Raw genomic sequence first — 57,418 nt, 5'->3', positions numbered from 1 at the left:
CTGATGCCGTTTCGGCTGACTCGGCCTCAGCCAGCTTGCCTTTCAGGCGCTCCACCGAGGCCTGCAGGGCGCTGACGATCTTGGCGTCCTCGCCAGACGCAAGGCTTTGCGCCAGGCGTTGTTCGGCTTTCGCCAGTTTCTGGCGCAGCGCAGCCTCGGGAGAAACGCTGGCTGCGACGGGTTGGCCGTCTTGCTGTGCGGCCTTCTTGGCCTTGGCGCGCTCGATGGCGGCCTGGATCGGGTCTTCCGCGCCCCCCTGCGCGGCCAGTTCGGCGCGCTTCTCCGCGGCCGCTTTGCGCGCAGCTCGTTTGGCTTCGCGTTCCTCTTCTTCCTGCGCCAGCCTGGCCTGGCGGGCCTCGAAGCGCTGTCGTGCCTGCTCCGATTTGGTGTGCTCGCGGCGCTGTTCCAGAATGTCGGCCTTGGAGGCGCGGTAGTACTGCACCAGTGGGATGTGGCTGGGGCAGACCCAGGAGCACGCCCCGCACTCAATGCAGTCGAACAGATTGTGCTGCTCCAGCTTTTCGAATTCCTTGCCCTGGGCAAACCAGAACAGTTGCTGGGGCAGCAGGCTTGCCGGACAGGCCTCGGCGCAGAGGCCGCAGCGGATGCAGGGCTGCGCGGGCGGTGGTGGCGGCAGCTCGGCGGCGGTGGGTGCCAGAATACAGTTGGTGGTCTTGACGACAGGTGCCTGCGCGGTGGTGACGGTGAAACCCATCATCGGTCCTCCCATCACCAGGCGCTCGCAGCGCTCCGGGTGCAGGCCGGCAAGCTCCAGCAGGTACTGCATGGGCGTGCCCAGCAGCACCTCGAAGTTCTGCGGGGCCTCCACCGCATCGCCGGTCACCGTGGTGATGCGCGAAAGCAACGGTCGTCCATGGCAGATGGCGTCGCGCACGGCCACGGCGGTGCCCACGTTCTGGCAGACAATGCCGATGTCTCCCGGCAAGCCGCCGCTGGGCACCTGCTGCCCGGTGAGAATTTCGATGAGCTGCTTCTCTCCGCCCGACGGGTATTTGGTCGGGAAGGTCACCACCTCAATGGCTCTGCCTGTGGTGGCCGCGCGCAGGGCAGCAATGGCTTCGGGTTTATTGTCTTCCAGCCCCAGCAGGATGTCCTCCGGCTGCAGGATATGCTGCAGAATGGCAATGCCTTCGACGATATCGGTGGCCCGTTCCCGCATGAGGCTGTCGTCGGCCGTGATGTAGGGTTCACATTCCGTGCCGTTGATGATCAGGGTCTTGACGGCGCGCCCGGGCTTGCCGGCGAGCTTCACGGCAGTGGGGAAGCCCGCCCCACCCATGCCCGCGATGCCCGCTGCGCGGATCAGCTCCAGCAGCTCGGTGGCTTCGCAATCGAGGTAGTTGGCCACACCCTGAACCGGCGCCCAGCGGTCTTCCTGATCGCTGTCGATGACGATACAGGGTGCGGGAAAGCCGGAGGGGTGGGGTATGGGCCGGTCTTCAATGGCGCTGACCACGCCTGAAGTCGGCGCGTGTAGTGGCACGCTGACATGCCCACCGGGCTCGGCAATCAACTGCCCTTTGAGTACCCGCTCGCCAACGGCAACCACTGCCCGCGCCGGCGCACCAATATGCTGCGACAGGGGCAGAATCAATTGTGGCGGTATGCCCGCACTGCGAATCGGCTGCTGCAGTGACTGATGCTTGTTCTCGGCGGGGTGAATGCCGCCGTGGAAATCATGCACCCGTCTCATGCGGCACGCTCGGCGGGTGTGGCATCGGTGGCGATAATTTCCAGGTTGCTGCTGCGTTGGGCGGGCATGTGCCAGTGCCAGGTCTGCAGGCTTTCAGGCTGCGGGATCATGTCGATGCAATCCACGGGGCAGGGCTCCACGCAGAGGTCGCAACCTGTGCACTCGCTGGCGATCACGGTGTGCATTTGCTTTGCTGCGCCCAGAATTGCGTCGACGGGGCAGGCCTGGATGCACTTGGTGCAACCAATACACTCGTCCTCTCGGATGTAGGCCACCGCCTTGACCTTTTCTTCGCCATGTTCCTCGTCCAGCGGCGGTGCTTCCACGTCCAGCAGGTCCGCCAGGGCCTGGATGGTCGATTCGCCGCCGGGCGGGCACTTGTTGATGGCTTCGCCGCCGGCAATGGCCTCGGCATAGGGACGGCAGCCGGGAAAGCCGCACTGTCCGCACTGGGTTTGCGGCAGGATGGCGTTGATTTCATCGGCAATCGGGTTGCCTTCGGTACGAAAGCGCACGGCCGCGAAGCCCAGCAGCGCACCGAACGGTGCGCCGAGTCCGACCAGCGCCAACAGCGCCGCAAGCAATGGATAGTCTGCAATCCAGCTCGGCATAACGCTACACCAGCCCCGCGAAGCCCATGAAGGCCAGCGACATCAGACCGGCCGTGACCATGCCGATGGCAGCGCCCTGAAAGGGCTCTGGCACGTCGGCAACGGCCAGGCGCTCGCGCATGGCCGCGAACAGAATCAGCACCAGGGAGAACCCCAGCGCAGCGCCAAAGCCGTAGAACAATGCCTGGAGGAAGCTGTGGTCCTTGTTGATATTGAGCAGGGCGACACCCAGTACGGCACAGTTGGTGGTGATAAGGGGCAGGTAGACACCCAGCACCCGGTGCAGTAGCGGGCTGCTCTTGCGCACCACCATCTCGGTGAATTGCACCACAACCGCGATAACCAGGATAAATGAGATGGTGCGCAGGTATTCGAGCCCCAGCGGCTCCAGCAGCAGGTAGTAGGTCAGGTGGCTGCAGGCCGAGGCGAGCGTGAGTACGAAGGTGGTGGCCATGGACATGCCCATGGCGGTTTCCAGTTTGTTGGACACGCCCATGAATGGGCACAGTCCAAGGAACTGCACGAGCACGAAGTTGTTGACCAGAATGGCTCCGATCAGAAGGATGGAATAGTCGGCTAGCACAATACCGTCATCAAGGGGTTATTAATTCGCCTAATGGTAAGTAGTTATCCCGGTGGAAACAATCGCCACCGGGGTTTAAAACCCGGGTTGGTTCAAGCCTGGCTGGCTTTCGCCTCGTCGGCGCTGGCAGCCAGCATTGCCTCAACCTGAGCCGGATCAACGCGGGTCAGCAGGGGCTCGAACGGTGACAGGCCGTGTTGGAGCAGCGGCCCTCCGGTGAGTGCGGTCCAGTCCAGCGAGCAGTTGAGGAACCGTTCGGATTTCTCTGCCATCGCGGGCAGCACCGGCTTCAGGTAGGTCATGAGTACGCGAAACAGATTGATCCCCATGCTGCACACGGCGTGAACATCCGCCTCGCGGCCCGCCTCCTTGGCCAGTACCCAGGGTTTGCGTTCATCAATGTACTGATTCGCACGGTCCGCCAGGGCAACGATAGCGCGGATGGCTTTGCTGTACTCGCGCTGCTCGTAGGACTCGGCGATGGCTTCCCCTTCATTCAGGAAGGCCTGTAGCAGTTCCGGCTCGGCGCAGTGCGCTGCGGTGGTGTTGTCGAAGCCCTTGCGCAGGAAGCCGGCGCAGCGGCTGGCGATATTGACCACCTTGCCGATGACATCGGCATTCACTCGTTGTACGAAGTCCGTGAGGTTGAGATCGATATCATCCACCGCGGCGCCGAGTTTGGCGGCGAAGTAATAGCGCAGGTATTCCGCGTCCAGGTGCTGCAGGTAGGTGCCGGCATTGATGAACGTGCCCCGGCTTTTGGACATCTTGGTGCCATTGACCGTGAGGAAGCCGTGGGCATAGATGGCCGTAGGCGTGCGCAGGCCCGCCGAGTGCAGCATTGCCGGCCAGAACAGGCCGTGGAAGTTGATGATGTCCTTGCCGATGAAGTGGAACAGTTCGGCATCGGCGTCGGCATGCCAGTAGCGGCCGAAGTCGCAGCCGGTGCGTTCGCAGTAGTTCTGGAAGCTGGCGATATAGCCGATGGGCGCATCCAGCCATACATAAAAGTATTTACCGGGTTCCCCCGGAATTTCAAAGCCGAAATAGGGCGCATCGCGGCTGATGTCCCACTCCTGCAGCCCCGCGGCGGTCCACTCGCGCAGTTTGTTGGCAATTTGTGGCTGCAGCGTGCCGGAGTCTATCCAGTCGCCCAGCATGTCCGCGAGTGCGGGCAGCGCAAAGAAAAAGTGGGTTGATTCCTTGTCGATCGGGCGCGTCCCGGAAATGGCTGACACCGGGTCGATGAGGTCTGCAGGCGTGTACGTGGCGCCGCAGGCTTCGCAGTTGTCACCGTACTGCCCGGGGGTTTTGCAGCGCGGGCAGGTACCCTTGATAAAGCGGTCGGCGAGGAACAGTGCCTTCTCCGGGTCAAATGCCTGTACGATATCGCGGCGCGTGATGTGGCCATTGGCCTTGAGGCGGCCGTAGATCTCCTCGCTCCAGTGGCGGTTCTCCGCCGAGTGGGTGCTGTAGTAGTTGTCGAAATCAATACAGAATCCAGCCGCATCCTGCTCGTGCTCTGCCTTGATACGGGCGATCTGCTCCTCGGGGGTGATGCCCAGTTTTTCTGCAGTGAGCATGATGGCTGTACCGTGTGCATCATCGGCGCACACGTAGAGGCAATCGTGGCCACGCGACTTCTGGAAGCGCACCCAGATATCGGTTTGCACCATTTCCAGCATGTGGCCCAAATGCAGTGGGCCGTTGGCGTAGGGTAGGGCGCTGGTCACCAGGATCTTGCGCGCGTGGCTGTCTGGCATGTGCTTCACTATTCCATGCAGTTCAAAAAACAGGGGGCGTACTATAGCGGGTTTGCCTGCGCCAGTCATTGTCGGGGCCCGCCCAACTCCCTATACTGGCGTCCCTCGCGGGTCGCGCCCAGGCCCTGCACTGGTATTCCACGGATCCGGCAGTCATGAACACAATCAAGCACATTATCGCCGTTGCCTCCGGCAAGGGTGGCGTCGGCAAATCGACCACAGCGGTGAACCTGGCGCTGGCGCTGCGGGCGCTGGGGAGCCGCGTGGGGTTGCTGGATGCCGATATCTACGGACCCAGCCAGCAGCGCATGCTGGGTATTGCCGAGGGTACCAAGCCGGAACAGAAAGATGGCAAATGGCTGCTGCCGGTGATGGCACACGGGCTGAAGACCATGTCCATGGGGTTTCTCGCCAGTGAGCGCACACCCATGGTCTGGCGCGGTCCCATGGCGGGCGGTGCACTGGTACAGATGCTGGAGCAGACCCTCTGGGGCGAGCTGGACTACCTGGTGATCGACATGCCGCCCGGTACCGGTGATATACAGCTTACCCTGTCGCAGAAAGCCACGGTCGCCGGTGCGGTGATCGTCACCACGCCCCAGGATATTGCCCTGCTGGATGCCCGCAAGGGTATCGAGATGTTTCGCAAGGTAGATGTGCCCATTCTCGGTATCCTTGAAAACATGGCTGTGCACGTGTGCAGCCAGTGTGGCCATGCCGAACATATTTTCGGCAGCGACGGTGGTGAGCGGGTGTCGGCGGATTACGGTGTGCCGCTGCTGGCCAGCCTGCCCTTGGCCCTGTCCATCCGCGAGCAGACTGACAGCGGCACCCCGACGGTTGTCGCGGCGCCGGAATCTCCGGAAGCGCAGTTGTATCTAGCAGCTGCCCGGGCCATTGACGCGACCCTGGCGGGCGCCGCCTCGGGCGGCGATGCCGGGGTTCCCACCATACGAATCAGCGACGACTGAACGGAGCGTATTGCAGCGTGAGTATCAAGGCAGATAAATGGATACGCCGTATGGCGGAGCAGCAGGGCATGATCGAGCCCTTTGAGCCGGGTCAGGTGCGCAGCGACGGCGATCGCCGGCTTATTTCCTACGGCACATCGAGCTACGGTTACGATGTGCGCTGCTCGGATCATTTCAAGGTGTTCACCAACATCAATTCCGCGACCGTGGACCCAAAAGCCTTCGATGAAAACAGCTTTGTCGACGTGCGTGGCGATGTGTGCGTGATTCCGCCGAACTCTTTCGCGCTGGCGGTGACGGTGGAGTATTTCCGCATACCGCGCAACGTGCTGACCATCTGCCTGGGCAAGTCGACCTATGCCCGCTGTGGCATCATCGTCAATGTGACGCCTCTGGAGCCGGAGTGGGAGGGGCACGTGACGCTGGAATTCTCCAACACCACTACCCTGCCGGCGAAGATATACGCGAATGAGGGCGTCGCGCAGATGCTGTTTTTCGAGTCGGATGAGGTGTGTGAAACCAGCTACCGCGATCGCGGAGGCAAGTACCAGGGCCAGCGCGGCGTGACGTTACCGCGCGCCTGATACGCGTTTCAGGGGGTGGCCATGGCCTCTAGCGGTGCGCCGCCCATGCTGCCTTCGGCGAGCAACACTTCCACCGGCTTGTCGTCTTCCACGTGGATGGTTTTGACCATTAGATAATCCCACTCCGGGGCCAGCCACATGTCGGACTCGCGGTCCGGTTCTTCATGTAGCCGCTCGAAGTGCAGCGTGTTCACCGGGCCCAGCGGGGTGTCCAGAATTTCCTCGCCCACATACACCAGCTCGTAGTCGCGAATGCGCTTGCCGTCGGCAATGCGGACCTGCAGGTTTTCCTTCGGGTTCTCCTTCGCCATCAACTGCAAGCGCAACTGTTCCTGTTGGCTCATGCGGTCCAGCGTGCCTTCGGTGTAGGGCAATTCGTACCACTCATCTTTGTAGAAGCTGCGCACGGTATCGGCGCCTGGCGTGAAATGCACCTCGCGACGGCGGTTGATCAGGCCTGTGCCCTGGTAAATATAGGATTTAGGGTGAATTTCCGAGCCCTCAACGTTGAACACCGCCACTTCGTGGAAGCCCACGACCAGCAGCGTGCCGCCGTTGGTCAGCGTGTAGCGGCCCTCGCCCTCGGCTTTCAGCTCGCGCTCCAGCGTCACCGTCATGCCCCGCGCCGACGTGGAGTATTTGACCAGGTAGGGCTGCAGCGCAGGTTCTGTGGATGTCCTGGCCTGAGCCGGGCTCGCGCTCAGGGGGGCGCTAAGGGCGGCTCCGAGCAGCAGCGTCATCAGCAGTGACGGGCGGCCGATAGCGAAGCCCATTCGCGGGAATCTTCTGGCCATCGAAATGTGCTCCTTGTTTGTCCAGTGTGAGCCTGCCCTGCAGGAACCAGCGGGCGGCCAACGGGTAAATGGCGTGCTCCATCTCCAGAACGCGCAGCGCGAGGCTGTCCGCGGTGTCATGGGCCTGTATCGGGACGTACGCCTGCAGCACCGGTGGGCCACCGTCCAGCTCAGGGGTGACAAAGTGGACGGTGCTTCCGGCCTCGCTGTCCCCGGCGTCAATGGCCCGCTGGTGCGTGTGCAGCCCCGGGTACTTGGGCAACAATGACGGATGAATGTTCAATAATCTACCGGCAAAAGGTGTGATAAATACCGGCGTCAGAATGCGCATGAACCCCGCGAGGGCCACCAGATCGGGTTCCGCCTGCTGTAGCCGCGCCACCAGTGCGCTATCGAACGCCTCGCGGTCCGGGAAGTCCGCGTGGGCGATGCATGCGGTTTCGATACCGGCCTCCCGCGCGCTGCGCAAGCCCGCTGCATCAGCGCGGTTGCTGATGACCAGACAGACCTCCGCGGGCAGTGCGCCACTGTTGCAGGCGTCAATCAGGGCGTGCATGTTGGAACCGCGACCGGAGATAAGCACCGCAATGCGGCCGGGTGAGCTCCCCGACATCAGGCCAGTTCCACCCCGTGCTCGCCGTGCTCAATCGTGCCCAGCTGCCATGCGGTCAAGCCCTCACGGGCCAGCAGTTCGAGCGTGGTCAGGGTAGCGGACGGTGCGACACACAGCACCATGCCCACGCCGCAATTGAAGGTGCGGTACATCTCGGGCGTGGCGACGTTACCCTGTTCCTGCAGCCACTGGAAAATCGGTGGCCAGGACCAGCTTTTGGTGTCCACCACCGCGCGGCAGTCAGCCGGTAGCACCCGCGGCAGGTTCTCCGGCAGGCCCCCGCCAGTGATATGACTCAGCGCCTTGACCTCGACCTCGCTAAACAGCGCGAGCAATGCCTTGACGTAAATCAGCGTGGGTGTGAGCAGGGTCGCACCCAGGGTGCTGTCGCCGAAGGGCTGTTGCAGGGACGCGCCGCTGACTTCCAGTATCTTGCGGATCAGCGAGTAGCCGTTGGAGTGCGGGCCGCTGCTGGCGATGGCAATCAGCGTGTCGCCGGCCTCGACCTTGCTGCCGTCAATAATGTCGGCCTTTTCCACCACGCCAACGCAGAAGCCCGCCAGGTCGTAGTCCTCGCCCTCGTACATGCCGGGCATTTCGGCGGTTTCGCCCCCCACCAGTGCGCAGCCCGCGAGCTCGCAGCCCTGGCCAATACCGCTGACGACGGCGGCGGCTGTGTCGATATTCAGGGCGCCGGTGGCGTAGTAGTCGAGGAAAAACAGCGGCTCGGCACCCGCCACCACCAGATCGTTGACGCACATCGCGACCAGGTCGATGCCGATACTGTCGTGTATGCCCATCTCCAGCGCCAGGCGCAGCTTGGTGCCGACGCCATCGGTGCCAGAGACCAGAACTGGCTGCCGGTAGCCGGCGGGTATTTCGCAGAGCGCGCCAAAACCACCCAGGCCGCCCAGTACTTCCGGGCGAGCAGTGCGTCGGGAAACGTGTTTGATGCGCTCCACGAGTGCATTGCCGGCGTCGATATTCACGCCGGCATCTTTGTAGCTGAGGGCTTTGCCCTGATTGTCTGTGCTCATGGTGTGCGGGGTCCGAGTCGGTTGCGGGCAGCTGCCGTGGCAGGGGGCGTATTCTAGCCCTAATCGCGGGGCGATTCACGCCTGCGGCAATTTTCACGCCGATGCAGCTCCACTTCCCCCGCTGCTGTTACAATGAGCTTTTACCTGATTCGCCGGAGGCCATTTTGGGTGCGCCCCTCAAGTGGGTAGCAGCAAGTCTGTTACTCGTGGTGTGTTACGCGTTTCCGGCAGAGCTGGTGCGCGATCTGTACGTGGCCGATGTGCCGGTTGCCAATCGCGGTGAGGCGGAGCTGGCGCGCGCCGCCGAGGAAGGTTTGGCGCAGGTGCTGGTCAAGGTGTCCGGGTCTGTGGACGTGCTGGCGCGTCCCGAGGTCGCAGGGGCGCTGCAAGCCGCGCGGGCGCGGGTGCAGCAGTATTCCTACAACCGGGTTGATAGCGGCGACGCGGCACTTTCTGCCCGCGTGGAGTTTGACCCGGCTCAGGTGCGCGATTTGCTGCTGAGTGCGGGAGCCCCCATCTGGACCGCGACCCGCCCTGCTGTTCTCGTCTGGCTGGTGGTGGAAGAAGCCGGTCAACGCAGTTTTGTCAGCCCGGGGGCACATCCGGAACTGGCTGCCGAGCTCACCGAAGGCTTCCGCCGTCGTGGCGTTCCGTTGCGCTTTCCGCTCCTCGATCTCACCGACGCCGCAGCGCTTGACCCCGCCGAAGCCTGGCACCTGCCGTCGCCACTGCTGATCGCCGCCTCTACACGCTATCGCGCCACTGAGGTGCTGGCCGGGCGTGTGGCAAAACTGGCGGCGGGCGACGTGGTCGGTGACTGGGCGTATCTGTCCACTCAGGGGCGGCAGGACCGCAGTGCTACGCGTACAGACGCGAGTCGTTTCTTGCGCGGCGGGGTCGATCTGGTGGTGGAAGATATGGCGGCGCGCTATGCCATCAGCGGCGCCGATGCCGGCGATACCCTGTTGCTGAACGTGACTGGGGTGGCGAGCTACGCCGACTACGCGGCGGTCATGAGCTGGTTGGAGAGCCTGGAGCCTATCCGGCAGGCGCGCGTGACCGCGCTGGACAAAGACAGGCTGACTCTCGCTGTTGTGGCGGCGGCAGACGCCTCCCAGCTGGCTTCGATCATCGAGCTGAACCCCCGTATGCGACCGGCCGCGGCCGGCACCGGAAAAGGACTGAATTACCTGTGGCGCAACTAGAACCCGACAGCCAGCTGCCCGTGCAGCGCTGGCCCTTGGCCCTGGCGCTGCTCGTGGCGCTGTCTTTGGCCTTCTATCTGTTACAGCCCATTTTGCTGCCGTTTGTACTCGGAGCCCTGATAGGCTACCTGGGGGATCCGTTGGTGGATGCGCTGGAGCGCCGCAAGCTCGGGCGTACGGCAGGAGTGCTGGTGGTTTTCGTCCTGTTTTCCGGCCTGATTGTGGTCGGCATGCTCGTTGCCGTACCGTTGGTGCTACAGCAGCTGGATGCCCTGATCCAAAAAATACCTGCTTTATATCAATGGCTTACACAAACGCTCGTGCCCTGGCTGCGCGATCGTTTGAGTGTGCCCGCGGCCCAGTTGCCGCAGATTGACTGGTCCGGGCAGCTTGCCGAGCACTGGCAGTCCCTGGGTAAGGTGACGGCGTCGACCCTGAAAAGCCTGACCGGCTCAGGTGCCGGGTTTCTCGCCGGCTTGTTCAATCTCGCGCTGGTGCCGGTTGTGGCCTTCTACCTCATGCGCGACTGGGACATCCTCATGGAAAAGGCGTTGGGTATCGTGCCTGTCGCCTGGCATAAGAACGCGATTGCCCTGGTGCGGGAAGCCGACGAGGTGCTCAGTGCGTTTCTGCGCGGCCAGTTCCTGGTCATGTGCTCACTGGGGGTGATCTACAGCACCGGCCTGTGGTTGGTCGGGGTGCAGTTCGCGCTGGTGCTCGGCGTTGTTGCGGGGCTTGCCAGCATTGTGCCCTACCTCGGGTTTGTCGTCGGCATTCTGGCGTCCTGTGTGCTCGCGTATGTGCAGTTCCAGGAGTGGACAATCCTGTTCTGGGTCGCGCTGGTGTTCGGCGTGGGCCAGGTGCTGGAAAGCGTGCTGTTGACCCCGGTGCTGGTGGGCGATCGCATTGGCTTGCACCCGGTGGCGGTGATCTTTGCCCTGATGGCCGGTGGACAGATCGCGGGCTTTGTCGGTGTGCTGGTCGCGCTGCCGGTGTCGGCGGTCATTATGGTTTTCGTGCGTCACGCCATGGCCTACTATCGTGCCAGCCAGCTTTACAGCGGGGATTGAGGCGGTGTCTGCTGTGCCCGTCCGTCAGCTGGCCCTGAACGTGCGGCTGCGTGATGACGCGACCTTTGTCAGTTTCCTGGGCGCAGGGGTGCACGAGCCCCTGTTGGCCGCATTGCAGGCCCAGTGTATGGCGGATGGGGAGCCGACCCTGTATGTGTTTGGCCCCGCCGGCAGCGGCAAGTCGCACCTGCTGCAGGCGGCCTGCCATCTGTGCCCGGGGAGTAGCTCCTATTTGCCACTGGCTGATCTGTGCGCCTTGCCGGCCGCAGAGTTGTTCGGTGGGCTCGAAGGCCAGCGTCTGCTGTGCATCGACGATCTTGACCGGGTGGCTGGCCAGCCGGAGTGGGAGGAGGCCTTGTTCCACCTGTTCAATCGCGCCCGCGACAACCGCTGCCGGCTGGTGTTTGCTGCGAATAACAGTCCTCGCCAGTTGCCCGTAGTGCTGGCCGACCTGCGCTCCCGGCTGGGTTGGGGGCCGGTATTTCAGCTGCCGGCACCGGACGATGCCGCCATGCAGGCTATCCTGCAGTTCCGTGCGCGTTGTCGCGGGCTCGATATGCCCGTGGAAGTCAGCCGATTCCTGGTGAGCCGCGCGCCGCGCGACATGGCGTCGCTGATGCTCGTGCTGGAGACGCTGGATACCCGTTCGCTGGCCGACCAGCGCGCACTCACGGTGCCCTTCGTCAAGGGTGTGCTCGGCCTCTAGCGCAGGAAATATTCCCAATCAAGACTGTGAATTATTTAGCCTTGTTGTGGTGGCGAATGAGATACGAGCCTGTATCATTCTGTAATGGCCATTGAAACAAGGGCCGTGTCATGCAACCAGGAGAGAGTGTAATGAAAAAACAATTTTTCGCCGGTGTAGCTGCAATCGCAGCCACTGCATCCATGTCTGTTGCGCCGGTTTCTGCCGAGGTCCCGCTGACAATCAACGCTGGCATCGGTCAGTTCGTGTTCGATGGCGACCGTCGGCTGAAAGATACTGAAACTCCGGTTGTTGGCCTGGAGTGGGCTTTTACCGATAACTGGGCCGCTGAAGTCATGTACGCCGAAGACAGCACGCGTTACAACGACGGTACGGAAACCGACGTCGCTGCGTGGCAGGTGGGCATGATGTATTACACCGGCAGTTACATCGGCGGCGGCAATCGCGTCCGTCCTTACCTGGCTTTCGGCATGGGTGAAATCGATATCGACGCTGACCTGTTCGATACCGTTGAAACCACGGCCAACGCCGGTGGTGGCTTGCGCTGGATGCTGACACCGCGTTTTGGTGCGCGCCTCGACGCGCGCATGCTGCACAGCCTGGACGAGAGCGAAAACGACTTCCTGCTCACCGCTGGCCTGAACTACTACTTCGGTAAAGTAGCGGAAGATCCCGCGCCGGTGGTGGTTGCTGCTGCGCCCGTTGACTCCGATGGCGACGGCGTAAACGACGATCGCGACCAGTGCCCCGGCACAGCCGCTGGCACGCGTGTAGACGCAACGGGCTGCCCGCTGCCGGTAACTCAGGTGGCGTCCATCAAGTTGAAAGTCAACTTCGACTTTGACTCAACCAAGGTCAAGGAGATGTACTTCAATGACATCAGTGAGCTGGCGGCGTTCCTGAAGCGCTTCAACGACCTGCAGGTTGATGTTGAAGGTCACACCGACAGCGTGGGCCCGGAAAACTACAACCAGCAACTGTCACAGCGTCGTGCGCAGGCTGTTGTGGACTTGCTGGTCAATCAACACGGTATCAGCGCTGACCGCTTGGAAGCGGTAGGGTACGGCGAAGCGCGGCCGGTGGGCAGCAACGACACCAGTGAAGGTCGTGCCGCAAACCGCCGTGTAATGGCAACGCTGGAAGTTGAATACAAGAAGTAAGCCGGCGCCCTGAAGCGGGTGGCTGCAGGGCGACTATTCAGCGCAGCTGAAAGTCGTCCGCATCCAGCTGGCAGGGAAAACGCGTACGGTACGCAAGTAGATCGGCACTGTTCAGGGTAATACTGGCAGTGCCGTTTTTGTTTCCAAGATCAGCCAGCATGCTGCCATCGGCGGCGATCGCCAGGCTGTCCCCCGAATACCTGATGCCCTTGGCATCTTGCCCCACACGATTCACACCCACCACACAGGCAGCGTTTTCAATGGCACGTGCTGGCAACAGGGCACGCCAGTGCGTACGCCGCGCAGCGGGCCAGTTGGCGACGTACAGAGCGAGGTCGTAGTCCTCCCGGTTTCTGCTGAACACGGGGAAACGCAGGTCGTAGCACACCTGGAGTAACACTCGCCAGCCACGCCAGGTCACGGTAACGCGCTGCTGGCCAGCGCCGTAACGTTCGTGCTCACCCGCCATGCGAAACAGGTGGCGCTTGTCATAGTGGCTGACGGTGCCATCGGGCGTGATAAACAGCATGCGGTTGTAGACCTGGTCTTCGCAGCGCACTGCGATGCTGCCGGTGAGGGCACAATTGTGCTGTGCTGCCAGCCGCTGCATCCAGCACTCGGTTGCGCCGCCGGGTAATTCGGCATTGGCCAGTGCGTTCATGGAAAAACCGGTGGTGAACATTTCCGGCAGGACGATGAGGTCCGTTCCGCCGGCGCTTTTCTCGAGCAGTGCTTCGAGGTGGTGCCGGTTGTCATCGGGGGCTTCCCAGGCGAGTTCGCACTGCACCAGGGTGACATTCAGATTTTGCATAGTCGCTCCGCGGCCTGCTGCAGCACGGCGTCCTGTTTGGCGAAACAGAAGCGCAAAAGCCGCTGTGCAGGCGGTTGCTGGTAAAACACCGATACGGGTATGGAGGCAACGCCCACCTCCCGTGTCCACGCTTCACAGAGCTGAACATCGGCGCTGTCGCTCAGTGCAGCATAGTCCAGTAGCTGAAAATAGCTGCCGGCACTGGGTGTGAGGCGCAGCGCCGAACCGGCGAGGGCGCGATTGAACAGATCGCGCTTGTGCTGGTAGAGCGTCGCCAGCGTCAACGGGTAATCAGGCTCGGCGCGCATGAAATCGGCGAGCGCCTGCTGCACCGGGGTGACGGCGACAAAGCAGACATACTGGTGAATTTTACGCAGTTCTGCGGTGAGCGCGGGGGGCGCGACGCAGTAGCCGGTTTTCCAGCCGGTGACACCGTAGGTTTTGCCGAAGGAGAAGACGGCAAACGTGGCCGCGCGCAGAGCGTCGAATTGCAGTGCACTGTGGTGCGTGCGGCCATCGTAAATCAGGTATTCATAGACCTCGTCGCTCACCACCAGCAGGCCGTGCCTGGCGACCAGTGTGTTCAGGGTTTCGAGGTCCTCCCGTGCCAGCGCTGCGCCGCTAGGATTGTGAGGCGAGTTGATGACCAGCATGCGCGTGCGCCTGGAAATGGCGGCCTCGATACGGGCCCAGTCGGGCATGAACGTCACGGGATCCAGCGGCACATGTACCGGGACGCCACCGGCCAGCAGCACCGCGGGCCGATAGCTGTCGTAGCAGGGGTCGAGCAGAATCACCTCGTCGCCGGCGGACACGCAGGCGGTGATGGCGCAGTAGATCGCTTCGGTGGCGCCCGGTAGCACCGTGATTTCAGTGTCTGCGTCACACACTACGCCGCGATGATGTGCCAGCTGGACGGCGATCGCCTCGCGCAATGCGGGTAGTCCCGCCATGGGCGCGTACTGGTTGTGTCCTTCCAGCGCCTGCCGGGCCAGCGCCTGGCGCAAGCGCTCGGGTGCAGGGAAATCGGGAAAGCCCTGCGACAGGTTCACCGCGCCACACTCGCTCGCCAGGGCGGACATGCGCGAGAAAATGGTGGTGCCAACCGCCGGGAGTTTGCTCTGTAACATGCGCGTCCTAGAGCTGGGTATCCAGCGGTAATTCGGTGGTGTTCTTGATTTCAGTCACCGCCATGTGGGAGTGCAGCTCTCGAATGCCGGGACTGGTGGTCAGCGTGTTGCGCACGAAGTCTTCGTAGTGGCGAATGTCGCGGGTAACAATCTTCAGCATGTAGTCCCAGATGCCGGTCATGGTATAGCACTCGACCACTTCGGGGTGATCGACGATTTCGGTTTCGAAGCTCACCAGGTTCTGGCGACCGGTGGCGGTCAGGTTGATGGTGGCGAACACCACCACATCCATACCCAGCTGTGCGCGATCCAGCAGGGCGACCCGCCGCCGGATAATACCCTCCTCTTCCAGACGGTTGATGCGCCGCCAGCAGGGTGACTGGGACAGGTTGATCCTGTCGGCGATGCTGGCGGTGCTCGTGGTGGCATCCCGTTGCAGCAGTTTCAGTATCTCAATGTCCTGAGGGGCGAGCATGATGGTTGTTTAACCCTATAATTGCTTAACTGTTGCATAATTTATGCACAATATCGTGTAAAAGGCCACCAAATCAAATAACAAATCCTCTCCGTCTGGCGCAGAATCTCAGGTCCGTGCAGGAGCAGTGATTATGGCAACCGACAACCGCAACGCTCTCAGAAAAGTATCGCTGGACGACAAGTACGCCCTCGACACGGCGCGCGCCTACATGACCGGGATTGAAGCACTGGTCAGGCTGCCCATGTTGCAGCAGCAGCGCGATCGCCGCGCCGGGCTCAATACGGCGGGCTTTATATCCGGCTATCGCGGCTCCCCCGTGGGTGGCGTTGACCAGGCCATGTGGAAAGCCGAACCCTGGCTCAAGCGTCACAATATTCACTTTCAGGCGGGGTTGAACGAAGATCTGGCGGCGACTTCGGTCTGGGGCAGCCAGCAGACCAACCTGTTTGCCGGCGCGCGTTACGATGGCGTGTTCGGCATGTGGTATGGCAAGGGGCCGGGGGTTGATCGCAGCATGGATGTGATCAAGCATGCCAATGCATTTGGCACATCGCGCTACGGCGGTGTGCTGGCGGTGGCAGGGGATGATCATGCCTGCAAGTCCTCGACATTGCCGCACCAGTCGGAGCACATGTTCATCGGTGCCTCGGTGCCCGTGTTGAGCCCGGCCAATGTGCAGGAAGTACTCGACCTGGGCATCTTCGGCTGGGAATTATCGCGCTATAGCGGCTGTTGGGTGGCGTTGAAAGCCATTACCGAAAACATGGATTCCGCCATTTCTGCGGACATCGACCCCGACCGTATCAACATCGTCATGCCCGAAGACTTCCAGATGCCCGCCGATGGCGTGCACGCGCGCTGGCCGGACAAGCCGCTGGAGCAGGAGTTGCGGCTCAACAAGTTCAAGATCTATGCGGCGCGGGAGTTCGCCCGTGTCAACGGCATCAACCGTGTGGTAGTGGATTGCCCTAACCCGCGGCTGGGTATTATCACCTCCGGCAAGGCCTATCTGGACGTCATGCAGGCGCTGGAGGACATGGGTATCGACGATGCGGTGGCCGCCGAAATCGGTCTGCGCGTCTACAAGGTCGGCATGCCCTGGCCCCTCGAGCCGCGCATGACCCATGACTTCGCCGAAGGTTTGGAGGAGATTCTGGTGGTGGAGGAAAAGCGTTCCATCATCGAAGACCAGCTGACCGGCCAGCTGTACAATTATCCGGTGGCGGCGCGCCCCCGCGTGATCGGCGAGTTTGATGAAGCCGGCAGGGACCTCCTGCCCAACCTGGCCGAGTTGACGCCGGCGATGGTGGCGCTGGCGATCGCCAGTCGTATCCGCCGCTTCTATCAGTCGGAAACCATGGATCAGCGTATTCGCTGGATCGAGGACAAGGAGCGCTCACTCGCCCAGCCGCGGGACACCATCGAGCGCGTGCCGCACTTCTGTTCCGGCTGCCCCCACAATACCTCGACCAAAGTGCCTGAAGGCAGCCACGCCTTTGGCGGCATAGGCTGCCATTACATGGCCACCTGGATGCCTGACCGGCAAACCCATACGTTCACGCAGATGGGTGGCGAGGGGGCGACGTGGATTGGCCAGGCGCCGTTCACTGACACCCGGCACGTCTTTCAGAACCTGGGTGATGGCACCTACTTCCACTCGGGCATTCTCGCCATTCGGGCCGCGGTTGCCGCCGGTGTGAACATTACCTATAAGATTCTCTATAACGATGCGGTCGCCATGACGGGTGGCCAGCCCATTGATGGCAGTTTGTCGGTAGGTGACCTGATACGCCAGGTTGCTGCCGAGGGTGTGCAGCGTATCGCCCTGGTCAGTGACCACCCGGAAGCCTGGAGCGGCCAGTTCCACGGTGTCACCAGTTACTTCAGCCTGCATGATCGCCGTGAGATGGATGCCTTGCAGCGCGAGCTGCGGGAGTATAACGGCACATCGGTCATCGTTTACGTACAAACCTGCGCGGCGGAAAAGCGCCGTCGGCGTAAAAAGGGCCAGTTGGAAGACCCGGCCAAGCGCCTGTTTATCAACGATGCGGTGTGCGAGGGCTGCGGGGATTGCAGCATCAAGTCCAACTGCCTGTCGGTGCTGCCGAAGGCCACCGAACTGGGCCGCAAACGCAAGATTGACCAGAGCTCCTGCAACAAAGACTACAGCTGCGCGAATGGTTTCTGCCCGAGTTTCGTTTCGGTCATTGGTGGGTCGTTGCGCAAGCCCGAGGGTGCCGGCGGTGGCGCGGAAGGCCTGTTCGACCCACTTCCCGAGCCGCAGTTACCAGAGCTTGAGCGGCCCTGGAACACGGTGGTGACCGGCGTGGGCGGCACCGGTGTGCTGACCATTACCGCCCTGGTGGCCATGGCGGCACACATTGAAGGCAAGGGTTGTGCGACCATGAACCAGACGGGCCTGGCGCAGAAGTTTGGTGCCGTGGTCAGTCATGTGCGGGTCAGCGCCAATCAGGAAGACATCAAGGCGGTGCGTATTCCCGCCGGAGAGGCCGACTTGCTGCTCGGTTGTGACCTGGTGGTGACTTCCACCTATGAAGCACTGGGCAAGGTGGCGCACGGCCGCACCCACGCCGTGGTCAACGATGCCGAAGTGCCCACCTCAGCCTTTATTCTCGACCCGGATGCGCGCTTCCCCACCAGCGCCATGAAAGCCAAGGTGAGTGACGAGGTCGGCGACTCGGCGGCGTTCTTCATTGATGCAACACGCATCGCCACACAGCTGCTGGGCGACTCCATAGCCGCGAACCTGTTCCTGCTTGGCTACGCCTGGCAGCAGGGTCTGGTGCCGGTTTCCGCCGCCGCGCTGGAGGAGGCCATCGAGTTGAATGCGGTGGCCGTCAATTTCAATAAACAGGCATTCCTGTGGGGACGCCGCTGTGCCGATCAGCCCCAGCGCGTGCTGGCGCTGGTGGATGAGCTGGCCCCGCCCGCGGCATCGCGCCTCGAGTTGGTGGAAGAGATTGTTGTCGACCGCGCAGCGCGTCTTGCGGACTACCAGGATGCGGCCTACGCGGAGCGCTACCGGCAACAGGTGAATCGCGTGCGTGCTGCGGACCCCCGGGCAGAACAGCCGGGTAGCCTCAGCGCCACCGTGGCCCGGGTGCTCCACAAACTGATGGCCTACAAGGACGAGTACGAAGTGGCCAGGTTGTACAGCAACGGCGAGTTCCTGCGCAAGCTCGAGCAGCAGTTTGATGGCGATTTTGAACTGCGTTTCAACCTGGCGCCGCCCTTGTTCAGCAAGCGCGACCCCGCTACCGGCCACCTGATCAAGCAGGAGTTCGGCCCGTGGATGCTGACCGCCTTTGGCTGGCTCGCCCGGCTGCGGAGGCTGCGTGGAACACGCTTTGATATTTTCGGCTATACCGCCGAACGTCGGCAGGAGCGCGCGGACATTGATGACTACCTCACCCTGCTTGACGAGTTGCTCTCCGGTCTGAGTGACGAAAATTACGCGGATGCGGTGGAGCTGGCGTCGCTGCCCGCCCGGCTGCGCGGCTTCGGCCACGTCAAGGACCGCAACCGTGAGCAGCTGGCCGGGCAGCGCACCCAGCTTCTGCGTCGCTTTCGCGGCGAAGCCGTGGCCACGGTCACTATTGTCAATGCTGCCTGACCCAACACAGGCAGCCGGAGAGGAACCATCATGACTGTATTTTCGGCCCCCGCCTGGGATGGCCACGAACTGGTTGTTTTTGGCAGCGATGCTGCCACCGGGCTTCGCGCGATTATTGCCGTACACAATTCCAGCCTCGGGCCGGGTGTCGGTGGCTGTCGCATGTTTCCCTATGCCAATGATGCGGACGCGCTGCACGATGTGCTGCGCCTCTCCCGCGGTATGACCTACAAATCAGCGTTGGCGGGCCTGCCCATGGGCGGCGGGAAGTCGGTCATCATTGGCGACCCGCGGCGCGACAAGACGTCGGCATTGATGCGAGCGATGGGCGACTTCGTGCATGCCCAAGGCGGGCGTTATGTAGCCGCGGAGGATTCAGGTACCGGTGTAGAGGATCTGCGCCGAATGGCCGCACGCACACCTCATGTTAGCGGTATCGACGACAATGAGCACGGTGGCGACCCCTCACCGAGCACAGCCTACGGTGTTTTTCTTGGCATTCGCGCGGCGGCGCAACACCGCCTGGGTGTGGCCAGCACTGCAGACTTGCGCGTCGCGGTACAGGGCCTCGGCCACGTAGGCTATCATCTGGCGCGTCATCTGCGCGAGGACGGGGCCGTAGTGTATGGGGCGGACGTAAACGAGGCGAATCTGGCTCGCGCGGTGGAGGCGCTCGGCGTTCTGCCGGTGGCGCCAGCGGAAATACTCGGCCTGGAAGTGGATGTACTGGCGCCTTGTGCGATGGGCGCCGTGTTGAATGACCGCACCATCGATACTTTGCGCGCAGGTATTGTGGCTGGTGCTGCGAACAATCAGCTGGCGACGGCGGAAGACTGTGCGCGCCTACAGGAGCACGGCATTCTGTATTGTCCGGATTTTCTGATAAACGCCGGAGGCATTATCGACGTGCACTATCAGCGTGCCGGCTTGCCGGCGGCAGCGAAGAGAGCGCATATTGAGCGTATCAGCGTCACGCTCACTGAAGTACTACGCAGGACAGATGGCTCCAGTCAGTCGTCGAACGATGTGGCCGAGGCCTTGGCGGTGGAGTATTTGCGTGACACGGCGCGCGCGAGCCTGCCTGCTAGCCGAGGAGCGCAAACAGCGCATGCAATGAATATAAGCTGACAATGCTGCTGGCCGCTACAAGCAGAAACAGCGGCGCACAGGAAGGTCTGGAATCCCGGCGCCTGTCTGCAATTCCAGTTTCCCCGGGTGTTGCTCTGCCGCGGTCATGCCTTGCGTTTGGGTTGAGTAAGGTAGGTGCGCTAATGCGGGACTCCGATAATCAGAGTCGGGAACAGTAACAAATCTAGACGACTGTCTTTGTAACTTTGGGTATCCCCTCGCCGGGGAGGCGTTGAACGGCGGCCGGCGCGATCCAACGCGCGACAGCAGTTATAAGATCCTGCCGGGAAAATGGCTTGCTCAGCATTGCGTCCATACCAAAGGCCAGGCATTTTTCCCGGTCGCCCTGCACTGAGTTGGCCGTTACAGCCAGGACCGCCGGCTGATGCCTGTTCTGCTGGTGCAAGATCGCGCGGATCCGACGAGTTGCCTCGAAACCGTTCATGATTGGCATCTGGCAATCCATCAAGATGAGGTCGAAGTCGCGCTGTTCCACCATTGCAACGGCTTCTTCGCCGTTTTCAGCAAACTCCAGTTTGCAACTGAACCCTTTTAAATGTGTCTGCACCAACCGCTGATTCATCACGTTGTCTTCCGCGAGGAGAAGGCGCTTGCCGTTGATCGTGTTGGCAAGCTGGTCTGCGTCCGTTTCGGCACAAAGCCCATCGACAGCTTGGCCGGTGCTGTCGGCGCCTTCCGGTACGCCCACTTGCTGCAGTGGCAAGGTTACCTCAAACGTTGAGCCGGAGCCGAGCGTGCTGTCTACTGAAACCGAGCCGCCCATTGCGCTGACCAAATTATAGACAATTGCCAGCCCTAGCCCGGTGCCACTGGCGCGAGCAGGCCCAGCGCCACTGACTTGATAAAAGGGCTCATGAAGGTGCGCAAGCACATTTTCCGGCATGCCTATGCCCGTATCCGCGACGCGGATGCGTAACTGCCAGTCGTCCTTGGCCGTGCTCTTGTAGGGTTGCGTGACGGACAGGTCAACCTCCACTGATCCGGCTTCGGTAAACTTTATGGCGTTAGCCACGAGGTTCTGAATGACTTGGCGGATCTTGATTGCGTCGCTGTAAAAGCGGCAGGTGAGCCCCGTGGTCAATTGGAATTCAAGGCTGATGCGTTTCCGTTCCGCGAGTGGACGCAGTACTCTCTCCACCGGGACACTCAAGTCAGGCAGGGAGAAAGGAACCGGCTCCAGTGCGAGGTTGCCACTTTCGATGCGCGAGACCTCCAGAATATCGCCAATCAACTCCGTGAGGTTGCGCCCGGACGACTCCAGTGCATCCAGAAGCGAGCGCTGGTTCTCGTCCAGCACTGTGCCCTTGAGTAACTCCGTCATGCCGAGAACGACGTGCAGCGGCGTGCGGATTTCATGGCTCATGGTGGCAACGAAGCGTGACTTGGCCTCATTGGCTGAGCTCGCCACAGCGGCCATGGTGAGGGCCGAGTTGCGGGATTCCTTGAGGGATACAAGCGTATCGAGTAGTTCCTGTTCCCGGCGGCGTCGCTGTTCGGTGTGTGTGATCAGGTCGGCCAGCAATTCCAGCAACATGATCTCTACGTCGCTGTAATGGCGGGCACTGTTTACCGAGTCGAAGCCGATAAAGCCCATACAATCATCACCCAGCAGCTCGGGGAAGGTCGCCAGTGACTGTATGCCCTGAGGTTCGAGTATTGCCCGCAGGGCGTCACCCGGCGCGCGGCTGCTCACGGCGGAGACAATGAAAGGCAAGCGGCTCTTGTGATTGCTGGTCCATAAATGCAGGTCCCGGGTAGAAATATCCTGCAGGAGATCGATTTGTGGCTCGATACCCTGGGCGCACCATTCATGGGTATTGCTACAGCTTTCCCGCTCCCAGTAGTAGGTGAACCGGTAGGCTCTATCAGCACCGACATAGCTTGATGTGTCACTCAGCGCCTCGGTGATTGTGGCGTCAATCAGTTCGATCGGGGCTTCAAGCAGTTTGACGGAGATGGAGATAATCAACCTCTCCAGTTCCGATTTCTGCAGTGTTTCCGTGCGTGCTATTTCCGCTTCGGTCATGTCGCGGAGGATGATCATGACATCGTCCTGGTATTCACTTTCATCGGTGACAATACTGAGCACGCATTGGAATTTTCGTATGCCGCCTTGCGTGGTTCGTGCGCGCAGCGGAATCTCGACGGTCTCCTGTAAACCCTGCTCGATGTGATGATTGAAACTGCGGATAACCCGAGCGCGATCCTCCTCATAGAGCATACGTTCGAAATTCGCTGTGGACAGGGCGTTGGTGCCTGCAGGCAATTCCAGTGCGGTACACAGGCCACGGTTGAGCGCAATGGCGCCAACACCGCGGCGCCAGCGCATGGCACCCAGTTGGCTGGCGGTCAGGGCCTCGAAAATGGCACTGGTGGCGGGCATGCCGGTATCAGGCTCCTGCTGCAAGATGCGATGCGACACGGCCCCGGGTCGTTTTTGCCAGTGTTACGATGTTTGCGAGCAGTTGCTCCCGCGTTTCCTCGGTTGCCGCGTCCCGGCACAGCGCTTCGAGAGACTCGAACAGGGAAGCCAGGGCGTGTGCCCCCACAGTACGGCAGGAGGAACCCAGCTTGTGTGCGTGGTGACGTTGTTCATCTAATGACATTGGCAGAGAGGGCGGTTCAATGAGCAGCAGCAGGGCGTCCAGCTGCTGTAAAAATGTACCGTAGAAATCCGCCAGTACCTCCCAATCGTCAAGCTCCAAAGAATGCGGTAGATGCGAACTGTCGAAGACGGCCTTCTCCGTGGTCATGATTGGGTTTCCTTATAGGGTGTTCTCCGGGCCCGTGTAGGCTGTAATGCATACCCTGCACCCCGTACCGAGCGAATGCAGTAATTGTCCGTCAGCGACTTGAGTTTCTTTCTGGCACGCCCGACCAGAACATCCATGGCCCGATTCATGGAGTCAAAATCTCTGCCGTAAACAATGCTGTACAAGTCGTTGCGTTGTACCGCGCTGCCGGCGTTGCGCATGAGAATGGATAATACCGCCAGTTCTTTTTCGGAAAGTGCTACCTCTTCCCCGAAGGCACCGAGAGTGCGGTGTAGCGGATCGAGTTGTAGCGCTTCCCACTCGAACACACTGCTCGCTGCGGCGCTATTGTCGCGCTGATTGTTGCTGCTGTGCTGCCGCAGTACCGCGCGAATCCTCGCGGTCAGTTCTTCAATATCGTATGGCTTGACGATGTATTGATCGGCTCCTGCATCCAGGCAAGAAATCGTCGTGCGCACATCGTCATTGGCTGTGAGCATGATCGTCGGCACGTCGCACATCGTTTTAATCTGGCTGCAGAGCTGCAGGCCATTCATGTCCTGCTCGCCCAGGAAGTAGTCGAGCATAATAAGGTCAGGGCGGGGTTCGTGTTGCAGGTGCTTTAGCGCACGCGTAGAGGAGTCAACGAACTCGCAGTGGTATTTGCGCACACCCAGTTGATAGCGCAACACCTTGCAAAACAGCAAGTCATCGTCAATTATCAGAATATTCGCCACGGCCACAGCACTATCCTTGTGTTCCAATTACAGACGGCAACATGATACGCGTTGTTACGTGACGGTACATGCGCATCTTTGTAACAGTTTGCAAGTTGCTGCGCTGTCAGTGCCGCAGGCCGCGAAGCAGGCCTCTGAGGCTGTTTGATTGCCGCTCCCTGCACAGCAACGTCGCCACATGTGTTGCTAGTCAGTCGCGACCCCGTCCGATCTGCCCCCGGGCACGGCATAATCGTCGGGCCCCAGTTCCAGGTAACGGCGCAGGTAGTGCACCAGCACATAGAACGGGCCGGTATCGATGAGTGCAACCGCTGCCTTGAACAGGTAGTTGCTGCCTATCAGCACCAACAGGGCCTGGAAAGCGATGTCACCGCGCAGGAATGCCGCACCAAACGTAACGGTGATGACCATCACTGAGTCCACCATCTGGCTCATTAGCGTGCTGAAGTTGTTGCGAACCCACAGGTATTTGCCGCGGGTTACCCGTTTCCAGAAGTGGAACAGCTGCACATCGCAGTACTGCGCGGCGATGTAGGCGAGCATGGAGGCGAACACTGCGCCGGAGGTTGTCGCATAGATCAGCTGGTAGAGTCCGATGCTGTTGCTCACCACCTGGCCACTGGGCAGCGTCACCGGCTCCGCCAGTTGCAGAATCTGCCACGGCGGCATGGCCTCTGGCCCCACGGAGGGCATGGCATCGCCCAGGAACAGGACGAGCAGAATGAAGAAATTGAGCCCCAGGCCCACGCTGACCAGAAAGTTGGCCCGGGCGCGCCCATAAAGCTCACAGACCAGGTCTGTGCAGAGGAAAGTGAGCGGGTAGGGCAGCACACCCACGGCCAGTGCCATGGGCCCGAGCTGGATAAACCGGGTGATGCCGATTACATTCAGCAGCGTCATCGCACAGAGAAAAATGCCGGCCAGGACCAGGAAAACCCGCTCCCGGCGCTCCCACACGGTGACTGCGGCGGTCATGTCAGGCTTCCTTCTGTCCCAGGTTGGCGTGCAGGACGGCACCGTTGATCACCGGGTTGCCATGCGCCCACACAATCAGCTCGGCGATTTCACCCGGGTCGATCAGTCGGCCATAGGCATTCATGCCGCCGATTGCCGCAACCACCTCGGGGTTGTTGCCGATATGCGTGCGCAACATCTCTGTGTCGGTAAAGCCCGGGCAGATCAGCGCTGTGTGAATGCCCGTGCCCATCAAGTCCTGGCAGCTTGCCCGCATCATGCCGAGTTGGGCGTGCTTGCTCAGCACGTAGCTGAAGGAGCCGGCGACCGCTTTCTCGGACAGCGTCGAGCCGATATACAGCAGGCTGGACCCCGCTGGCAGCGCAGGTAGCAGCAGCTGGTTGACGCTGTTCAGCGCCACGACGTTGGTTTCCAGTACCTCGCGCAGGCTGTCGCTGCTGCAGTGGGAAACTGCATCCTTGCGCATCTGGCTGGCATTGTGCAGCAGGCAGACGGTTTCGCTGTCTTTCACGACCGGCAGCAGGGTGCTGCAGGCGGCGTTAATTGAGGCGTCGGAGGCGAGGTCACAGGCGATATTTTCGACGCCGTCTTCCGGGCAGGCGCGTCGGGACAGATTGTAGACGCGGTAGCCGAGCGCCAGAAAGCGTTGCGCCGCGGCGCGGCCAATACCAACGCTGGCGCCGGTGATAATTGCAGTGTGCATGGATTTCCCCCTGGAATATCGCTCACCGGGGTGCTACCCCGATGGTCGTGTGCATTCGGTAATACGCAGGCGCCCGCAATTCAGTTTGCGCTGTGCCTGGCCAGCGCCATTGTGCATCACCGGTCCAGCCTTGCCTATTCTGCGTAGAGTCGTGACAATGTTTCAACGTCAATCGGCTGGAAGTATCTCATGGAGCGTTTGACCACGCTGTACATCGACAAAGAGAGCCACAAGTTTTCTGCGGCTCATTTCACTATTTTTTCGGCGACCGAGCGCGAACGCTTGCATGGCCACAATTATTCCGTGTCGGCGAAGATTGTCGCCCCCATGGGGGATAATGGCTTCGCCGCCGACTACAACGTCTACAAGCGTCGCCTGAAGTCGCTCTGCGATGCGCTTGACGAGTACCTGGTGCTTGCCGGCGATTCGCCCTATCAGCGCATAGAGGATGCGGAAGACTACTACCGGGTGCATTTCGCCCGCGAGGAGATGCTTTTTCTCAAGGCTGATACCCGCGTGTTGCCCTTGCGCAATGCGACGGTGGAAGAGTTTTCCCGCTATCTGCTGCAGCAGTTGCTGCTCGCCTCAGAGGGTGACGACCTGCGGGAGGTGGAGCTGTGCGTCGCCTCGGGGCCGGGGCAAAAGGGCTGTGCCTGCTGGCACAAGCCCTGAAGCCGTATCAGGCCGCGATACCGCTGTGGCGCAGCAGGGGCTCTACGTCCGGTTCGCGCCCGCGAAACGCCACGAACAGTGCCATGGCGTCTTGTGAGCCACCCGCTTCCAGAATGTGTCGCCGGAAGTCGCTGCCGGTGAGGGGGTTGAAAATACCTTCCTCCTCAAACCGCGCGAAGGCGTCGGCAGAGAGCACTTCGGCCCATTTGTAGCTGTAGTACCCTGCAGCATAACCGCCGGCGAAAATGTGGCTGAACGCGTGCTGGAACCGGTTTTCTGGCACTGCCGGAATTACGGCGACCTGCGCGCGCACAGCATCCAGGGTGTCCTGTACGGTGACGCCCGTCTCGCCCCAATGCTGGTGGAGCTGGAAGTCAAACAAGGCGAACTCCAGTTGCCGCATCATCTGCATGCCTGATTGGAAGTTGCGTGCCGCCAGCATTTTATCCAGCAGTGCCTGGGGCAGAGGCTCCCCGGTTTCCACGTGGCCGGAAATAAAGGCCAGCGCCTCGGGTTGATAACACCAGTTCTCCAGAAACTGGCTGGGCAGCTCGACGGCATCCCAGGCGACACCGTTAATGCCGGATACCGAGGCCACATGCTGCTTGGTCAGCATGTGATGCAGGCCGTGTCCGAATTCGTGAAACAGTGTAACCATTTCGTTTTCAGTGAGCAGCGAGGGCTGCTCACCCACGGGGGCCGTGAAATTGCAGACCAGGTAGGCTACCGGCAGCTGCAATCCGGTATCGGTCACGCGGCGCACGCGACAGTCGTCCATCCATGCGCCACCCCGTTTGTGGCTGCGGGCATACAGGTCGAGATAGAAGCGCGCCAACGGTTCACCATCCTGTTGAATCTCGAACAGGCGCAGGTCCGGGTGGTAGCTGTCGAAATCCTGTACTTCGTCCACGGTGACGTTATAGAGCCGTTGTACCACCGCAAACAGGCCGCTGAGTACGCGCTCCACCGGCAGGTAGGGGCGCAACTCTTCCTGCGCAATGCTGAAGGTGCGCTCACGCAGTTTTTCGCTGTAGTAGGTGACATCCCAGGGTTTGAGTTGCTCGATGCCGTGCTCGCTGGCGGCAAACTGGCTCAGCTCCTGCCACTCTGCTTGTGCCTGGGCGCGGGAGCGCGCTGCCAGCTCGGTGAGGAATTCGACGACGCGCTGTGGGCTGTCGGCCATCTTGGTCGCCAGGGAGCACTCGGCATAGTTTGCGAAGCCCAGCAGGCGGGCAAGCTCCTGGCGCAGGTCGAGAATCTCGTCCATCAGCTGTGTGTTATCGAACTGGCCGCCGTGCGGGCCAATGTCCGATGCCCGGGTAACGTTAGCCAGATAGACTTCGCGGCGCAGCTCCCGATCGTCGCAGTAGGTCAGTAGCGGCAACACCGAGGGGAAGTCGAGCGTGAGCAGGCAGCCCTCCAGGCCGCGTTCCTCTGCCGCCTGAGTGGCGCTGGCGAGTGCCGAGGCGGGCAGGCCCTGCAGCTGCTCCGCGCTAACCTGTTTGCTCCAGGCGTTGGTGGCGTCCAGCACGTTGTCGCTGAACTGGCTGCTGAGTTTGGCGAGCTGCTGCTGTATCTCGCCGAAGCGTGCCTTGCCCTCCGGGGGGAGGGCAACGCCGGCCAGCGTGAAGTCGCGCAGGGCGTTGTGCACCGCCTGCTGTTCGGCCTGGCCGAGAGCGTTGAAGTCCTCGCCTTCTGCCACCTCGCAGTAGGCCGCATACAGGTCCGCGTTCTGGCCCACCCAGGTACGGTATTCGGAGAGCAATGGCAGGCAGGCCTTGTAGGCGGTGCGCAGCGCCTCGCTGTTGAGGACGCCGTTCAAGTGCCCAACAGGGGACCAACACTGCGCGAGCTCGTCATCCATAGCTTCAATGGGGGCCATCAGCGACGCCCAGGTGCGCGGCCCCGGTTGCGCGAGCAGCTCATTGAGTTGCGCCTTGTGGCGCGTAATCAGCGTGCGTATGGCCGGCTCCACATGCTCGGCGCGAATGGCGGAAAAAGGCGGTAAGAGGTTCTTTTCCAACAGCGGGTTGGTCATAATCCGGGGTTTTCCTGACGAATGTATGCATAGTTTAACGGATAGTGGTGGGTAGACGGAATGAAAGAGCCAGCGAACAGTTGTTTGTGGGCGATTGCCCTTGCGGTAACGTTACTTGCACCCCCAGCGGGCGCGGCCAGCGCTGATCACTTCAGTGCCAAGGATGTGTTTCAGTTGGCTTGGGCGACCTCGCCCCAGCTTGATCAGGAGGGGCGTCGCCTGGTGTACCTGCGCCACAGCATGGACATCATGCGTGACCAGCCGCAGAGCAGCCTCTGGCGCATGAATATTGACGGCAGCGAGCATCGCCCGGTGGTGACGGGCCCTGACTCGGTCAGCTCGCCGGCCCTGTCACCCGCGGGTGACCGCGTGGCCTATTTGCGTCGCGACGACATGGGCGTGCAGCTGTTCGTGAGCTGGCTGGATTCCGCACAGACCGCACAGCTCACGCGCTTGCCCTGGGCGCCCCAGGGTTTGACCTGGTCCCCGGACGGGGAGTGGCTGGCGTTCCGCATGCTGGTGCCGGCACCTGCGCCAGCGGTGGAAGACATGCCCGCCGCCCCGTCCGGTGCCCAGTGGGCGGCGGCGCCTGTGGTGGTAGACCGCACGGTGTATCGTGCAGATGGCAGTGGCAGCAAACCCCACGGCTTTGAGCAGGTGTTCGTGCTGCCTGCTGCCGGTGGCAGCCCGCGTCAGGTGACGCACGGTGATTTCAACCACAAGGGGGCAGTTGCCTGGGCGGCCGATGGCTCGGCGCTGTACCTGTCTGCCAATCGCCATGCCGACTGGGCAATGGATACCCAGAATACCGAGCTGTACCGGGTTGATCTGCAGTCCGGCGTCATAACGCCCCTGACCGATCGTCAGGGGCCGGACAAGCACGTCACCGCATCGCCAGACGGGCGCTGGCTGGCGTGGACCGGTTGGGACGACAAGGGGATGGGGTATCACCGGGACCGGCTCTACGTGATGAGTGTGGCAGGCGGGCAGCGCCGGGAGTTGCTGCCGGACCTCGATCGCAGCATCGAGCAGCCCCAGTGGTCCGCCGATGGCAAGCATATCTTCTTTTACTACGACGATCGGGGCGACACGCATCTCGCCATGACCGATCTCAAGGGCCGCATGCGCATCCTTGCCCGCGATCTCGGTGGCAAGCAGCTCGGTCGTCCCTACGCGGGTGCTGATTATGCGGTTGGCGGCGACCACTTTGTGTATACCGCGGTGACCCCGCAGGCACCGGCAGAGTTGAAGTCCGGGCGTGTCGGCAGTGAGCGCATGCGTACGCTCACCACACTAAACAGCAATCTCCTGGGCTACCGCACCCTCGGCGAGGTACGCGAACTGACCTATCCGTCCTCGTTTGACGGACGTGAGATTCAAGCCTGGGTGGTCACCCCGCCGGATTTTGACCCGCAAAAGCGCTATCCGTTGCTCCTGGAAATTCACGGCGGGCCGTTTGCCAACTACGGTCCGCGCTTTGCCGCCGAGTTGCAGCTGTTTGCGGCGGCCGGCTACGTCGTGCTGTATGTGAATCCACGTGGCAGTACCAGCTACGGCGAAGAGTTTGCCAATCTCATCCACCACAACTATCCGGGCCAGGATTACGACGACCTCATGTCCGGCGTTGATGCGGTGATCGCTGAAGGCTATGTGGACCCGCAGCAGTTGTACGTCACAGGTGGCAGTGGTGGTGGCACACTGACAGCGTGGATCGTCGGCAAAACCCAGCGCTTTCGAGCGGCAGTGGTGGCCAAGCCGGTGATCAACTGGGCCAGTTTTGTGCTGACGGCGGACCTGTCGCCCGTGTTTGCGCGCTACTGGTTTGGGGAGATGCCCTGGGAAAACCCCGAGGCCTACTGGCGGCGCTCACCGCTGTCCCTGGTCGGCAACGTGACAACGCCTACCCTGTTGCTGACAGGCGAGGAGGACCTGCGTACGCCCATGTCGGAAACCGAACAGTACTACCAGGCGCTGAAACTGCGTGGTGTTGAGACTGCGATGGTGCGGGTTCCCGGCGCATCGCACGCCATCGCCCGTCGTCCCAGCCAGCTCATCGCCAAGGTGACGGCTATTCTCGGTTGGTTTGAACGCTACTCGCCCACGCCGGTGGAATGAGAGCTCATTCGTCGTTCGGTTCGCGCCGCTTTTTCATCAGTGGCGCGAAACCGTCGTTCGTCGGCCAGACGCTGGTTGTCTTGCGCGGCTTGCCTTTTGCCTTGCTGTCGCGGGCGCGTACTTTCTTCTTTGCAACCGGCGCCTTTTTCTTGCTGCCGCTGGCTTTGCCTGACGACTTCATCTTCTTCGGCCCTGCGTAGCGCGCTTTCAGGCCGGCCAGGGCGCGCGGTTCCATGGTGATGTTCAGGTAGCGCTGTATGCTGATCATGAGGTTCCAGTCAGCGGCGGTCACCAGCGAGATCGCGGTACCCTTGCTGTCGGCCCTGCCGGTGCGTCCGGTGCGGTGCAGGTAGTCGTCGCCACTGCGCGGCAAGTCGTAGTTGATGACCGTGTCGATACCCTGAATATCCAGCCCCCGGGCAGCGACATCGCTGGCGGTGACGGTGCTGACGCCGCCCTGCTCAAAACGCGTCACGATCGCCTTGCGTTCCTCGGTGCTCATTTCGCCATGCAGGCACCCCGCGCGCAGGCCGTGGTGGCGCAGAAAATCCGCCAGGCGTGACGCCGTGCTGCGTTTGTTGGCAAACACCAGCTGCTTGCGGCCGCTGTCCTGCAGCAGTGCGAGCAGCAGCTTGTCCTTGTGTTCCTGGCTGTCGGCCAGGATGCGCTGGTGGTGAATACTTTCGTGTGCGCTGCGGATGTCGCCGCAGCTCACAGCAACCGGGTCTTGCTGCAGGGCGGCGCTCATATCACTCAGGCCGCGGGCGTGCAGCGTGGCAGACAGGAGGAGCGTCTGGCGCTCGGCGGGGCAGAAGCCGGCAATTTTCAGCACGTCGTCGCGAAAGCCCAGGTCGAGCATGCGGTCTGCTTCATCAATGACCAGCACTTGCAGGCCGCGCAGATCGGCGCTGCCATGCTCGCAATGCTCCAGCAGCCTTCCCGGCGTCGCGATGACCACTTCCGGGTTCTTGCGCAACAGGGATTTCTGGTATTTGAAGTCGGCGCCCCCGGTGAGGGCATCGGCACGCAGTGTGCTCTTGCCCAGCAGTTGGCGTGCCGTTTTCAGCACCTGGCGCGCAAGCTCCCGCGTGGGCACCAGGACCAGCAGCAAAGTGCCGCCGTCAGTCGGGAGCGGTGCCTGTAGCAGGCGCTGCAATCCGGGCAGCAGGTAGGCGAGTGTCTTGCCGCTGCCGGTCGGGGCGCTGACACGCAGGTCACTGCCGCTCAGGGCGAGCGGAATAACATCCTTTTGTACGGCCGTCGGCTTGCCGAAGCCGAGGTCTTCCAGTGCCAGTTGCAGGCTGCGGTCAAGGGCAAGATCTTCTAACACATGGGTAGTCTCAGGCTGCGGCGCCGGTCTGTCGCCGGCGCAGGTGAAGGCGCGCAGTGTAGCATGCCACGGGCCAATACCCGACCGCGTGACCGCAGGCAAACTTCCGTTTCCCTCAGTGGGCTTGTTTGGCACACTAGTGATCCACACAGGGCAAGCAGATGGTTGTATGAATACACAGTCAGTAAAGGCAGTGCGCATTGAGCACACAGGTGGGCCCGAGGTCATGCAGCTGGTTGATGTTGAGCTGCCGCCACCGGGGCCCGGCATGGTGACTGTGGCTCAGCGGGCCATTGGACTGAACTTCATTGATACCTATCACCGCAGTGGCGCCTATCCCATCCCCTTGCCCAGCGGGTTGGGTATGGAGGCTGCCGGCGTGGTGACTGCGGTGGGGGAAGGCGCGGAGTTCGCCGTGGGTGACCGCGTGGCCTATTGCTCTGCCCTGTTTGGTGCCTACGCCGAGGCGGTGAATCTGCCCTCTGCGCGACTGGTCGCCATACCTGAGGGCATCGATTTTGCAACGGCTGCGGCAGCTTTGCTCAAGGGCCAGACAACAGAGTTTCTGTTGCAGCGGGTGTATCCGCTGCAATCTGGCCAGACCTGCCTGTTTCATGCGGCGGCGGGTGGCGTGGGGCTATTGTTTGGACAATGGGCGAGGAGCCTGGGTGTCAACGCGATTGGCACTGTCAGCTCAGAGGCGAAAGCGGAGCTCGCTCAGGCTCAGGGTTACACCCACGTGATCAATTATGCGCGGGAAGACGTAGTCCAGCGCGTACGGGAGCTGACTGACGGGCAGGGCGTGCCGGTCGTCTATGACGGCGTAGGTCGCGATACCTTCGACGCATCGCTGGCCTGTTTGCAGCCGCGGGGCATGCTGGTGAGTTTTGGCAACGCCTCCGGCAAGCCGGCTCCGCTGGATGTGCAAACGCTCGCCACCCTGGGGTCGCTGTATGTGACGCGCCCGACGCTGCTGACCTACACCGCTACCACGGAGCAGTTGCGGCAGTCGTCCGCCGCTGTGTTCGAGCGATTGCTGGCGGGCGTATTGACGGTGACGATTGGCCAGCGCTACCCGTTGGCTGACATTGCACGCGCCCATCGCGACCTCGAGGGGCGGGTGACCTCCGGTTCGACGATTGTACTGCCATGAGCATGCCGCCGGGCCCCGATGCCGGTAACACGGTACTGCGTGGGGAGCTGGTCAGGCTGGAGCCACTTACCCAGCAGCATGCCCAGGGGTTGTTTTTGCGCGGCTGTCACGCACCGGACTGGGCATTCATGCCGCGCGGCTGCTTTATCGATCTGGCGGATACCCGTCACTGGATCGACGAGGCCACCCGTGCGCCCGGTGAGCAGGCCTGGGCCATTGTCGAGAACGCTAAAGGCAAGGTGGTGGGCAGTACACGCTATCTGAACATGCTGCCGGAGCATCGCAGCCTGGAAATTGGCTGGACCTGGCTGGGCCAGGAGTGGCAGCGTACCGGGGTGAACACCGAGGCCAAACTGTTGCTGCTGCGTCACGCTTTTGAGCGCCTGCGGTGTTTGCGGGTTGAGTTCAAGGCGGACGCGCGCAATCTGCGATCACAGCGTGCGCTGGAGCGTATCGGCGCCATGCGCGAAGGGGTGCTGCGCAAACACCGTATTGTGCAGAACGACTTTTCCCGGGATTCGGTCTACTTCAGCGTGCTGGATACCGAGTGGCCGGCAGTCAAGCGCCGCCTGGCACAGCTGCGTGAGGGGCGCTGAACCGCGCCCGTTTCACTGCACCATTTCGTTTTCACTGAAACGGCCCTCGAACAGCGCCGCACTCAGGTAGCGCTCGCCTGAATCCGGCAGGATCACCACCACCATCTTGCCGGCATTGGCAGGCTCCCTCGACACGCGATCAGCTACGGCCATCGCCGCGCCACAGGACACCCCGGCAAGAATGCCTTCCTGTTGCATGAGCTTGTGTGCCCAGGCCATGGCGTCGTCGTTGCTGACCTGTTCTACGCGGTCGACCATGGCCAGGTCCAGGTTGCCGGGCAGAAAGCCGGCACCGATGCCCTGGATCTTGTGCGGTGCGTGGGTAGGTTCGGCGCCGGCTTTGGCCGCGGTAATCACCGTTGTGCTCGCAGGCTCGACGGCTACGGTTTGTATGGCCTTGCCGGCACTGCCCTTGATGTAGCGGGAGATTCCGGTCAGCGTGCCGCCCGTGCCAACGCCGGCCACCAGGATATCGATTGCGCCCTCGGTATCCTGCCAGATTTCCGGCCCGGTCGTGCTCTCGTGAATGGCCGGGTTGGCCGGATTCTCGAACTGTCGTGCCCCCCAATAACGGCCGGGCTCGGAGGCAATGATTTCCTCGGCCCGGGCGATCGCGGCGGGCATGCCCTTGCTGCCGTCGGTGAGGATGATCTCGGCGCCGAGTGCCTTCATCAGTTTGCGCCGTTCCAGGCTCATGGTGTTGGGCATCGTCAGGGTGCAACCGTAGCCGCGAGCGGACGCCACAAATGCCAGGGCGATGCCGGTGTTGCCGCTGGTGGGCTCGACAATGGTCATGCCAGGTTGGAGGCTGCCGTCACGCTCCGCCGCCAGCACCATGCTTGTGCCGATGCGACACTTCACCGACATCGCCGGATTCCGGTTCTCCAGCTTGGCATAGACGTTGCCGGTGCTTATATGGTTGATACGAACCAGTGGTGTGCCGCCAATCGTTTCCGAGTTGTCGTTGAAAATACGTCCCATCGGTCGTGCTCCTGAAAGGGGGTCAGCTGCGAGCAAGGGTAGTCAACTGGCCTGTCGCTGTCCATGGGTCGCCTTGCGGCAGCGTCGGCTGTCATACCCCCGTCATCTGGCTGTCATGCAACCGTCACGGTTTTATCTTTTAATGGCGCACCCTATAATCGGGCCGTTATATCCATGAGGCCGCCGCCGGCGGACCGTGGCACACCGGGAGAGAGCATTGGCCGCAGGTTCACTGAATCAGGGCAGCGTTGCAGGAAAGTGGGTGGCCGGTGCGCAGCGGCTGCTGGCGATGCTGGCAGAGCCGAGCGGTGTACGCTGGTTGCGCCGGGGTGTGCTGGCAGTCGCGGTATGCTGGTTGATGGCGGCATTGGCGCAGTTGTTCTGGGCGCTGTTCCCTGCAGCGCCTGCAACCGCGTTGTCGGGTGGTGTCATCAATCCCCCGGCGGAGGCAATCTCAGCGTCCGGCGAGCGAACACCAGTCGACATTGAGGCACTGCGTGGCTGGGCGCTGTTCGGTGAGCCCGGCGCTGGATCCGTGATGGAAGAGGTGGCCCCACTCCCCAGCGAGGCGCGTGCAGCCCGCGAGGGTATCGAGCGAGGTGCCCGGGAAAGCCGACTTGAGCTTACCCTCCGTGGCATCATCGCCTTCAATGCGGCCGGAGAGGGGAGCGCGGTGATTGAGTATCGCGGCCGGCAGGCAATTTATTCCGTGGACGACGAGTTGCCTGTCGGCGGCAATGTAGTGCTGGCCAAGGTAATGCCGGAGCAGGTGGTTCTGGACAATGGCGGCACCTACGAGCTTCTGCGGCTGTACCCCCCAACCGAGCTTGATGCGCAACTTGCGGGGCGGCGCGCAATGGCGACCGGTAACACCCGCCCCGCTCCGCCCGCGGCCGCCGTCATCGATCGGCGCACCGACGCCGAATCCGCAGCGCTGGCGGCGAGCTATCGTGACCAGCTGTATGAGGATCCCCAGTCACTGGCCGATCTGGTGCGCATCAGCGCGGTGCGCGAGGAGGGCGCCCTGCAGGGCTATCGGGTGACACCGGGACGGGATCGGGCGCAGTTCGAGCAGCTGGGATTTCGCCCCGGTGACCTGGTGCTGGCGGTGAATGGCCTGTCCCTGTCAGACCCGGCAAACACCATGCGGCTCTACCAGGCCATGCGCGCCGCAAGCGAGGTCTCATTCGAGCTACTGCGCGCCGGTGAAGCGGTGGCACTCAGTGTGAGCCTTGATGCTGCGTCGACGGATCGGTGATAGAGTCACGGCTATTCGGTTGAGGACATAAAATCAGTGAGAACCATGTTGCGGGCACTGCGAGTACCGCTATTTTATCTGCTGGCTGCCCTGTGGGCAGCTGTCGCGAGCGCCCAGGATTTCACGGTCAATCTGAAAGAGGCCGATATTCAGGAGCTGATCAAGTTCGTGGCGGAGGCGACCGAGACCACGATCGTGGTGGACCCGGCAGTCAAGGGCAAGGTCAAGGTGGTGTCCTCCAAGCCGGTGTCGCGCACCGAGCTCTATGATCTCTTCCTGTCCATACTGGAAGTGCATGGTTACACCGCAGTCCGCTCCGGCGGCGTCGTGCGGGTGATACAGAGCAAAGACGCCCGCTCGGCACCGGTAACGGTGCGCGACGACGAGGGGCGGCGCGGCAATGACGAATACGTCACCCAGGTCATGCGCCTGAAGAACATTTCCGCCGCCAAGCTGATACCCGTGCTGCGACCCCTGGTGCCGCAACAGGCGCATATGGCGGCGTATGCACCGAGCAATGCCATTATCATTTCGGATGTGGCCTCCAACATTGATCGCATCGCGGCGATCATCGAGCGCATGGACCGCACGGCAACGCAGGAGACCGAGGTCATCAAGCTGCGCTATGGCGTTGCTGAAGACGTGGTGCGTATGCTCGACCAGCTCAATACCTCAGAGGCGCAGCAGGGCAATGAGGTTGAGGTCATGCTGGTTGCAGATGCGCGCACCAACAGCGTGTTGATCAGTGCCGATGAGCTGGAGCGTGCGCGCATGACGCAGCTGATCCGCTATCTCGACACGCCTCTCGAGCAAAGCGGCAACGTAAAGGTGATCTACCTGGAGTACGCCAAGGCGGAGGACATCGCCGAGGTGCTGACCAAGGTCATGCAGAACATTGGCCGGGTGGATGCAGGCGAAGCGGGGCGCGCCCAGCGTGCGGCTGAAACCAGCGCGACCATCGAGGCCGACGCCAATACCAATGCCCTGATCATTACTGCGCCGACTGACAAAATGGCCGCGCTGGAGGCGGTTGTAGCGCGACTTGATATCCGCCGCGCGCAGGTGCTGGTAGAGGCCATTATCGTCGAGATGGAAGTGCGCGACGGGCAGGATCTGGGCTTGCAGTGGCTGTTTGCCAACGACAACGGTTTTTTCGGCAGCAGCATCAGTGCCGACGATGCGCGGGCGCGACGTATAGCCGGGGCCATTCTGCCGGAAGATGGCGGGGACGGGACCGATAGCGGCGTGACCACGGGTGACTTCAACGTGGGCGCCCTGGCGGGCGCGCTGGCCCAGTCGCCGGGGGTTTCCCTGGGCTGGGGCGTGATCGACGACAATCTGTCGATGACCGTCATTCTCAACGCCCTGAAGGAAAAGTCCAACGCCAATATTCTGTCAACACCCAGCCTGCTGACCCTGGACAATCAGGAGGCCTACATCACCGTGGGCCAGAACGTACCCTTCGTCACTGGCTCATTTACCAGCACCGGGACCGGCGATGGCGCGCAAAACCCGTTCCAGACCATTGAGCGGGAGAACGTGGGCATTACGCTCAAGGTGACGCCCCACATCAACGAGGGAGACTCTGTGGTGCTGGATATCTCCCAGGAAGTCTCCAGTCTCAGCAACACCTCCGTGGTGTTGCAGGCGTCTGACCTGATCACCAACGAGCGCGTACTGCAGACCAAGGTGTTGGCGGCGGATGGACGCGTTGTGGTGCTCGGTGGCCTGATCAAGGATGATGTGCAGGACGCCAGCCAGAAGGTGCCGTTGCTCGGTGATATACCGCTGCTCGGGCGCCTGTTCCGCAATGATGCGGTACAGGTCATAAAAACCAACCTGCTCATTTTCATCCGTCCCACGATCATTCGCGATGACGAGCAACTCGCTGGTGCCACCGCGGACAAGTATCGCTACATCCGCGACCAGCAAGTGCTGCGCCGCGAGCGCGGCCTCATGTTCCTCGATGATAGCAGTGTGCCGGTGCTGCCCGAGTGGGAAGAGCAGATCCGCCAGTTGCAGGAAATCCGCGACGAGTCGGGTAACACGCCGGCGGCTGTGGAGGCCGACTGATGTCCTCCGCGGAGGTCGCGGTGCCCGAGCCGCCGAGGGCAAACCTGCCCTTCGGGTTTGCCAAGCAGTTTGGCGTGCTGGTCGATAACCGGGCGCAGGGTGCGGTGCTCGTGCATCGTAGCCCTCTCGAGGCCCCGTTGTTGCTGGAGATTCGTCGCTGGCTGGGCGCCCCGTTCGAATGCGAGACGGTGTCGGATGCCGAGTTCCAGCGGCGCCTCTCCCGCGCCTACCAACGCGACAACAACGCGGCGGTGCAGATGGCGGAAGACATCAGTGCCGATGTCGACCTCAGCCGTCTCGCCGATGAAATACCGGACGCGGGCGATTTGATGGACGCCGAGGACGATGCGCCCATTATTCGCCTGATCAACGCCATCCTGTCCCAGGCCGTGCGTGAGCAGGCCTCGGACATCCATATTGAGACCTTCGAGGACCGGCTCAGCGTGCGCTATCGGGTGGATGGTGTGCTGGCGGAGGTGCTGTCCCCGAAGCGGATGCTGGCGCCGCTGCTGGTGTCGCGGCTGAAAGTGATGGCGAAACTGGACATCGCTGAAAAGCGGGTGCCCCAGGATGGCCGCATTTCCGTGCGCATAGCCGGGCACGCCATTGATATCCGCATGTCGACCATGCCCTCTGCCCACGGCGAACGCGTGGTGCTGCGCCTGCTGGACAAGCAGGCCGGGCAGTTGGAGCTGCGGCAATTGAACATGAATGAGCAGGTGCTGCACAGTTACGAAAAGGCCCTGCGCAGTCCACACGGCATCATCCTGGTAACCGGCCCGACGGGGTCGGGTAAAACCACAACGCTGTACGCCGGCCTGTCGCATATCAACCAGGCCACGCGCAACATCCTCACCATCGAAGACCCGGTGGAATACATGCTGCCAGGGGTGGGGCAGACGCAGGTCAATCCCAAGGTCGACATGACCTTCGCGCGCGGCCTGCGGGCTATTCTGCGGCAGGACCCTGACGTGGTGATGGTGGGCGAGATTCGCGATCTGGAAACGGCGGAAATTGCGGTACAGGCGTCCCTCACCGGGCACTTGGTGCTCTCCACGCTGCACACCAATACTGCCATCGGTGCAGTGACGCGTCTGCAGGACATGGGTATTGAGCCTTTCCTGCTGTCATCAAGCCTGATTGGCGTGATGGCCCAGCGGCTGGTGCGGTTGCTTTGTCGCGACTGCAAGGAGCCCCATCAGCTGGCAGATTCCGAGCGCACGCTGCTGCGACTCTCTGCGGATACGACTACAGCGGTCAGTGTCTATCGGGCCAAGGGCTGCGAACAGTGCAATTTCGGTGGCTACCGCGGTCGCACCGGCATTTACGAATTGATCGAGGTGACGGATGCGCTGCGCCTGATGATTCACGAGGGCGCGAGCGAGCAGCAGATGCTGCTCGAAGCGCGCAAGCACTATCCGGGGATTCAGGAGGACGGTCGCCGGCGCATCCTGAGCGGTGAAACCAGCATCGAAGAAGTGCTGCGCGTCACCGCTGTCACCTGAGCCGATAGGCGCTTATGACCGCATATCGTTACCGGGCACTGGATGCCAGCGGCAAGCTGGTCAAGGGCGTACTGGAAGGTGATTCCGAGCGCCAGGTGCGCGGCCAGCTGCGCACGCAGAAGCTGCGCCCGGTCGACGTTGCGGTGGCAAACCGCCAGGCGGAGAGCAAGCCGCGTTCAGGCTGGTCGTTTCTGCAGCCGCGTATCAGTGTCGCTGAACTGGCGCTGGTGACCCGGCAGCTCGCCACCCTGGTGCAGTCCAATTTGCCGCTGGACGAATGTTTGCAGGCAGCCGCCGAACAGAGCCGCAAGGGCCGCACGCAGGGGCTGCTGTTGCAGGTGCGCTCCAGGGTCGCCGAGGGTCATACGCTGGCCTATGCCATGGGTGAGTTCCCGCTGGTGTTCAACGAAATGTACCGGGCCATGGTCAACGCCGGGGAGCACGCCGGTTTTCTCGGCCCGGTGCTGGCGCAGTTGGCCGATTACAACGAACAGCGTCAGTACACCGCGCAAAAGCTGAAAATGGCCATGATCTATCCGTTTATCCTGATCGCCGTGGCGCTGGCGGTGGTTGTGGCACTGATGATTTTTGTCGTACCCGAGCTGATCGGCATTTTTGCACACACCAATCGCGAGTTGCCGCTGCTGACCCGCGGCTTGATTGTCGCCAGCGATTTTTCGCGCGATTACGCGCTGTGGGTGCTGGTGGCCTTGGTGTTGTTGGTGTTCGGGCTGCGGCGCTGGCTGCGCCAGCCTCAGCGTCGCCGGCGCTGGCATGCCCTGTTGCTGCGCGTGCCCGGTTTTTCCCGGCTGGTGATAGCGATGGACACGGCGCGTTTTGCCTCGACCCTGAGTATTCTCATGGCCAGCGGGGTGCCCCTGCTGGAGTCGCTGCGCATTGCCGGGCAGGTGTTGACCAATCTGGTGCTGCGGGAGGACAGTGCCCGCGTGGCCGAGCGGGTGCAGGAGGGAAGCAGCCTGCACCGGGCGCTGCGAGAGAATGGCCGGTTCCCGCCGATGATGGTGCACATGGTGGCCAGCGGCGAAGCCAGTGGCGAACTGGAGACCATGCTGGCGCGTTCGGCCAGCAATCAGGAGCGCGAACTGGAAATGACACTGGGAACACTCATGAGCCTGCTCGAACCCTTGCTCGTGGTGTTTATGGGCGGCATGGTGTTGGTCATTGTCATGGCCATTCTGTTGCCGATTTTTGATCTCAATACGATGGTGCGATAGTGATATGAAATTGCCGACTACAGCAAGGCGGACGCACAGCGGTTTCTCGCTGGTGGAAATTCTGGTGGTGCTGGTGATCATGGGGCTGCTGATCAGTGTCGTGGCACCCACGGTGCTCAACCGGGCGGATGAAGCGCGCATCCAGAAAGTTCACGCCGATTTCAAGGCGATCGAGACTGCGCTGAAAATCTATCGGCTCGACAACTACGTCTATCCCACCACCGAGCAGGGCCTTGATGCGCTGGTCGAGGCGAGCAATCTCGACCCGCAGCCACGTAATTTCAAAGACGGCGGTTACCTGCCGGAAGTGCCGCTGGATCCCTGGGGACGCCCCTACCTGTTCCTGAGCCCGGGCGAAAATGGTGAAGTGGATATTTACAGCCTTGGCGCCGATGGCCTGTCGGGTGGCGAAGGCCAGAACGCCGATATTGGCAACTGGAAGGAACGGGACTGATTCCATGTGGCGGCAGGTGGGCGCGGGGTTATCGCGGCCGTGTGCCGCACGGTGTCGCGCTTTCAGCCTGGTTGAACTGCTGGTCGTTCTGTTCGTGATTGTGTTGATGACGTCGCTCGCCACCCTCAACGTGGGTGATGGCGGACGGCAACAGGTGCTTGAATCCCAGGTGCGTGAGTTGCGCAATGTCGCGGAGTTCGCCCTGGAAGAGGCGCAGATGGCGGGGCGGGACATGGGTCTGGTGCTGGCGGTGGATGCGCGCGGTGCGCAAACCCAATACCTCTACGACTGGCGCGAGCGGCGTGCCGAGGGCTGGCGGTCGCCGGCGCTGGCGCGCGAGGTGCTGGCGCCGCGCACGCTGCCCGCGGAGGTCGAACTGGTGTTGCTGCTGGATGATATACCCACCGCTGATTTGCTGGCTGCGCCGCTGGCCGAGGACGCCGCGCCCCAGGTGGTGTTCTACGCCAGTGGCGAAGTGGCCCCGGGCGCTTTGGAATGGCGTGATCGAGACACGGCGAAAGTGCTTTGGCGGCTGGAGTGGGACTTGCTGGGGCGTATGACGATGTTGCCCCGGGGTGAGATCGATGACGCCTATCCGTCGCGCTAGTCGCCGTGCCCGCAGCGTGCGTGGTTTCACACTGGTGGAAGTGATGGTGGCACTGGCGATCGTGGCGCTCGCCCTGCCCGCGTTGTTGTTCGCCCTGCATCAGCAGGTGGACGGCACGGGCTATTTGCGTGACAAGTCGCTGGCGCAGCTGGTGGCCAACAACAAACTGGTGGAGTTGCGCCTGTTGAGCGCCGCACGGGGTGAGCTGTTGCGCGGCTCCGACAGCGGCAGTGAGGCGTTTGCCGGCCGCCCCTGGTACTGGCGGCTGGAAAGCACGCCGACCGAGGTGCAAGGTTTCTACCGGGTGGAAATTACCGTGCGTGCCGGTGAGGAGGATGGCGGGCCGTTGCTCTATTCCCTGGTCGCCTTCCTCGCCGCGCCGGGTGGCGAGCGGCAGGATAGCGTGGCGCGGCAGCGGGCAGAGGGTTTCCGTTTTGCGAGCTAGCGGCTTTACCCTGGTGGAAGTGCTGATCGCGTTGGCCATAACGGCGTTTGTGGCGGCGGTGGCGTACACCGGTCTGTCCACCGTTATCAACGGCGTCGAGAGTACCCGCGGGGTTGCTGAGCGCACCTGGGAGGTGAATCGTGCCCTCCAGATACTGCAGCGCGACCTGCGACAATTCGTCGACCGGCCAGTCCGGGATGAATTCGGCGAGCAGGAGCCGGCCCTGATGGGGGGGCCTGCCGCGCGCTTTCTGCTCAGCTTTACCCGCACCGGCTGGCATAACCCGACGGGCCAGCCGCGCAGCACGCTGCAGCGGGTCAACTATGTGTGGCAGGAAGACAGCCTGTGGCGCGAGAGCTACGCCGTGCTGGACCGTGCGGGTTCGACCGAGCCGCAGCGGGTGCGCCTGCTGGAGGGGGTGACAGGGGTTCAGATCACGTTTCTGGCCTCGGTGGCGGCCTTGCAGCCGGGCGCCCGGGGCACTGAGGTGGATACGCGCAATTGGCCCGATAATTGGGTGCTGGATACCAGTCAACCGAATGCCACCCTGGCGCCCCCGGCGGCGCTGGAACTGACGCTGGAGCTGGATGATCTCGGCGACCTGCGGATGTTGTATGCACTGCCGCCCTTGTAGCCCCGGTATGCGCCTGGCAGAGCGCGGCGTGGCACTGGTGGTCGCCCTGTTGGTGTTCGGCCTGTGTGCTGCCCTCATGGTCGCCATGCAGCGTGAGTTCACCCTGTTTGCGCAACGCGGCGCAAATCTGTTTTTACAGGACCAGGGCTATGCCTACCTGCGCGGGGCCGAAGAGCTTGCCGCGGTGGCCCTGGTGATGGATTACGACGCCGACCAGTCCCGTGCGCAGCCGCGTGACGACAAGAACGAAATTTGGGCGCAGCAGGCGACCCCGTATCCACTGGACGAGGGCGGTTGGCTGGTCGGGTCGTTGCAGGATCTGCAGGGGCGCTTCAACCTCAATACACTGGCGGCAGCGCCGACTGAACCCGGGGAGGCGGGCCAGCGCTTCACCCCGGCCGAGGCCTTTTTCATCCGTCTGCTGCAGGCACTCCCGGATGCTGCGCTGGGGCAGGCCGAGGCGGTGGCGGTCACACGCGCTATCGGCGACTGGCTGGATGAGGACAGCATTCCCCGTGCGTTCGGCGCGGAGGATGATGTTTACAGTGGGCAGACGCCCGCCTACCGTGCGGCCAACCACCCCATGGCGAGCGTTAGCGAGCTGCGTGCGGTCGCCAACATGACACCGCAACTGTATGTGGCACTGGCGCCTTGGGTCACGGTCTGGCCGCGCACGCCGGCGCCGCTGAATATTCACACGGCATCGCTGCCCTTGCTGCGCGCGATCAATGGTGACGGTGAGCTTACCCCCCTCAGCGAGGCCCAGGGCGACGCACTCTGGCAGACGCAGCAGGAGGAAGGCGGGTTTGCCGACCTTGAGACGTTCCTCGCCCATTCCGTTTTCGGCGAGAAGACCATGACCGACGCGGGTAGCCTGTTGGGGGAAAGCTCCTCCTGGTTTCTGCTGTCTGCGGAGGTGGAAGTTGCCGAGCGCAAGATGCGCTTGTACAGTGTCCTGCAGCGCGACAAGCGCGCGGTGCGGCCAATCGTGCGAGCGATGGGCAGCCTGTGACCCGCTCGCCATCCCCCGGATTGATGACAACGGAGAGAACTCTGTGCAGAACCTAGCCATCGTACGCCTGATGGATGATGCGCTTGTCTGGTATCCACCCGGTGCGGGTGAGCAGCCGCGGCCGCTGGGCAGTGCTGAAGAGGTCGCAAACTTCGTCGTCAGTCTGCGCAGTTCGCGCTGGCAGGCATGCTTCGCAGCCCCGGGTGCCGATGTGCGCTTACTGTCGCTGGAGGTAACAGCGGCAGAGAAGAAGCATCTGGCGCGGGCATTGCCGTTCATGTTCGAGGAGCAGGTTGCCGAAGACGTAGACGCTCTGCATTTCGCCTCGCGGGCACTGGATAAAACCCGCTATGCGGTGGCGATGTGTAGCCACCGGGCGATGGCGTACTGGGCGCAGCGCCTGTCGCATCTGCCGGATTTGCCGCGGTGGGTGCCGGAAACGCTGCTGCTTCCGTGGCGTGCGGGTGAATGGTGCCTGGTCATGGATGGCACGCAGGTACTGGTGCGCAGCGGTGAGGCCGAGGGCTACGCGGTGGAGCGCGAGCTGCTGCCCGCCGTGCTCGCGGCTGCGGCTGAGGCAGAGATGCCGGAGACCGTCATTTTCTATGCGGCCGATCAGGCAGCCGCACTCGATTTGCTGCCAGCGGCGCTGCGGGAGCGTGTGCAATGGCGGCAGGGTAACCTCTGCAGCGCATTACTGTTATCGGCTGATGACGCGGCATTGAACCTGCGCCAGGGCGCTTATGCGCCACGCCTGCCGCTGGTGCAATGGTGGAACTACTGGCGTGTCGCCGCCAGTTTACTGCTCGGCGCGTTCGTCTTGCAGCTGGCGGCGACATGGGCGGACTACCGCGCCCTGGCAAGCGAGAATCGGGTGTTGCGTGGCGCGCTGGAGACAAGTTACCGCCAGGCCATGCCCCAGGGTGCGCTGGTGGACGCCGAGCGACAGCTGCAACGGCAGCTGGATAGCCTGCGTGGTGGACCCGGCGCGGGCAGTTTCGTGCCCTTGCTGGAGCGCGCCGGTCGCGTGATTGCCGAGCGTCCGGCCATGCGGGTACTCAGCCTGAACTACAACCAGCGTGGCGGCGAGATGCGCCTCAATATTGTTGCCAGCGATTTTTCTGCGGTTGAGCAGCTGCGTGCGGGGCTCACCGATGCGGGTCTGGCGGCTGAAATGGAGAGCAGCAGTGCGCAAGGTGACGGGGTGCGAGCCCGCATCCGGGTGAGGGGCGCGTGATGAAAGCCTGGTGGGTGCGCCTCACGGTGCGGGAGCAGTCCAGCGTGCTGGTGTTGGCGGTGGCTGTGGCGGTGTGGTTGCTGTGGGTAGCCCTGTGGTCGCCGATGGCTGCCAAACGCGATCGCATGGCGGAGCAGAACAGCGCGACAGCGGAAACGCTGGTGCGCGTGGATGCGCTGTCAGCGCTGGTATTGCAGGCGCGGGAGGGTAATACGCCGGTGCGCTCGGGCAGCAATCTCGCCGCAGTGGTCAATCAGAGTACCGCCCGTTACGGCCTGTCAGTGAGCAGGTTGCAACCGGGTGCGCGGGGCGACCTGCAGGTGCGCCTGGAAAACGCCCGTTTTGCCGATCTTGCGGCCTGGCTGCATCAGCTCGAAATGCGTGAGGGCCTGGTGTTCGCAGAAGTTGCGATCACACAGGCGGGCAGCGCGGGCCTGGTCAATGCGACGGTGCGGATCGGTCAGCCATGAGCCGCGCGCAGCTGCTCGCGGGGGTCGCCGCCCTGCTGTTGTTGATTGTCCTGCTGCTGGCGGGCGCGCCTGCGCACGTGCTGAATCGTGTTCTCGCGGGTACGCCGGTCGCGGCTGACGGCTTGTCAGGTACGGTGTGGAGTGGCCGCGCGAGCCGTGTGCGGGTGTCCACTGATGCCGGCATTCTGCATCTGGGCGAGGTGACCTGGTCCTTGCGTCCGCTGTCGCTGCTCGTGGCGGCCCCCACACTGCGTATACACGCCCGCTGGAGTGACCAGGAACTGGCGGCTGTTGTCGCCTGGCGTGGCGAACGCGAGGTCATCCTGTCCGATGTCGAGGCGCGATTTGATGCAGCGCTGTTGCGACACCTGGCGCCGATAGCCCTCACGGGGCGAATGACAGCCCAGGCCGAGACGCTGCACCTGCGCGACGGTTTGCCGCTGGAGGCGACCGCGCGGCTGACCTGGCAGCAGGCGGCCTGGGATTCACCGCAGGGTCTGCTGCCGCTGGGCAGTTACGCCGCGGATATACGGGATACCGGCCCCGGGGTTTTGGCCGGCACCATAGTCACGCTCGCCGGCCCCCTGCGTGCCGAGGGAGAGTTGCAGTTGCGACAGCGCGACTATAGCATCGCCATTTTACTGACCCATGACGAAACCTGGGATCCGCTGTTACAGGAAGCGCTCGCCCTGCTGGCGCGGCCAGTGGCGGCGGGCTACGATTTACGCCTCGATGGCGCCCTCCCGCAGTAGGGTCACTGACTTCGAACTACCAACAGGATCACGTGTTATGAGCAAGCCCGGCCAGCGCAAGTACGAGTGTGTCATTTGCGGTTTTATTTACGATGAAGCCCTGGGTATTCCGGAGGACGGCATTGCGCCCGGCACCCTCTGGGAAGATCTGCCCGAGGACTGGGAGTGCCCGGACTGCGGTATCTCCAAGGCCGATTTTGACCTCATGGAAGGTTGAGCCTACCCACTTTCTGGAAAACCCTGATGACGACTGCACACCGGCTGCAAGCCCTGCGCCAACTGATGGAGGAGCGGGGTTACGATGCCCTGGTCATCCCCCGTGCCGATGAACACCTCGGCGAATATATTCCGCTGCACAATGAACGCCTTCTCTGGGTGTCCGGATTTACCGGCTCGGCGGGCGTGGTTGTGGTGCTGCGCGACAGTGCGGCGATTTTTGTCGACGGGCGCTACACCGTGCAGGTCCGACAACAGGTGGATGTGGCCCATTTCAGTTATCAACACCTGATCAACACGCCCCCGGCCAGCTGGCTGGCCGCGGCATTGCCCTGCGGAGCACGGGTCGCGGTAGACCCACGGCTGCACAGCCTGCAGTGGTACCGCGACGCCGAGGACACATTGCAGGCCTCGGGTGTCGTGTTGTGTGCGGATGCGGACAACCTGGTCGACCGTTGCTGGCACGATCGTCCTGCGCCAGACGTGCGTCCGGCGCTGTTGCTGGACGACGCGTTTAGCGGTGAGTCCAGCGCCAGCAAACGCGCGCGCATCGCGGCAAGCCTGGAAGGTCACCGCGCCGATGCTGCACTGGTATTCGCGCCGGACTCCGTATCCTGGTTGCTGAATGTGCGCGGTCTGGATGTTCCCTGCCTGCCGGTATTACAGGCGATGGCGCTGATCTGGCGTGACGCCTCGGTCGACCTTATCGTGGACCCACAGCGTATGCCCCCGGGCTGGCAGGCGCACTGCGGAGCAGACGTGCGCCTGCACGCTCCACAGGAGGCCGCGACACTGCTCACCGGCCAGGCTGGCCAGCGTGTGGTGGCGGACCCCCACACGGCCAATGCCTGGTCGCAACAATGCCTGGAAGAGGGCGGTGCAACCCTGATCGCCGCGCCCGACCCGGTGCTGCTGCCCAAAGCCTGCAAGAACGCCGTGGAGATTGCGGGCACGCGCCAGGCGCACGTGCGCGACGCCGTTGCCGTGGTCCGTTTCCTCGCCTGGCTGGATGCGCAGCTGCAGCATGGCCGGTATCACGACGAGGCGGGGCTGGCCGATCAGCTGCTTGCCTTCCGTGAGGATGGCGAGCACTTTCAGGGGCCCTCGTTTGACACCATCTCGGCGGCCGGGGGCAACGCCGCCATGTGCCACTACAATCATCGCAACGCCACGCCGGCCCGGTTGCCGCCTGACTCCATTTATCTGGTGGACTCCGGGGGTCAGTATACTGACGGCACAACCGACATCACCCGCACGGTGGCCATTGGCACGCCGGCGGCGGGGGTGCGCAAGCTCTTCACACTGGTATTGCGGGGTCACATTGCACTTGACCAGGCACGCTTCCCCCGCGGTACCACCGGCACGCATCTCGACGTGTTGGCGCGCCAGCCGCTCTGGCGTGAGGGCTTCGATTACGACCACGGCACCGGCCACGGTGTCGGGGCCTTTCTCAGCGTGCACGAAGGGCCGCAGCGGATCAGCCGGGCGTGGAGCGCAGCAACGCTTGAGCCGGGCATGATCCTCAGCAACGAACCGGGCTACTATCGCGACGGCGAGTTCGGTATTCGCTGTGAAAACCTGGTGGTGGTGGAGGCATTGAACGGCGAGCTGGAAACGCCGATGTACGGCTTTGACGTGTTGACCCTCGTGCCTTTTGACCGGCGCCTGATTGAAGTCGGCCTGCTGTCGCCTGCTGAACAGGCCTGGATTGATGCCTATCACCGGCGCGTGGAAGATACGGTAGGGCCCCTGCTGGACGAGCCTGACCGGCAATGGCTGGCGCAGGCCTGCGCGCCATTGATTGCCAGCTGATGCGTTAAGGGGTTTTGTGTACACTGCGCAGAATAATCAGAACTCGGAGAATAGAGCACCATGGCAATAGCGGCAGCGGATCACTGGTCTTCGCGGTTTGCGTTCCTCATGGCGGCCGTCGGGTTTGCGGTGGGCTTGGGGAACATCTGGCGGTTTCCCTACATCACGGGTGAAAATGGCGGCGCCGCCTTCGTCATCGTCTATTTGCTCTGCGCCTTCTGTATCGGCATGCCTATCCTGATTGCCGAGCTTATGGTGGGGCGGCGCGGCCAGGCCAGCCCGCCGGAAGCCATGGCCGTGGTGGCCACAGAGAGTGGGCGCAGTCGCCAGTGGCAGTGGGTCGGTGGTATGGGACTGCTGGCGGCCTACACCATCGAGATTGTCTACGCAGTCATTGTGGGCTGGGTGCTCTGGTACCTGTTCAAAGCGGTGACGACCGGTTTTACCGATGTCGATGCCGTGAACGCTGCCGCACAGTTCACCGCGGTTCAGGGCGATACCTTGGGCATGCTGTTCTGGACCCTGGTCGGTCTGGGCATCACCGGGTTGATTATATATGCCGGCGTCAAGGATGGCATTGAGCGCGCGGTGGTCGTGATGATGCCACTGATGTTCCTCCTCCTGGTGGGCCTTGCAGCCTACAATTATTTTGCCGGGGGTTTTCACGCCGCGATCGATTGGCTGTTCACGCCGGATTTCAGCAAGATCGGTCCCGACGCAGTGCTGGCCGCGATTGGCCAGGCCTTTTTCTCCATCGGCGTGGCCATGGGTGGCATGATGATTTATGGGTCCTACCTGCCCAGGTCGATTTCCATCGGCCAGTCTGCATTGATCATTGTGGTGGCGGACACAGTGGTGGCCCTGCTGGCCGGTCTGGTGATTTTCCCGGCTGTGTTCAATTACGGACTTGATCCGGCGGCCGGTGCCGGTCTCATTTTCCAAACCCTGCCGGTGGCCTTTGCCCAGATGCCCGGCGGACATGTCTTCAGCGTACTCTTTTTCACCATGCTTTCGGTGGCTGGTATCACCTCCATGGTCGGACTGGTGGAGTGTGTGAACGCCTGGATAGAAGACCGCTATGGCATGCCACGGCACCGCAGCGCTCTGTTGGTGATTGGCTCGGTTGCCGTGTTCAGCGTGCTGAGCATTCTGTCCTACAACGTATGGGTCGACTTCAGCCTCGGTGGCCGGAATTTCAACGACACCATGGATTACTTTTCCAACCAGATCCTGTTGCCCCTGGGTGGCCTCATGATCGCCGTGTTTGCCGGCTGGGTCACGACCGCGCGGGCCAGTCGCGACGAACTCTGGAGCATGAGTGGCATGAGCTATGGGCTATGGCGCTTCATGATCCGGTTTGTGGTGCCACCTGCGCTGGTGGTCATTTTCGTGCGGGGTGTTGCTGGCTGACTTTACGCCTGGTTGACCGTGCAAGCACGGGCTTGAGCCCGCGGAGTTCCTATGTTCACTGCTATCAATGACTTCCTCTGGGGCCAGGTACTCATTCTGGTTCTGGTCGCCGTCGGGTTGTTGTTCACGGTAGCCTCACGTGGCGTGCAGTTCCGCTATTTTGGTCGTATGTTCGGTGTGCTGCGCGGAGGCATGCACCACGAACGTGGTCAGGTAAGCTCGTTTCAGGCTCTGGTGGTGTCGGTGGCCGGGCGCGTGGGCAGTGGCAATATCGCTGGAGTGGCGGTCGCCATTACGCTTGGCGGTCCAGGTGCCGTATTCTGGATGTGGCTGATAGGCCTCATGGGTATGGCAACGAGTTTTTTCGAGTGCTCTCTGGCGCAGTTGTTCAAGCGTACTGAACCCGATGGCAGCTTCCGTGGCGGGCCCGCCTATTACCTGACCCACGGTGTTCGCCAGCGCGGTCTCGCGGCGGTCTACTCCGTGTTGTTGTTGCTGACCTTCGGCCTGGGATTCAATGCCGTGCAGTCCTATGTGGTAGCCACATCGCTGGCCGAATCGTTCGGCGTGGCCACCTGGGCCACCGGCGCGATCATGGTGCTGGTGCTTGGCAGCGTGATATTCGGTGGTATTCGTCGGATTGCCCTCGTGTCCGAGATTATCGTGCCGGTCATGGCACTCATGTATTTTCTTGCCGCCCTGGTGGTGATTGCCTTGCACATTACCGAGGTGCCCGCAGCGCTCTGGTCCATTGTGCAAAGTGCGTTTGGCATTGAGCAGGCAGTGGGCGGCGGGCTCGGCGCCGTCATCCTGCAGGGGGTAAAGCGCGGCCTGTTCAGCAACGAGGCGGGGCTGGGCAGTGCCCCCAACGTGGCGGCTGTGGCGCTTGTGCCGCACCCGGCCAACCAGGGTGTGGTGCAGGCGTTCAGCGTGTTCATTGACACCATGATCATGTGCAGCTGCACCGCGGTGATCATTCTGCTGTCTGATGTCTACCAGCCGGGTGCCCCGGATGTGGATGGTGTGCTGCTGACCCAGCTCGCCATGGGGAGTCACGTGGGCGGCTGGGGTGCCACCTTTGTGTCCGTTGCGCTGGTGCTGTTCGCATTCAGTTCCATTCTTTATAACTATTATCTCGGCGATAACAGCCTGAGCTTTTTCAGTGACGACAACCCGACAGTTGCCAATATTTTCCGCGTTGCGGTGCTGGGGCTGGTGTTTTGGGGGTCGCTGCAGGATCTGAGCACGGTGTTCGGTTTTGCCGAGCTGACCATGGGCTTGCTGGCGCTGGTGAACCTGGTTGGCCTGGTGTGGATGTACCGCATTGGCATGCGCCTGCTACGCGACTACGACACCCAGTTGCGCCAGGGTGAGGAACCTCGCCTGCGACCGGATGACTGGCGCGATCTGGATATCGACGAGAAGTCCTGGCCGGGTTAAACGTCTGTTTTCGGGTGCATGCCCCGCGCTTACAGTACAGGTGAAAACAGGCGAGCAGCGCCGGTGGCAAGCGGAAACCAGGCGGGCTTGGCCGCAATTTCAGCAGGCGTTACCTCGCGACATTTCAGCAGATCAGCCTCGAGCATGGCCTGCACCTCGCTGGCAAAACGCTCGCCATCCACCAGCAGCGTAATCTCGAAGTTGAGCCGGAACGAGCGGTTGTCGAAATTGGCGGTGCCGATACCGGCGAGGTGGTGGTCCATCAACAGCACTTTCTGGTGCAGGAAGCCACCCTGGTAGCGGTACACCTTCACGCCCGCGGGTAGCAGCTCACGGGTGAACGACCAGTTGGCCATGCCTACGACAGGTCCATCGGGTTCGTCGGGAATCATGACGCGCACATCGACACCGCGTAGCGCGGCGAGCTGCAGGGCCGACACGATGCTTCTGTCGGGAACAAAGTAGGGGCTCGCGATCCAGATTCTCTCTTTCGCGGCCACAATGAGCTGCAGGAACATGAGCCCGGCTTGCTCCAGTATGCTGGAGGGGTCGGACGGAAACACGAGCACATTCTCTGTGCCGTGGTGGGCATCCTCCGCGTCCGGCTGTACGACGCTCAGTGAGGTTTGCGTAGCCCAGCGCCAGTCGGTGGCAAAGGCCAGTTCCACGCCCAGCACGGCGGGCCCCTGCAGGCGCAAGTGCGTGTCACGCCAGTGCCCGATATCCGGATCCAGCCCCAGGTACTCGTCGCCAATATTGTGGCCACCGACCCAGGCCGTATGGCCGTCGACAACGACGATCTTGCGGTGATTCCGGAAGTTGAGCTGGAAGCGATTGCGGCGCCCCTGCGTGGTATTGAAAGCGGCAACCTGCACGCCAGTCTGGCGCAGCTGGCGACACAACCCCGTGCGGTGAAAATTGCGGCTGCCTATTTCATCGTAGAGCACATGTACGCTGACGCCTGAGCGCGCCTTGTCCGACAATACCCGGCCGATGCGTCGGCCCAGGTTGTCGTCGCGAATAATGTAAGACTCGAGCAGGATGTGGTGTTGGGCGGATTCCAGGCCGCGGAGAATACTGTCGAAGGTCTGCTGGCCATCAACCAGCAGCTCGACAGCATTGCCCCCGGCTGCAGGAATACCCGTGAGGTTGAAGAGGGCGTTGTAGACGGGTTCGGCGGGGGAGCTGAAGACCAAATGTTTGGACACCTCGGCTCTTGTTTGTTGCAACAGCTCGCGGGTTTCCTGCTCCACGGCATTGCGCTGCTCCAGATAACCGTCGAACTTGGTGCGCCCGAATACCAGATAGCAGGGCACGGCAAGATAGGGCACGGCGAGCAGGGAGATGGCCCAGGCGATGGCGCCCTGCGCCGTGCGTACGTTGATGATGGCCTCGACGGCAGACACGATGCCCAGCGCATAGAACAGGACCACCGCAACGGCGATGACCTCGGTGTACATTTCCAGCCCCAAACCGCCTACCCGGCACCCGCCAGTAAATGGCGGTGCAGATTCTGGATGTCGTTGGAAGTCAACTGCAGGCCGTCGCGCACGTACGCGTCAAAACTCCCCCAGCGTGCGTCTATCTCGTCGAACCCGGCCTGCAGCCAACGCGCATCGACACCGAGCATGGTTTCTACGGTGGATGCTGCCGCCTCGCCCTTGAATACCCGCAGCAGCATCAGGTCCTGGCTGCGGGCCTCCAGCGACGGTTCACGACTCGCCAGATAATCCGCCATGATCTGCTCTTCGGGTACGCCCAGAATCCTCAGCAGTATTGCGGCGGCAAATCCGGTGCGATCTTTCCCCGCCGTGCAGTGCCAGGCCAGCGGACGGCCCTCGGCGGCGAGTACGGTCTGTATGAAGCGGCGGTACTGGGGCGTGAATTCGTCCGCAAACTGGCGGTTGGCCTGCAGCATGAAGTCATCGGCGTTGAAGCCAGCGAGATCGCCGCTGTCGATCCTGGCATGCAGGTCATGTATCAGGGCATCGTTGCCGGAATCGAGAATCGGGATGCTCAACTGCGTGAACGTGGTGTCTTCGGGTAGCCGGCTGGGTTCGTCTTCGCGCTCGGCACTGGAGCGAAAATCGATCAGGGTGTCGAGTTGCAGGCGCTGCAGCTGCTGTAGATCACTGCGCGAAGCATTGGCCAGATGCCCGGAGCGGTAAAGCCTGCCCCAGGCAACGCTGTGTCCGTCCCCGGTGGTGTAACCGCCCAGGTCGCGGAAGTTGTGAATACCCTCGAATGCCAACAGGCGCGCGTCTTTGCGCTCGGCGGCGGGCAGCTCCACCGGCAGTTGCACGGGGGCAGGGGGAATGAACTGGATGACGGCGAGGGTGATGAGAAACGCAGCCAACAGGATTTTGTACCAGAACGCTCGTGACATGCGGTATCCGTGTAGATGAAAGCCCCACGCAGGATAGCATTCCCGCGCGGACGATCGTAGCCGCTTGTTCGAGTAACGTGTTCGAGCACCCTACTCGAGTAATTCGGGTTGCTCCGCCACGATAACGTCATATAGCGGCTGAAAACTGAACCAGCCGGCCAGGGGGGAACCCACCGTGGCGCGCGTTTGCCGGGCGCAATCGGCGTCAATCAATCGCGGTGTACCGGCGGCCTCGGCCAGCAGTTGTGCCTGGCAGGAACGCTCCATGGTGATAAACCACCAGGCAGCCTCTTCAACGGTTTCTCCCACCGTCAGCAAGCCGTGGTTCTGCAGGATGGCCGCCTTGTTGTCGCCCAGTGCCGTCGCGATGCGCTCGCCCTCACCGTTATCCAGTACCACGCCGGTGAAGTCATCGAACACGACATGGTCTTCGAAGAATGCGCAGGCGTCCTGCGTAATCGGGTCCAGTGGTCGCCCCAGGGATGCCCAGGCCTTGCCATACAGGGAGTGTGAGTGGGCTGCCGCCGTTACCCGTGGATTGGCCATGTGAATACGTGAATGGATGGTAAAGGCAGCGCCATTGAGGAGGCCGTCGCCTTCCACCACCTCGCCTGTGTGGCTGACCAGCAACAGGTCGGATACGCGCATCTGCTTGAATGAGCGGCCCATGGGGTTCACCCAGAAGTGGTCACTGTGTTCGGGGTCCCGCACGGTGACGTGGCCGGCCACACCCTCGTCGAAGCCGAACTTGCCGAACAGGCGCAGTGCTGCCGCGAGGCGCTGCTTGCGTTCGGTGCGCAGCTCGCTGCTGGATTTCTCGGTGGATTCACCCCCCATGCCGGTGGTGTCCCGGTTCATGATGATGGCATTTGCAGTATTCATGTCCTGGCCCTTTTCTCTGTATATTACTGCTGCAGTGTAGACGTTTTTGACCTGAGGTTGGCGTCAAAGACCTTACATATTAATTAAATCTAATATATCGTTACCGCAAGCAGCCGGGGTGAAGCAGTCATGGCGGAAATGGATGCAGGTGCAATGGCCGCACAGGCCAAGCAGGCGGTCGCCCTGCTCAAGGAACTCGCCAACGAGCAACGTTTGCTGATTCTCTGTACGCTGGTGGAGGGTGAGCGTTCTGTGGGTGCCTTGAATGCCGACATCGAACTGTCGCAGTCGGCCCTTTCTCAGCACCTTGCGCGCTTGCGCGAGGCCGGTCTGGTCACGGCGCGGCGGGAGGGGCAGCAGGTGTACTACTCGCTTGCCGCGGGTGAGGTGGCCGCAATTCTGCAGGTCCTGCATACCCTGTATTGTGGCGAGGAACAGGGCAAGTCATGAGCCACCCGCTGGATCGGGTTGTGGCGTACGCACTCGGTGGTGGCTTGCCCAGGCTGTTGTTCGCAGTGGGCTTGCTGGCTGGAATCCTGTCACTGTGGCTGACGCCGCGAGAGGAGGAGCCGCAGATTGTCGTACCCGTTGTGGATGTGTTTGTTGAGGCGCCAGGGCTCTCCGCCACGCAAGTCGAGCGGCAAGTGGCGGTGCCACTGGAAAAGCTGCTGGCCCAGATTCCGGGCGTTGAACATGTCTACTCCACCACAACGGCTGGCCGTACCACCGTCACGCTTTCCTTCTACGTGGGCGAAGAGCGTGAAGCGGCATTACTCAACACCTATAACAAGCTCTACTCCAATCCACACTTGCTGCCTGCCGTAGTCAGTCAGTGGCACCTGCGCCCGGTCGAGGTGGATGATGTCGCGATCGTGGTACTGGCGCTGTGGTCGGATACCCCGGAGCGCTACAGTGACTTCGATCTGCGCCGCGTGGCCGATGAGTTGAGTACCCACCTGCAACGCCTGCCGGACTCGGGTGAAGTGACGGTGACCGGTGGACGCGCGCGGCAGGTGCAGATACTGCTGGACCCGGAGCGCCTGGCCGCACGGCGCACCAGCGCGTCGGAGGTGCATGCGGCCCTGTCGGTATCCAACCTGCTGCAACCCGCCGGACGCTGGACTTACAACAATACGTCGATCCTGCTCGAGAGCGGCGATGCACTGCGCGGTGCACATGAACTTCCCGAGTTGGTAGTGAATGTGATTGACGGCGTACCGGTGTATCTGCGCGATGTTGCGCGCATTGTCGACGGCCCGCAGGAGCCCAGCCATTACACCTGGATCAGCTTCGCCGGGGAGCGCACGGCTGCCGGGACCGACGCCGCTGCCCGCTACCCGATGGTCACGCTGAACGTTGCCAAGAAGCCCGGCACCAATGCCGTGGGTCTGGCGCAGCGGGTCCACGCGGAGCTCAATACCCTGCAACGGGAGCTGCTGCCCGCCGAAATGCAGATGCGCGTGCTGCGCGACTACGGGCAAACCGCCAACGAAAAGGTCAACAATCTGGCCAGCAGCCTCGGCTTTGCCATCGTGACAGTGGTGGTTTTCATCAGCGTATTCCTGGGGTGGCGCGCGGGTCTGGTGGTGGGCCTCGCCGTGCCCATTTGCTACGGCTTCACCCTGGCACTGGATATGGCGTTTGGTTATACCATCAACCGGGTAACGTTGTTTGCGCTGATTCTCGCTCTGGGCCTGCTGGTGGATGACCCGATTACCGGGGTTGACAATATTGCGCGCAACTTTGCCGGCGGCAGCGGACCGCGGACACGGCGCATTGTCGACGCCATGGCGGAAATTCGGGTCCCCCTGCTGATGTCCACGTTGACCATTGTGGTCGCTTTTCTGCCGCTGGCCTTTATCACCGGCATGATGGGGCCGTATATGGCGCCGATGGCCTTTAATGTGCCTGTGGCCGTCATCAGCAGCACATTGGTCGCCTTTCTGGTAACGCCCTGGCTCGCCGAGCGCCTGTTGCCCTCTGTTGATAGCCCCGCTCTGGAGGCAATCGCGGGAGACCCCGCCCCTGCGGGCGGTGCCTACGCCCGGTTTATGCGTCCTGTGTTGATGCGGCGCGGCAGGGCACGGCTGGTGGTCTGGGTGGTGCTGGTGATGTTCATGGGCGCCGCGAGCTTGCCTCTGTTGCGGCTGGTGCCCTTGAAGCTGCTGCCCTACGACAACAAGAACGAAGTGCAGGTGCTGGTGGATCTGCCTGAATCTGCCACGCTGGAACAGACAGCGGCGCTGAGCCAGCGCGTGGTGCAAACACTGCTGCGGGTGCCTGAGGTGGAAGCGGCAGCGGTGTTTGTTGGCGAGCCCTCGCCGATCGACTTCAATGGCATGGTGCGCCGTCACTACCAGCGGGTGGCGCCGCACCTGGCGGATATCCGGGTGGTTCTGGTAGACAAGAACCGGCGCGAGCAGCAGTCCCACGGTGTTGTGCTGCGTCTGCGCGAATTGTTGGCACCGCTGCAGAAGGAGGGCGTTAACCTGCAGGTGGTTGAGGTGCCGCCAGGCCCGCCGGTGATGAGCACGTTGGTGGCGGAAGTTTACGGCGCGACGCTCACACCGTATGACCGGCAACAGGCCGCTGCCCGGGAGCTTGCGGCGCGCTTGTCGCGCGAAGCACACGTGGTCGAGGTGGATACCTCGGTGCAGGCAGCGCAACCGCGTTGGCGTTTTGTTGTCGACAAGCCCAGGGCGGCCCTGTCCGGTGTGTCGACTGCCGATATCAACGACACCATTGCGATGGCCAATGAAGGCGTCATTGCGGGCTTCTTGCAACAGGCCAGCGAGGCCAAACCCCTGCCGCTGTTGCTGCGTCTGGCGCCGGAAGAGCGCATCTCCCCGCACGACTTTGCGCGCCTGCAGGTGAAAGGGCGTGCCGGTATTACCCAGGCCAGCAAGGCCAGCGGTCTCGACGCCGCGCCGCAGCCACTGGTGGCGTTGGGTGAGCTGGGTCACTTTCGGCAACTGACTGCTGATCAGGCCATTTACCGCAAGGATCTGCGCCCGGTGGTCTATGTCAGCGCCGAGCTGTCAGGGCGCCCACCGGCTGACGTAATTGCCGACATTGTCGCCGATGAGGGCGCTGGTGAAGGTAGCACCAATGATTGGCAGGGACGCACGTTTCTCACCGCAGGCGGCGGCGATGGATGGGCACTGCCGCCGGACATCGAGGTGCGCTGGACGGGAGAGGGCGAATGGCGCATCACGGTAGATGTGTTTCGCGATATGGGGCTGGCTTTTGCCTTTGCCCTGTTGGCGATTTTCTTTCTGCTGCGGGTGCAAACGGCTTCATCGGCGCTGTCGCTGATCATCATGGCGGCCATCCCGTTAACAGTGATCGGCATCATGCCTGGGTTCTGGTGGTTGAACACGGTGGGTGAACGTACCGTGGCAGGCGCCCCCGATCCCGTTCTGTTCACGGCAACGGCCATGATTGGCATGATTGCGCTGGCGGGGATCGTGGTGCGCAATTCACTGATCCTGGTTGAGTTTGTCACCCAGGCGCGCAGTCGCGGC

Annotated in this window: 51 protein-coding genes (2 of these 51 only partly in view); 30 read left to right on the top strand and 21 right to left on the bottom strand. The window is 62.3% G+C overall.

The window, feature by feature from the left end; genetic code table 11:
- The 4 genes from rsxC to metG form a co-directional block, all read right to left on the bottom strand.
- Positions 1 to 1,714 carry the 5' portion of an electron transport complex subunit RsxC gene (gene rsxC, locus EGJ68_RS14735; protein WP_123035301.1) on the bottom strand. The gene continues 11 nt to the left of window position 1, outside the view, so 1,714 of the gene's 1,725 nt are visible here — the first part of the coding sequence; its start codon is at positions 1,712 to 1,714; its stop codon lies off the left edge, out of view.
- A complete protein-coding gene (gene rsxB / locus EGJ68_RS14730; protein ID WP_123035300.1) occupies positions 1,711 to 2,325 on the bottom strand; it encodes an electron transport complex subunit RsxB in 615 nt (204 codons plus the stop codon). Before rsxB ends, rsxC begins: the two co-directional genes overlap by 4 nt.
- A gap of 4 nt (positions 2,326 to 2,329) precedes the next feature.
- Positions 2,330 to 2,908, bottom strand: a complete 579-nt coding sequence (gene rsxA / locus EGJ68_RS14725) for an electron transport complex subunit RsxA (RefSeq protein WP_123035299.1) — start codon at positions 2,906 to 2,908, stop codon at positions 2,330 to 2,332.
- 92 nt (positions 2,909 to 3,000) lie between these two features.
- The gene (gene metG, locus EGJ68_RS14720) at positions 3,001 to 4,671 is read right to left on the bottom strand and encodes a methionine--tRNA ligase (RefSeq protein ID WP_199228060.1); all 1,671 of its coding nucleotides are present in this window, start codon (positions 4,669 to 4,671) and stop codon (positions 3,001 to 3,003) included.
- 155 nt (positions 4,672 to 4,826) lie between these two features.
- Between metG and apbC the strand changes: the two genes are divergently transcribed.
- Positions 4,827 to 5,642 carry an iron-sulfur cluster carrier protein ApbC gene (gene apbC / locus EGJ68_RS14715; RefSeq protein ID WP_123035297.1) on the top strand — a complete coding sequence of 272 codons (816 nt, stop codon included), beginning with the start codon at positions 4,827 to 4,829 and terminating at the stop codon, positions 5,640 to 5,642.
- Between the two features lie 17 nt (positions 5,643 to 5,659).
- Positions 5,660 to 6,226 carry a dCTP deaminase gene (dcd, locus tag EGJ68_RS14710; RefSeq protein WP_027949108.1) on the top strand — a complete coding sequence of 189 codons (567 nt, stop codon included), beginning with the start codon at positions 5,660 to 5,662 and terminating at the stop codon, positions 6,224 to 6,226.
- Between the two features lie 8 nt (positions 6,227 to 6,234).
- Here dcd and EGJ68_RS14705 read toward each other — a convergent pair whose 3' ends face one another.
- The 3 genes from EGJ68_RS14705 to purM are packed head-to-tail and all read right to left on the bottom strand — an operon-like array spanning position 6,235 to position 8,670.
- On the bottom strand, positions 6,235 to 7,020 hold the full coding sequence (locus tag EGJ68_RS14705; RefSeq protein ID WP_233248842.1) for a DUF3108 domain-containing protein: 786 nt from the start codon (positions 7,018 to 7,020) through the stop codon (positions 6,235 to 6,237).
- Positions 6,938 to 7,633, bottom strand: a complete 696-nt coding sequence (gene purN / locus EGJ68_RS14700; protein ID WP_123035296.1) for a phosphoribosylglycinamide formyltransferase — start codon at positions 7,631 to 7,633, stop codon at positions 6,938 to 6,940. The genes EGJ68_RS14705 and purN overlap by 83 nt, the downstream gene beginning before the upstream one ends.
- Positions 7,633 to 8,670: a phosphoribosylformylglycinamidine cyclo-ligase gene (gene purM, locus EGJ68_RS14695; protein ID WP_123035295.1), complete on the bottom strand. Its 1,038-nt coding sequence runs from the start codon at positions 8,668 to 8,670 to the stop codon at positions 7,633 to 7,635. The genes purN and purM overlap by 1 nt, the downstream gene beginning before the upstream one ends.
- A gap of 164 nt (positions 8,671 to 8,834) precedes the next feature.
- On the opposite strand from purM, the gene EGJ68_RS14690 reads away from it, so the two are divergent.
- The 4 genes from EGJ68_RS14690 to EGJ68_RS14675 all read left to right on the top strand — a co-directional run bounded on the left by EGJ68_RS14690 (position 8,835) and on the right by EGJ68_RS14675 (position 12,811).
- Positions 8,835 to 9,875, top strand: a complete 1,041-nt coding sequence (locus EGJ68_RS14690; RefSeq protein WP_158283687.1) for a DUF2066 domain-containing protein — start codon at positions 8,835 to 8,837, stop codon at positions 9,873 to 9,875.
- Positions 9,863 to 10,945, top strand: coding sequence for an AI-2E family transporter (locus tag EGJ68_RS14685; protein WP_123035293.1), 1,083 nt, complete (start codon positions 9,863 to 9,865; stop codon positions 10,943 to 10,945). The genes EGJ68_RS14690 and EGJ68_RS14685 overlap by 13 nt, the downstream gene beginning before the upstream one ends.
- Positions 10,917 to 11,651, top strand: a complete 735-nt coding sequence (gene hda / locus EGJ68_RS14680) for a DnaA regulatory inactivator Hda (RefSeq protein ID WP_199228059.1) — start codon at positions 10,917 to 10,919, stop codon at positions 11,649 to 11,651. Before EGJ68_RS14685 ends, hda begins: the two co-directional genes overlap by 29 nt.
- 131 nt (positions 11,652 to 11,782) lie before the next feature.
- Complete coding sequence (locus tag EGJ68_RS14675; RefSeq protein ID WP_158283686.1) at positions 11,783 to 12,811, top strand: OmpA family protein; 1,029 nt, start codon at positions 11,783 to 11,785, stop codon at positions 12,809 to 12,811.
- Positions 12,812 to 12,848: 37 nt separating this feature from the next.
- Here EGJ68_RS14675 and EGJ68_RS14670 read toward each other — a convergent pair whose 3' ends face one another.
- The 3 genes from EGJ68_RS14670 to EGJ68_RS14660 are packed head-to-tail and all read right to left on the bottom strand — an operon-like array spanning position 12,849 to position 15,227.
- Entirely contained in the window at positions 12,849 to 13,622 is a 774-nt protein-coding gene (locus EGJ68_RS14670; protein WP_123035290.1) for an amidohydrolase, read from the bottom strand.
- Positions 13,610 to 14,752 (bottom strand): methionine aminotransferase, encoded by a 1,143-nt coding sequence (locus tag EGJ68_RS14665; protein WP_123035289.1) that lies wholly within the window; start codon positions 14,750 to 14,752, stop codon positions 13,610 to 13,612. The genes EGJ68_RS14670 and EGJ68_RS14665 overlap by 13 nt, the downstream gene beginning before the upstream one ends.
- 7 nt (positions 14,753 to 14,759) lie before the next feature.
- Positions 14,760 to 15,227 (bottom strand): Lrp/AsnC family transcriptional regulator, encoded by a 468-nt coding sequence (locus tag EGJ68_RS14660; RefSeq protein WP_035526670.1) that lies wholly within the window; start codon positions 15,225 to 15,227, stop codon positions 14,760 to 14,762.
- Positions 15,228 to 15,360: 133 nt separating this feature from the next.
- Between EGJ68_RS14660 and EGJ68_RS14655 the strand changes: the two genes are divergently transcribed.
- Positions 15,361 to 18,864, top strand: a complete 3,504-nt coding sequence (locus EGJ68_RS14655) for an indolepyruvate ferredoxin oxidoreductase family protein (RefSeq protein ID WP_123035288.1) — start codon at positions 15,361 to 15,363, stop codon at positions 18,862 to 18,864.
- Positions 18,865 to 18,894: 30 nt separating this feature from the next.
- Positions 18,895 to 19,992 carry a Glu/Leu/Phe/Val family dehydrogenase gene (locus EGJ68_RS14650; protein ID WP_123035287.1) on the top strand — a complete coding sequence of 366 codons (1,098 nt, stop codon included), beginning with the start codon at positions 18,895 to 18,897 and terminating at the stop codon, positions 19,990 to 19,992.
- 184 nt (positions 19,993 to 20,176) lie between these two features.
- Here EGJ68_RS14650 and EGJ68_RS14645 read toward each other — a convergent pair whose 3' ends face one another.
- The 5 genes from EGJ68_RS14645 to EGJ68_RS14625 all read right to left on the bottom strand — a co-directional run bounded on the left by EGJ68_RS14645 (position 20,177) and on the right by EGJ68_RS14625 (position 25,181).
- A complete protein-coding gene (locus EGJ68_RS14645; RefSeq protein WP_158283685.1) occupies positions 20,177 to 22,396 on the bottom strand; it encodes a GAF domain-containing hybrid sensor histidine kinase/response regulator in 2,220 nt (739 codons plus the stop codon).
- Between the two features lie 7 nt (positions 22,397 to 22,403).
- Positions 22,404 to 22,766, bottom strand: a complete 363-nt coding sequence (locus EGJ68_RS14640) for an Hpt domain-containing protein (RefSeq protein WP_123035285.1) — start codon at positions 22,764 to 22,766, stop codon at positions 22,404 to 22,406.
- Positions 22,763 to 23,503: a response regulator transcription factor gene (locus EGJ68_RS14635; protein WP_158283684.1), complete on the bottom strand. Its 741-nt coding sequence runs from the start codon at positions 23,501 to 23,503 to the stop codon at positions 22,763 to 22,765. Before EGJ68_RS14635 ends, EGJ68_RS14640 begins: the two co-directional genes overlap by 4 nt.
- A 186-nt stretch (positions 23,504 to 23,689) precedes the next feature.
- On the bottom strand, positions 23,690 to 24,478 hold the full coding sequence (locus tag EGJ68_RS14630) for a queuosine precursor transporter (protein ID WP_123035283.1): 789 nt from the start codon (positions 24,476 to 24,478) through the stop codon (positions 23,690 to 23,692).
- Between the two features lies 1 nt (position 24,479).
- Entirely contained in the window at positions 24,480 to 25,181 is a 702-nt protein-coding gene (locus EGJ68_RS14625) for an SDR family oxidoreductase (protein WP_123035282.1), read from the bottom strand.
- 189 nt (positions 25,182 to 25,370) lie between these two features.
- On the opposite strand from EGJ68_RS14625, the gene EGJ68_RS14620 reads away from it, so the two are divergent.
- The gene (locus EGJ68_RS14620) at positions 25,371 to 25,853 is read left to right on the top strand and encodes a 6-pyruvoyl trahydropterin synthase family protein (RefSeq protein ID WP_123035281.1); all 483 of its coding nucleotides are present in this window, start codon (positions 25,371 to 25,373) and stop codon (positions 25,851 to 25,853) included.
- Between the two features lie 7 nt (positions 25,854 to 25,860).
- Here the strand turns inward: EGJ68_RS14620 and prlC are convergent, their stop codons facing one another.
- Positions 25,861 to 27,891 (bottom strand): oligopeptidase A, encoded by a 2,031-nt coding sequence (gene prlC / locus EGJ68_RS14615; protein ID WP_123035280.1) that lies wholly within the window; start codon positions 27,889 to 27,891, stop codon positions 25,861 to 25,863.
- 60 nt (positions 27,892 to 27,951) lie between these two features.
- Between prlC and EGJ68_RS14610 the strand changes: the two genes are divergently transcribed.
- Complete coding sequence (locus EGJ68_RS14610) at positions 27,952 to 30,006, top strand: alpha/beta hydrolase family protein (protein ID WP_123035279.1); 2,055 nt, start codon at positions 27,952 to 27,954, stop codon at positions 30,004 to 30,006.
- 4 nt (positions 30,007 to 30,010) lie between these two features.
- On the opposite strand, the gene EGJ68_RS14605 is transcribed toward EGJ68_RS14610, so the two are convergent.
- Positions 30,011 to 31,336 (bottom strand): DEAD/DEAH box helicase, encoded by a 1,326-nt coding sequence (locus EGJ68_RS14605; protein ID WP_123035354.1) that lies wholly within the window; start codon positions 31,334 to 31,336, stop codon positions 30,011 to 30,013.
- A 169-nt stretch (positions 31,337 to 31,505) separates the two neighbouring features.
- Here EGJ68_RS14605 and EGJ68_RS14600 point away from each other — a divergent pair, with 169 nt between their 5' ends.
- Together EGJ68_RS14600 and EGJ68_RS14595 are read left to right on the top strand one after the other, a co-directional pair.
- Positions 31,506 to 32,489: a quinone oxidoreductase family protein gene (locus EGJ68_RS14600; RefSeq protein WP_123035278.1), complete on the top strand. Its 984-nt coding sequence runs from the start codon at positions 31,506 to 31,508 to the stop codon at positions 32,487 to 32,489.
- The gene (locus EGJ68_RS14595) at positions 32,486 to 33,085 is read left to right on the top strand and encodes a GNAT family N-acetyltransferase (RefSeq protein WP_199228058.1); all 600 of its coding nucleotides are present in this window, start codon (positions 32,486 to 32,488) and stop codon (positions 33,083 to 33,085) included. Before EGJ68_RS14600 ends, EGJ68_RS14595 begins: the two co-directional genes overlap by 4 nt.
- A gap of 12 nt (positions 33,086 to 33,097) precedes the next feature.
- Here EGJ68_RS14595 and cysK read toward each other — a convergent pair whose 3' ends face one another.
- The gene (cysK, locus tag EGJ68_RS14590; RefSeq protein ID WP_123035277.1) at positions 33,098 to 34,066 is read right to left on the bottom strand and encodes a cysteine synthase A; all 969 of its coding nucleotides are present in this window, start codon (positions 34,064 to 34,066) and stop codon (positions 33,098 to 33,100) included.
- 217 nt (positions 34,067 to 34,283) lie between these two features.
- On the opposite strand from cysK, the gene gspC reads away from it, so the two are divergent.
- The 16 genes from gspC to EGJ68_RS14510 are packed head-to-tail and all read left to right on the top strand — an operon-like array spanning position 34,284 to position 50,626.
- Positions 34,284 to 35,324 (top strand): type II secretion system protein GspC, encoded by a 1,041-nt coding sequence (gspC, locus tag EGJ68_RS14585; RefSeq protein ID WP_123035276.1) that lies wholly within the window; start codon positions 34,284 to 34,286, stop codon positions 35,322 to 35,324.
- A gap of 45 nt (positions 35,325 to 35,369) precedes the next feature.
- On the top strand, positions 35,370 to 37,397 hold the full coding sequence (gene gspD / locus EGJ68_RS14580) for a type II secretion system secretin GspD (protein WP_123035275.1): 2,028 nt from the start codon (positions 35,370 to 35,372) through the stop codon (positions 37,395 to 37,397).
- Complete coding sequence (gene gspE / locus EGJ68_RS14575) at positions 37,397 to 38,902, top strand: type II secretion system ATPase GspE (RefSeq protein ID WP_123035274.1); 1,506 nt, start codon at positions 37,397 to 37,399, stop codon at positions 38,900 to 38,902. The genes gspD and gspE overlap by 1 nt, the downstream gene beginning before the upstream one ends.
- Before the next feature lie 14 nt (positions 38,903 to 38,916).
- The gene (gene gspF, locus EGJ68_RS14570) at positions 38,917 to 40,137 is read left to right on the top strand and encodes a type II secretion system inner membrane protein GspF (RefSeq protein ID WP_123035273.1); all 1,221 of its coding nucleotides are present in this window, start codon (positions 38,917 to 38,919) and stop codon (positions 40,135 to 40,137) included.
- 4 nt (positions 40,138 to 40,141) lie between these two features.
- Positions 40,142 to 40,591 (top strand): type II secretion system major pseudopilin GspG, encoded by a 450-nt coding sequence (gene gspG / locus EGJ68_RS14565; RefSeq protein ID WP_123035272.1) that lies wholly within the window; start codon positions 40,142 to 40,144, stop codon positions 40,589 to 40,591.
- 4 nt (positions 40,592 to 40,595) lie between these two features.
- Entirely contained in the window at positions 40,596 to 41,198 is a 603-nt protein-coding gene (locus tag EGJ68_RS14560; RefSeq protein ID WP_158283683.1) for a GspH/FimT family pseudopilin, read from the top strand.
- Entirely contained in the window at positions 41,176 to 41,643 is a 468-nt protein-coding gene (gene gspI / locus EGJ68_RS14555; RefSeq protein ID WP_123035270.1) for a type II secretion system minor pseudopilin GspI, read from the top strand. Before EGJ68_RS14560 ends, gspI begins: the two co-directional genes overlap by 23 nt.
- Positions 41,633 to 42,277, top strand: a complete 645-nt coding sequence (gspJ, locus tag EGJ68_RS14550; RefSeq protein ID WP_233248841.1) for a type II secretion system minor pseudopilin GspJ — start codon at positions 41,633 to 41,635, stop codon at positions 42,275 to 42,277. The genes gspI and gspJ overlap by 11 nt, the downstream gene beginning before the upstream one ends.
- Positions 42,258 to 43,289, top strand: coding sequence for a type II secretion system minor pseudopilin GspK (gene gspK / locus EGJ68_RS14545; protein ID WP_158283682.1), 1,032 nt, complete (start codon positions 42,258 to 42,260; stop codon positions 43,287 to 43,289). Before gspJ ends, gspK begins: the two co-directional genes overlap by 20 nt.
- Before the next feature lie 43 nt (positions 43,290 to 43,332).
- Positions 43,333 to 44,526: a type II secretion system protein GspL gene (gspL, locus tag EGJ68_RS14540; RefSeq protein WP_123035267.1), complete on the top strand. Its 1,194-nt coding sequence runs from the start codon at positions 43,333 to 43,335 to the stop codon at positions 44,524 to 44,526.
- Entirely contained in the window at positions 44,526 to 44,996 is a 471-nt protein-coding gene (gspM, locus tag EGJ68_RS14535; protein WP_123035266.1) for a type II secretion system protein GspM, read from the top strand. Before gspL ends, gspM begins: the two co-directional genes overlap by 1 nt.
- Entirely contained in the window at positions 44,993 to 45,748 is a 756-nt protein-coding gene (gspN, locus tag EGJ68_RS14530) for a type II secretion system protein N (RefSeq protein WP_123035265.1), read from the top strand. Before gspM ends, gspN begins: the two co-directional genes overlap by 4 nt.
- Positions 45,749 to 45,785: 37 nt before the next feature.
- A complete protein-coding gene (locus EGJ68_RS14525; RefSeq protein WP_123035264.1) occupies positions 45,786 to 45,965 on the top strand; it encodes a rubredoxin in 180 nt (59 codons plus the stop codon).
- A gap of 26 nt (positions 45,966 to 45,991) precedes the next feature.
- Positions 45,992 to 47,776 (top strand): aminopeptidase P family protein, encoded by a 1,785-nt coding sequence (locus EGJ68_RS14520; RefSeq protein WP_123035263.1) that lies wholly within the window; start codon positions 45,992 to 45,994, stop codon positions 47,774 to 47,776.
- 60 nt (positions 47,777 to 47,836) lie between these two features.
- Positions 47,837 to 49,186 carry a sodium-dependent transporter gene (locus EGJ68_RS14515; protein WP_123035262.1) on the top strand — a complete coding sequence of 450 codons (1,350 nt, stop codon included), beginning with the start codon at positions 47,837 to 47,839 and terminating at the stop codon, positions 49,184 to 49,186.
- 51 nt (positions 49,187 to 49,237) lie between these two features.
- Positions 49,238 to 50,626, top strand: coding sequence for an alanine/glycine:cation symporter family protein (locus EGJ68_RS14510; RefSeq protein WP_123035261.1), 1,389 nt, complete (start codon positions 49,238 to 49,240; stop codon positions 50,624 to 50,626).
- Between the two features lie 29 nt (positions 50,627 to 50,655).
- Here EGJ68_RS14510 and cls read toward each other — a convergent pair whose 3' ends face one another.
- The 3 genes from cls to EGJ68_RS14495 all read right to left on the bottom strand — a co-directional run bounded on the left by cls (position 50,656) and on the right by EGJ68_RS14495 (position 53,870).
- Entirely contained in the window at positions 50,656 to 52,098 is a 1,443-nt protein-coding gene (cls, locus tag EGJ68_RS14505; protein WP_233248840.1) for a cardiolipin synthase, read from the bottom strand.
- Between the two features lie 5 nt (positions 52,099 to 52,103).
- Entirely contained in the window at positions 52,104 to 53,012 is a 909-nt protein-coding gene (locus EGJ68_RS14500; protein ID WP_123035259.1) for a tyrosine-protein phosphatase, read from the bottom strand.
- A 90-nt stretch (positions 53,013 to 53,102) separates the two neighbouring features.
- Positions 53,103 to 53,870, bottom strand: a complete 768-nt coding sequence (locus EGJ68_RS14495) for a class II aldolase/adducin family protein (protein ID WP_408609915.1) — start codon at positions 53,868 to 53,870, stop codon at positions 53,103 to 53,105.
- 153 nt (positions 53,871 to 54,023) lie between these two features.
- On the opposite strand from EGJ68_RS14495, the gene EGJ68_RS14490 reads away from it, so the two are divergent.
- Together EGJ68_RS14490 and EGJ68_RS14485 are read left to right on the top strand one after the other, a co-directional pair.
- Entirely contained in the window at positions 54,024 to 54,344 is a 321-nt protein-coding gene (locus EGJ68_RS14490; RefSeq protein ID WP_199228057.1) for an ArsR/SmtB family transcription factor, read from the top strand.
- Positions 54,341 to 57,418 carry the 5' portion of an efflux RND transporter permease subunit gene (locus tag EGJ68_RS14485; RefSeq protein ID WP_123035257.1) on the top strand. It continues 240 nt past the right edge of the window, so only the first 3,078 of its 3,318 coding nucleotides appear in the window; the start codon lies at positions 54,341 to 54,343; its stop codon lies off the right edge, out of view. The genes EGJ68_RS14490 and EGJ68_RS14485 overlap by 4 nt, the downstream gene beginning before the upstream one ends.

This window comes from Haliea alexandrii (assembly GCF_003719295.1).
Taxonomy (GTDB): Bacteria; Pseudomonadota; Gammaproteobacteria; order Pseudomonadales; family Halieaceae; genus Haliea; species Haliea alexandrii.
This window is presented reverse-complemented; position numbering and strand designations above follow the sequence as displayed.

Coding starts and splice junctions, on each gene's coding strand:
- EGJ68_RS14495 (WP_408609915.1), bottom strand. CDS start 53,870: ATGAACCGGGACACCACCGGCATGGGGGGTGAATCCACCGAGAAATCC.
- gspI (WP_123035270.1), top strand. CDS start 41,176: ATGACGCCTATCCGTCGCGCTAGTCGCCGTGCCCGCAGCGTGCGTGGT.
- EGJ68_RS14520 (WP_123035263.1), top strand. CDS start 45,992: ATGACGACTGCACACCGGCTGCAAGCCCTGCGCCAACTGATGGAGGAG.
- gspG (WP_123035272.1), top strand. CDS start 40,142: ATGAAATTGCCGACTACAGCAAGGCGGACGCACAGCGGTTTCTCGCTG.
- gspD (WP_123035275.1), top strand. CDS start 35,370: ATGTTGCGGGCACTGCGAGTACCGCTATTTTATCTGCTGGCTGCCCTG.
- gspN (WP_123035265.1), top strand. CDS start 44,993: ATGAGCCGCGCGCAGCTGCTCGCGGGGGTCGCCGCCCTGCTGTTGTTG.
- EGJ68_RS14560 (WP_158283683.1), top strand. CDS start 40,596: ATGTGGCGGCAGGTGGGCGCGGGGTTATCGCGGCCGTGTGCCGCACGG.
- cysK (WP_123035277.1), bottom strand. CDS start 34,066: ATGGGACGTATTTTCAACGACAACTCGGAAACGATTGGCGGCACACCA.
- EGJ68_RS14500 (WP_123035259.1), bottom strand. CDS start 53,012: ATGTCACGAGCGTTCTGGTACAAAATCCTGTTGGCTGCGTTTCTCATC.
- metG (WP_199228060.1), bottom strand. CDS start 4,671: ATGCCAGACAGCCACGCGCGCAAGATCCTGGTGACCAGCGCCCTACCC.
- EGJ68_RS14665 (WP_123035289.1), bottom strand. CDS start 14,752: ATGTTACAGAGCAAACTCCCGGCGGTTGGCACCACCATTTTCTCGCGC.
- EGJ68_RS14610 (WP_123035279.1), top strand. CDS start 27,952: ATGAAAGAGCCAGCGAACAGTTGTTTGTGGGCGATTGCCCTTGCGGTA.
- purN (WP_123035296.1), bottom strand. CDS start 7,633: ATGTCGGGGAGCTCACCCGGCCGCATTGCGGTGCTTATCTCCGGTCGC.
- EGJ68_RS14640 (WP_123035285.1), bottom strand. CDS start 22,766: ATGACCACGGAGAAGGCCGTCTTCGACAGTTCGCATCTACCGCATTCT.
- EGJ68_RS14490 (WP_199228057.1), top strand. CDS start 54,024: ATGGCGGAAATGGATGCAGGTGCAATGGCCGCACAGGCCAAGCAGGCG.
- EGJ68_RS14660 (WP_035526670.1), bottom strand. CDS start 15,227: ATGCTCGCCCCTCAGGACATTGAGATACTGAAACTGCTGCAACGGGAT.
- EGJ68_RS14705 (WP_233248842.1), bottom strand. CDS start 7,020: ATGGCCAGAAGATTCCCGCGAATGGGCTTCGCTATCGGCCGCCCGTCA.
- apbC (WP_123035297.1), top strand. CDS start 4,827: ATGAACACAATCAAGCACATTATCGCCGTTGCCTCCGGCAAGGGTGGC.
- EGJ68_RS14670 (WP_123035290.1), bottom strand. CDS start 13,622: ATGCAAAATCTGAATGTCACCCTGGTGCAGTGCGAACTCGCCTGGGAA.
- gspM (WP_123035266.1), top strand. CDS start 44,526: ATGAAAGCCTGGTGGGTGCGCCTCACGGTGCGGGAGCAGTCCAGCGTG.
- EGJ68_RS14600 (WP_123035278.1), top strand. CDS start 31,506: ATGAATACACAGTCAGTAAAGGCAGTGCGCATTGAGCACACAGGTGGG.
- rsxB (WP_123035300.1), bottom strand. CDS start 2,325: ATGCCGAGCTGGATTGCAGACTATCCATTGCTTGCGGCGCTGTTGGCG.
- EGJ68_RS14655 (WP_123035288.1), top strand. CDS start 15,361: ATGGCAACCGACAACCGCAACGCTCTCAGAAAAGTATCGCTGGACGAC.
- gspK (WP_158283682.1), top strand. CDS start 42,258: ATGCACTGCCGCCCTTGTAGCCCCGGTATGCGCCTGGCAGAGCGCGGC.
- purM (WP_123035295.1), bottom strand. CDS start 8,670: ATGAGCACAGACAATCAGGGCAAAGCCCTCAGCTACAAAGATGCCGGC.
- EGJ68_RS14630 (WP_123035283.1), bottom strand. CDS start 24,478: ATGACCGCCGCAGTCACCGTGTGGGAGCGCCGGGAGCGGGTTTTCCTG.
- EGJ68_RS14675 (WP_158283686.1), top strand. CDS start 11,783: ATGAAAAAACAATTTTTCGCCGGTGTAGCTGCAATCGCAGCCACTGCA.
- EGJ68_RS14510 (WP_123035261.1), top strand. CDS start 49,238: ATGTTCACTGCTATCAATGACTTCCTCTGGGGCCAGGTACTCATTCTG.
- EGJ68_RS14525 (WP_123035264.1), top strand. CDS start 45,786: ATGAGCAAGCCCGGCCAGCGCAAGTACGAGTGTGTCATTTGCGGTTTT.
- EGJ68_RS14625 (WP_123035282.1), bottom strand. CDS start 25,181: ATGCACACTGCAATTATCACCGGCGCCAGCGTTGGTATTGGCCGCGCC.
- gspE (WP_123035274.1), top strand. CDS start 37,397: ATGTCCTCCGCGGAGGTCGCGGTGCCCGAGCCGCCGAGGGCAAACCTG.
- EGJ68_RS14650 (WP_123035287.1), top strand. CDS start 18,895: ATGACTGTATTTTCGGCCCCCGCCTGGGATGGCCACGAACTGGTTGTT.
- EGJ68_RS14645 (WP_158283685.1), bottom strand. CDS start 22,396: ATGCCCGCCACCAGTGCCATTTTCGAGGCCCTGACCGCCAGCCAACTG.
- prlC (WP_123035280.1), bottom strand. CDS start 27,891: ATGACCAACCCGCTGTTGGAAAAGAACCTCTTACCGCCTTTTTCCGCC.
- EGJ68_RS14620 (WP_123035281.1), top strand. CDS start 25,371: ATGGAGCGTTTGACCACGCTGTACATCGACAAAGAGAGCCACAAGTTT.
- EGJ68_RS14515 (WP_123035262.1), top strand. CDS start 47,837: ATGGCAATAGCGGCAGCGGATCACTGGTCTTCGCGGTTTGCGTTCCTC.
- gspF (WP_123035273.1), top strand. CDS start 38,917: ATGACCGCATATCGTTACCGGGCACTGGATGCCAGCGGCAAGCTGGTC.
- EGJ68_RS14595 (WP_199228058.1), top strand. CDS start 32,486: ATGAGCATGCCGCCGGGCCCCGATGCCGGTAACACGGTACTGCGTGGG.